A 55,190-nucleotide genomic window follows, 5' to 3' on the forward strand; every position below is an offset into this window, starting at 1 on the left:
GCTCTGGGCGATGCTGCGCGACGAGCGTCCCTACGTGGCGGCGCCTCCAGTGAAGCTGGCCACGGCTGCCTGAACCGTTCACGGTCGGTCACCGCTCCGGCTTGACAACTTCATTGGGAATCTCCTTATGTCACCGGTCGGACCATGGAAAGACCCTGTTCACGGAGGTACGCGTGGGGATGCGCGGAAGAACGAGGGCGAGTAACACCGAAAGATCGGCAAACCGACCGTCTCGGGGGGAACACCGACTGTTCGGTTACCAGAAAATCTACCGGATGATCACGACACACGAAAGCGACCGGAGCCCCCGGTCACAGAGGCGTACGTCTCCCGTAGGTGTGACTTCTCCGCCCCGCCGCACCGGCACGGGGATTTCTCGTTGAAAAAGCAACAAAAGCCATCTGAAGTCACATCTGAAACGTCCTCGATGCCGGAGAAAGCCGAAAACTCCGCGACCTGCACAACCCTTCCCCGGGCTTCCCCGCGCTCCGAATCCACGATATCCGAATACAGCCCTTTAGGCTGACCGAAATCAGGTCTCCGCCGACCAGGCCAGCACCGTGGCGTCGTCGCGCACCTTGCCCCGCGGGTGGCGCAGCCCCTCCGGGTCCGCGCGCTCCAGGTCCCGCACCCGGTCCACCAGGGCCCGGGGCCCCTTGTCCGAAACCAGGGCGAATGCCTGTCCCCAATCCAGGTCCCCGAACACCTCGACCGCCCGGCCCGCCCCGTCGGTCATGGCCACGCAGCGGTCGGCGGCCAGGGTTCCGGTCAGCGCCTCGTCCGCGGCCCGCACCCGCGCCCCCGCGGTCCAGAAACCCCCCGGCACGTTGCGCAGGGTCCGGACCGGGGCCGGAGGGCGGTCGGGCCGGGTCAGCGCGTTCCGGAGGTCGTCGAGCCGGGTGTCGGCCACCACCCGCACCCCCTCCCCCTCCGGCGCCAGCAGCACGGAGTCGGACAGAACCAGGTACTCCAGCTCCCCCTCCCCCGCGCGGACCGCCACGACCGTGGCCGACGGGGACTCCTGGTTCTCCAGGTCGCAGGTGTCGGCGTGCAGCGCCGAGGCCGAGGCGATCGCCCCGGCCAGCGCCTCGCGCAGCGGGAGCCCGGCGTCGGCCCCGGCCAGTAGCAGGGCGCCGAGGCGCCGGGTGTACCAGGCCACCCCGTGGGAGCAGCCGGTGTCCACGCCCGGCGGCGCGGTCGCCCCGTCCAGGACCACCGCGCTGGTCGCGGTCGCCGCGGCGAAGTCCTCGTTGGGGCGCTCGGGGTCCCCCGGGTCGGTGGCGATCAGGAACGGCACGGATCCCTCCTCGGCGCCGCGCGGACCGTCCGCGCGGCGCGCCCCCCACCTTCCCGGCCCGGGGACCGTTCACGCGCGGACCGGGCCCACCGACGGGTAGCCGGTGTGCTGGCCCCCAGGTGATGATCCCGTCCTTGACGTAGACCTTCCACGAGCAGGAGCCCGTGCCGTTGACGCCGTGCGTGGAGCGGACCTCCTTGTCGTGGCTCCAGCGCTCGCGGTAGAAGGCGTCGGCCCCGCGTCCCCCGGTGCGGTGCGGGGTGCGCAGGTCCGCGGAGACCTCGTCGGGAGCGAGGAAGCGGCGGGTTCTCAACAGGGACTCGGAGACCGGGCCGCCCATGCCCGGCTCCCGGCCTTCGGGGGTTCGTGTGCGCGGATCGCGACGGGACACTGCGGGACCTCTCTCCTGCGGTGTCCGGGGACTGAGGGGGACCTGCTGTCTCCCCTCCAGTCCACCAAGAGGGGGGTGTCCCGGCTCAGTGCCGGGAGTCTCCGAAGGTCGGGGCCCCGGGGGGACGTTGGTCCCGGACCCGGGGCCCGTACGTCGCCCGGGTCGCCGCGGCCGCCTCACCTGGGACATGTGGAACGGGACCCCGGATGGGTAGGGGCACAATCCGACTTTTCGTTTATGCGGGCGATGCCGCGCCAGCCGCCACTGCGTGGGAGCGCGGCCTGCCCCGTGTCCGGAGAGCCGCCCCGCACACAGGAGAACCCCCCAGGAGCGACAGACGAGAGGCGGATGGGCCCCCGATGCCACAACTCCCCTACTACGTACGACGAGCCCGGCGCATCGCCAGGAGGATGGTCCCCCTACCGGTCAAGAAGGCCTTCTTCCTCCCGGCCGCGTGGCGGCACCGGAGGCGGGAACCGGAACTCGTCGTGGCCGCCTACCGGCGCGAACCCGTGCTCGCCCGGCGGTGGACCGGGGGGCCCTTCAGCGTCGGGGAGTTCAGCGACCGGCAGACGAACCGCTTCGCCGACCTCCTGCGCGACCGCGGTGTCGGCTACTTCATCGTCCGCTCGGACAGCGCCTACCACCACGCGGTGGGCGTGTCCGAGGACGACCGGGGCGCCGTCATCTCCCTCCTGGCCGAGCACTACGTCCTGCGCGGCACCTATGCGCGGACCCGCAACGGCTACCGCCCCCTGACCCCCCGCCTGCTGCGCGGCTTCCGGCGGGCGCCGGTGATCCGGCTCGGGGAGCACGCGGTCGGCGACCGGGGCCCCGTGGTCGTGGGTCCGGCGCACGGCCTGACCGTGGAGTTCTGGGAGGAGGGCAGCCGGTTCCTGGAGCGGCCCGGGCACGAGGAGAGGCTCGACGAGATGCGGGTCGTGGCACCCGAGCACGTCCTGCGGGACTCGCTCGTGGCACCGCAGCCCAACCCGGTCAGCGAGGTGATCCCCGGCGAGGCGCGCCGCCGGGCCCGGATCACGGTCGGCGGGCGCCCCCACCCCACCCTGAACGCCTTCACCTGGGACCTCGCCACCGACCTCACCTTCCCGGTCGACGCCGTCTACACCTGGGTGGACGGATCCGACCCGGTCTGGCGGGCCAAGCGGGACGCCTACCTGGGTGAGGGGGCGCCGTCCAACCCGGACGCCGCCTCGGACTCGCGCTACACCAGCCGGGACGAGCTGCGCTACTCCCTGCGCTCACTGGAGATGTTCGCGCCCTTCGTGCGCAACGTCTACGTCGTCACCGACGGCCAGACGCCGCCGTGGCTGGCCACGGCCCACCCCCGGATCCGGGTGGTGGACCACAAGGAGATCTTCAACGACACCTCGGTGCTGCCGGTGTTCAACTCGCACGCCATCGAGTCGCAGCTGCACCACATCGAGGGGCTGGCCGAGCACTACCTCTACCTCAACGACGACGTCTTCTTCGGCCGCCCCGCGCACCCCTCGCTGTTCTTCCACCCCAACGGGATCGCGAAGCTCAACCCGTCGCCCTACCGGTTCGGCCTGGGGGAGCCGAGCGAGGAGGACCAGCCCGTGGACGCCGCCGCCAAGCGCAACAGCGAGCTGTTGCGGGAGCGGTTCGGCCGGGTCCCCACCGCCAAGTTCAAGCACACGCCGATCCCGCAGCGCCGCTCGGTGCTCGAGGAGCTGGAGCGGGAGTTCCCCGAGGTGTTCCTGCGCACGGCGGCCTCGCGCTTCCGCCACCCGGACGACCACTCCATCCCGTCCTCGCTGCACAACTACTACGCGCTGCTCACCGGCCGGGCGGTGGTCGGGGGGATGCGCTACACCTACCTCAACCTGGCCGATCCGGAGGCGGTGCGGGTACGGACCGAGGCCCTGCTGACCCACCGCAACTTCGACACCTTCTGCGTGAACGACACCAGTGAGCCGGAGGAGGAGGCCGTGCGCGAGGTGACGGAGTTCCTGCGCGACTACTTCCCCTTCCCCAGCGCCTTCGAGCGCTGAGGCGGGGCGGCACGCGGCCCGCGGGGGACGGCCACCGGACCGTCCGCCGCGGGCCCGTACCCGGGGTCAGCGCACCAGGACGGTGGTGTGCACGTCCAGGCTGCCGCTCTCCCAGAGCCAGTCCATGGCGGCCAGGCTCACCCGGGCGCACCCCTTGGAGGCGGGCTCGGGCGGCACGCTCGGGTAGCCGTGCACGGCGATGCCCCTGTTGAAGTACTTGGGCCGGTACAGCGCCCCGTAGGGCCCGGGGTCCCAGGAGTCCACCTCGCGGAAGACGGTGTAGGTGCCGGTGGGGGTGGTGGCGATCCGCTCGGTGCCGTCCGAGGCCTCGTAGGGCTGGCCGGAGCCCGTGGAGGTGTTGACGATCCGCTCCACCTCGCCGCCGGAGACCACCAGCAGCAGTTGCCGGTCCAGGTCGATCTCCACCAGGTCCCCGGAGGAGGTCCGGGCCCCGGGGCGCACACCCTCGGCGAGGGCGGCCCGGGTGTCGGGGCCCACCACGCCGTCCCGGGCGATTCCGGCGGCCTTCTGCAGCGCCACCACGGCCTGCTCGGTGTGGAAGCCGAACTGGCCGTCCACACCGTCGATCCAGTAGCCCAGCTCGGTGAGGCGCTCCTGGACCGCGGACACCTCGGGTCCGGTGCTGCCCTGGCGCAGCTCGGGCCCGGCGCCGATCGAGGCGGCGGGCGCCGCGTGCGCGACCGGGGCCGCGACCAGGGCGAACACCGAGACCAGAGCCACGGCCAGGGCGACTGTCAGTTGTCGTACGGGGAGTACTCGGGGGGTTGCCATACGCTTCCTTTACCCACCGCGCCCGCACTTCTCCCCGTTCTCCACAGCCTGTGGACAACATCTCGCCCACCGCCCCGGAGGAAGGGCTCGTCAGGCGTCGATCACCCCGACGACGTCGACGTCCACCCGGCGCACGGCCAGGCCGAACCGCCTCCGGTCGCACGCGCGCATCGCGGCGCGCACCTGGTCGGCGGACTCGGGCACGGGCGCGCCGGACCGCGCCCACGCGGTGGCCGAAACCGCGATCCCCCGTCCTCCGGCTCGACCCGCAGTGCCCCACCACCATGTCGGGGACCGCGTCCGCAGCGGCGCGCAGCGCGGCGGCCACCGCGCGGGGGCCAAGGCGGGTGCCGCCGGGGCGGTAGGACTCGGCCTCCTCCCGGCAGTGCGGGCAGTCGGGCCCGCGCCCGCGTCGGCCCCGGATTCGAGGAAGGGCGCCAACGGCGCCCCGCAGGGCAGGCTGCCGACGTCACCGCACTCCTCGTCCCGGCCGCTCCGGTCCTCCTTCTCCATGGTTCGTGCCCGGATCTGGCTCTCGGCCTTCTACGCGTTCCGGCCGCCGTCGCCCCGGCCCTCCTCCGGGGAACCGCCGCCCGGTCGGTCTACCGCCATGGTCGGAGCTCCTCCACGAGATGGGTGCGGGCGCGGTGGATCCGGCCGCGGACCGCGCCCGGGGTGGCGCCCACGAGTTCGGCGATCTCCTCGTACCCCAGCCCCTCCATCTCCCGGAGCACCCAGCAGACGCGCTGCGGCGGCGGCAGCTCGGCCAGGGCGCGCAGGAGGGCCTCGCGCAGCCCCTGGGCCAGGGCCTGCTCCACCGGCCCGGCCTCCCGGGCGAACGGCTCCCGTTCCCCGATGGGCTCGACGCGCCTGCGGGCGCGCACGGCGTTGAGCGCGCGCCGCCCGACCGTGCGGTACAGCCAGGCCGCGAAGGTGCGCGGTTCGTCGAGTTCGGGCAGCTTGCGCCAGACGGTGACCAGCGCCTCCTGGGCCACGTCCAGGGCTTCCGCGGGATCGGCCACGATCCGCAGCGCGAACCGGAAGACGGTGTCCTGGTACCTGCGGACGAGGATCTCGAAGGCGCGCTCGTCCCCGTCCTGGGCACGTTCGACCAGCACGGTCTCCGGGAGTTCGGTGTCAGCGAGCACGGGTCGGACGGAACCCACCTCCGCGGCCATTGGTCACTCTGAGTGAAACAGTAACCGCGAAGAGCGCGAAACTTGCTACCCGACGACATTCGGTACGTGTCCCACATCACATGCGTTACACCGTGAGGCGGGGCCTACTTCGTGTGTCTTCCCTACGTCAACACTTTTCGCACAACATCCCCTCATATCACCGAGCGCATGGAGCACATGGAAAACGTCGGCCTGTACACGAACGAGACGAGGGAGGGGCGGAGCGGGGACGGCGCCGAGCGCGCGGTACGCACCCTGCGCGCCCGGCAGCCCGCGGCCCTCACGGTCAGCATCATCGTCGCCTCCGTGGTGGCGGCGGTGGCGGTGGCGGAGATCATCACCACCCTGGCGGGCAGCCCCCTGCACAACCGGGTGTGGGACTGCGCCGCAAGCCACGGCCACGACGGCGCCCACGCGGGCCCGGAGATGCTGATCGCGACCTCGGTACTCATGGCCCTGGGCCTGTCCGTGCTGGTGATCGCCCTCCTCCCCGCACGCGGGGACTGGCTGGCGCTGCGCACCGACGGCCGACGCCCCGCCGACGGCGTGTCCGTCCGCCCCCGGAACGGGGAGTACGGGAACCCCGGCGCCGGACGGGCGCCGGGCGACACCGGTACCGCGCCGGGGCCCCGAGGACTCAGGGAGCGCTGACCGGGCGCGGGCCCGCGCGCAGCGAGGCCGCGACGTGGACCAGGGCCCGGCAGCGGGCGAACTCCACCGGGGTGAAGGGCACATCGTGCCTGCGGACGGTCAGGACCGCGCCGTCGGGAGCGGGAAGGGTCATGGCCGTCCCGGACAGCTCCTCCCGGGCCATCCCCTCCGGGGGCCCGGGGGTCCGGCGCACGTCCTGTGCCGCCGCGAGCAGCAGCAGGGAGCGCTCCAGGGTCGCGGAGCCGCCGACCAGGGCACTGACCAGGGTGAGTGTGCGGCTGGTGGTGTCGCTGAGCTCGTGCACGTCGGCGCGGCGCACGGCGGCGTCGCGCCCGCCCGCCTCCCGCACGGCGGTGTGCAGGGCACCCGCGCCCAGGTGCGCGGGAGCGCTCACGAAGAACTCGTCGATGGCGTCGGTCCCGGTCGGGTGCACCTGCATGAGCCTGATGTCGACTCCCAGGGCGGCGAACCGCGTGGTGAGCGCGGCCAGTCCTCCGGGCACGTCGGAGACCGTGACCCGGACACTCCACAGCAGGTCGTCGGGCGAGGCCGCGACCACGGGGGCGGCGGCCGGAGCGGTGGGAGCGCCGTCCCGGGCGGTGTGGGAAGCGGAGTCGCGACGGCGGCGGACGGCGGTCCGGTGGCGGTGCCACCGGTGGGCCGCGGAGACCGCGAGCAGGAACAGGCCGACGGCGATCAGGAGGCTGACCCCGGCGTCGCTGTGCCCGAGGGAGAGCACCACCAGGTGCGCCGCTCCGGCGGCGAGGAGCAGTGTGCCCAGTTCGAGCACCTCCCGGCCGAAGAATCCGTGTCGGTGGTCGTGGGTTCCGTGGTGGCCTTCGGAAACGTCCATGCCCGCGACGGTGTCAGGCCGACGTTGCGCGCGTGCTGCGTTCCGTGACGAGACGGTAACGACGGAGCGTGACGCCGGTCACGGAGCGCGGTTCAGCGCCCCCGGGCGGAGTCGTCCAGGTCGACGACGTCGATGTCCAGCCGGGCGACGGGCAGCCCCAGACGCCGCTCGACCAGGGAGCGCATGGCGCGCCGCGCGGCGCCGGCGGCGTCGGGGATGGGCAGCCCGACCGCGACGCGCGCCGTGACCCGCACGAAGAGCCCCTCACCGGTCTGCTCCACCCGGCAGCGGCCGACCACGACCCCGGGTACGGCCTCCACGGAGGCGCGCAGCATGGCGGCCACGGCCGACTCCCTGACCTCGGTGCCGCCCGGCCCGGTGCCGCCCAGCACGATGGTGCGCTCCGAGCGCCGCTCGGAGCGCACCGCGCGCATGACGTCGGTGAGCAGCCCGGAGGGCGCGGTGACCTCCTCCTCGCCGTCCCGGCGCACCGCGGTGACGAGGGGCCGCAGCTCCTCCGCCTGGGCCCGGCAGTGCTCACAGGTCCTCTCGTGTCCGGTGAGTTCGCCGGACGTCATGTGGCGGAGGAGTGCGTCCACCGTGTTGCCGCAGGGCAGTCGGTCGTGGTCGTCGGACGGTTCTACCGCCATGACTTCAGCGCCTCCACGAGACGGGTGCGCGCGCGGTGAACGCGTCCACGCACAGCGGTCGGGGTCGTGTTGACGATCTCGGCTATCTCTTCACAACCCAATCCTTCCGTTTCGCGCAGAACCCAGCAGATCCGCTGCGGGCCCGGGTTCGCGCGCCAACAGCCGCTCCTCGTCCTCCACCGGTGCCAACGGTGTCCTGGTGCCCGCGGACGAGTTCCTCGAACGCCCGGTCGTCCCCGTCCCGGGCGCGCTCCACGAGCACGCTCAGCGGAAGTGCGGTGTCCCTGTGCATCGGTTGGTGCGGCCGTCCCTCCCCAGTACACACGCAGAGTACAACTACTCTGTGTGTTTACCTGGACACGAAAGGACCGGGGTCCGCCTCCGCTCCGCCGGCCGATCCGGGCAACGGTCCCCTGGCTCCGGTCCTGTCCTGGCCCGGAACCCCGTACGCGGCCGCGGCCGCCCTGCTGGCGACCGTGCTGGCGGTGCGCTGGCTGCTGGTACAGGGGCGCGTCCCCCGCACCCGCCGCCTGCTCGCGGGCGCGGACACGGCGGCGGGGCGCACAGGGGTGTCGCCGGGCGCCGGGGACGCGGTGGTGGCGGGGCTCCGCGCCTCCCCCCGGGGTGGTGCGCGGCAGGGCGCGGTTCACCGGTCCCGAGCGGGAGCCGCGGCTGTGGCTGGACCCGGTGCTGACCGGGGACGCCGATCCCGTGGACGTGTGGCGCCGCCGCGACGGGGCGGTCGACCCGCTGCGCTCCTCCCCGCGACCGGAACGCCTGCCCGCGGTGGTGCGCATGTCGGTGTCCGGGCGTACGGGGGGCCGAGGGCTCGCCTGATCCGCACGCCCTCCTGAGGGGAGGGGGCGGGGGTCGGGCGGGAGACGGGGGCGGCGCGCGTCCGCCGGTGGTTGGGGAGACACCGGCGTGACCCCGCCCCCGTCGCTTCCCCCGCCGTCTGCCGCCCGTCGCGGAAAACCCCTCCGCGCGCGCAGCCGAACGTGCTATGTTCGCCACTCGCGGCGACCCGGACCTGAGCCCCCGCGGGCGACAGGGACGTGCCGGACCCCGCGTCTCCCCGGCGGCCCCGCCGCCGGCGTCGGGACCGGTCACCACCAGCACGTCTCGACCTCCCCGGGAGCCGCTTCCCCATGCGCGTCCACCGCGCGGTGTACGTCCGAGGACTGCGCCGCCACACCACCTACCGCGCGGCCACACTGGCCGGGATCCTCACCAACTGCGTCTTCGGCGCGATCAACGCGACCGTCATGCTCGCCCTGTTCGCGGCGCGCCCCCACATCAACGGCTACGACGCCGGGGACGCCGTCACCCAGGTCTTCCTCGGCCAGGCCCTCCTCGCCGTGGTCGCCGTCATGGGCCCGCCCCTGGAACTCGGTGAGCGGGTGCGCTCCGGGGACGTGGCCACCGACCTGCTGCGCCCGGTGTCTCTGCTGGGCTGGTGGCTGGCCGAGGACCTCGGCCGGGCCACGTTCTCCCTCGCCTTCCGCGCCGTGCCCACGTTCGCCGTCGGCCTGGTCCTGTTCGACCTCGTCCTGCCCGGCGACCCGCTCCGGTGGGCCGCCACGCTGGTCTCCACCGTGCTCGCCGTGCTGGTGTCGTTCGCCCTGCGCTACCTGTACGAGCTGGCCGGGTTCTGGCTCCTGGACTCCCGGGGGATCTGGGCGGTGGCCGGGCTGCTCGGACCGGTGGCCGCCGGAACGCTGCTCCCGCTGCCGCTGTTCCCCCCGGCGCTCGCCGAGGTGCTGCGCGTGCTGCCGTGGGCCTCGATCGTGCAGATCCCCGCCGAGGTCTTCCTCGGCAAGGACAGCCTGCCGGGCGGCACCGTGCTCGGCGGGCTGGCCCTCCAGGCGTGCTGGGCCGCCGCGCTGCTCTCCCTCGGCGCCTGGGCGACCGGCCGCGCCACCCGCCGGGTGGTGGTCCAGGGTGGCTGACGCCCGCGTCCCCGTGTTCCGCCCCGTCCGGGCCTACCTGCTGCTGGCGGGCACCTGGTGCCGCGCGCTGGCCCAGTACCCGGCCTCCCTCGTCATGATGACGCTGGCCACCTCGCTGGGGGTGTTCGCCGAGATCAGCGCCGTGCTCATCGTGTTCGGCCACGCCGGGCGCCTGGAGGGCTTCAGCCTGGCCGAGGGGCTGCTCGTCGCGGGCCTGGCGGCCACCGCCTTCGGCTGCGCCGACATGCTCCTGGGCAACGTCGAGAACCTGGGCGAGCACATCCGCTCGGGCACGCTCGACGTGATGCTGGTGCGCCCGGTACCGCCGCTGGTGCAGCTGGCCACCGACCGGTTCGCGCCCCGCCGCCTGGGCCGGATCGTCCCGGGCACGGTGATCATCGCCGTGGCCCTGGTGCTGTGCGACATCGACTGGACCCCTGGCCGCGTCCTGATGCTGCCGGTGCTGCTGGTGTCGGGGACCGCGATCTGCTCCGCGGTCTGGGTGGTCGGGGCGTGCCTGCAGTTCTTCGTCACCGGCGCCCGCGAGGCCGCCAACTCGATCACCTACGGCGGGCAGGCGCTGACCGAGTACCCGCTGGCGGTCTTCGGCCGCGACGTCGTGCGCGCGGCGACCTTCGTGCTGCCGCTGGCCTTCGTCACCTGGCAGCCCGCCCTGTACCTGCTCGACCGCCCCGACCCGACCGGGCTGCCGGACGGGCTGCGCTTCGCCACCCCCCTCGTCGCCGTCGTCTCGTGCCTGGCCGCGGCCGCCTGCTGGCGGTTCGGGCTGCGCCACTACCGATCCACCGGGAGCTGAGCATGACCTCCGTCCGAGAGTCCGCCGGGTCCGCGCCCCCCTCCGGGGCCGGGGAGGGACCCGTCATCGAGGCCGTCGGCCTGGGCCGCGACTTCGTGCTGTCCGAGGGGCCGTTCCTGCGGCGCCGCAGGCGCGTGGTCAGCGCCGTGAGCGACGTGACCCTGACCGTGCGGCCCGGTGAGATCGTCGGGTACCTGGGGCCCAACGGCGCCGGGAAGAGCAGCACGATGAAGATGCTCACCGGCATCCTCACCCCCACCCGGGGGCACCTGCGGGTGGCCGGGCTGGAGCCGTCCCGCCAGCGCACGAGGCTGGCGGGACGGATCGGTGTGGTGTTCGGCCAGCGCACCACCCTGTGGTGGGACCTGCCGCTGCGCGACAGCCTGGCCCTGACCCGGCACCTGTACCGGGTCCCGGCCGCCGACCACGCCCGCCGCCTGGCCGAGCTGACCGAACTGCTGGAGCTGGGGCCGTTCCTGGCCACGCCGGTGCGGCAGCTGAGCCTGGGCCAGCGGATGCGCGGCGACCTGACCGCCGCGCTGCTGCACGGCCCCCGGCTGCTGGTGCTGGACGAGCCGACCATCGGCCTGGACGTGGTCAGCAAGTCGACCATCCGGGAGTTCCTGCTGAGGCTCAACGGCGAGGAGGGCACGACCATCCTGCTGACCACGCACGACCTGGGCGACGTGGAGCGCCTGTGCGAGCGGGTGGTGGTCATCGACCGGGGCCGGAAGGCCTACGACGGCGGCCTGGACGGGCTCCGGGCGAGCGTGCCCGCCCCGCGCGTGCTGGTGGTGGACCTGGCCTCGCCCGTCGGTCCCGTCCGGGTGGAGGGCGCCCGGTGCGTGCGCGTGGAGGGCCCCCGCCAGTGGCTGGAGCTGTCGGACAACCCGGCGGCGGTGATCGCCCGGGTGGCGGACCGGCACGAGGTGGCCGACCTGACCCTGCGCGAACCCGACATCGAGGGGGTGGTGGCCGCGCTCTACCGGGGGGAGGCCGCCGGGAACCGGACGCCCTGACCGGAGCCGTCTCCGTCGAGCGCCCCAGGACTCCGGGGGCGGAGCACACCGGTGCGCGGGGGACCGGGCACACGGGTGCGCGGGGGCGTGCGCACCGCTCGCGGAAGGGGGACGCGCACCCTGGAGGCTCCTCCGGCGCGGAGGACCCTGGAGCCATGGCGACGAGGATTCCCGTCCCGGTGTGATGGGCGGCGGTGGCGGCGGCCGCGGCCCTGGCGCTCACCCCCGCGGCGAACCGGTACTTCGCCGCGAACCCCCTACCTGCGGGGGTTTCGGCCTGACCGGGGTATGCCGGGGGCGGTGGGGGACGGTCCCCGGCACCGGAGGATCATCCCCTCGTGGACACAGACGTGGTGTGGGGCATCGTGTTCGGGGTCCTGTCGTGTGCGGCCTACACGGCCGCGGCGGTGGCCCAGCGCAGACTCGCGGTGCGGACGGCCGGGCCGCTGACCGGCGGCGGACGGCTGGCCGCGCTGCTGCGGCACCCGCTGTGGTGGGTGTCGCTGCTGTTCAACGGAGGCCGGGCCGGTTTCCAGGTCGCCGCGGTGAGCTCCGCGCCGCTGACCGTGGTGCAGCCGATCGGGGTGCTGGTGCTGGTGTTCGGCATCCCGTGGTCGGCCCGCCTGGGCGGGCGCCGGGTCAGCCGGACCGAGTGGCGGGGCGCCGCGCTCACCTCGGTGGCGCTGGGCGTGCTGCTGGCGGTGACGGTGACCGGCGGCGGGGGCGGTGTGCTCGGCGACACCGCTTCGGCGGTGGTCGGCGGCGGCACGACGGCGCTGCTGCTGGGAGCCGCGTGGCTGGCGGGACGGCTGCGGTCGGCCGCCTGGCGCAGCTACCTGCTGGCGGGCGCGGCGGGGGTCGCCTTCGGGATCTCCTCGGCGACGGTCAAGACGGCGGTGGCGGTGATCGGGGAGAGCGGCGCGATCGGCCTGCTGCACACGTCCGCGCTGTCCACCCCGGTCATCGCGGTGCTGGGGCTGTTCCTGGCCCAGGCTGCCTACCAGGGCATGGAACTGGGCGCCCCGCTGGGGATCACCACCCTCACCAACCCGCTCTCGGCGGCGGTGGTGGGCGTGGCCTTCATGGGCGAGCGCTACGCGGGCGGGTGGACCGGCGGTGCGGTGGCGGCGGCGTGCGCGCTGCTGGCGGCCTACGGGATCCGGCTGCTCACCGTTCCGGTCGAGGGTGACCGCCCGAAGGCACCCGACGCGGCCGGGGCCGGAAAACCCTGAGGATGGGTCCAGGCCCGGGAGGCGGCCTCTCCCCGGCGGCCTTTCCGTCGGCACCGGGCCGGTCCGGTCAGCGGTCCCTGCGTTCCGTTCGCGGTGACGAAATCCGTTCTGTCGCGGTTTCCGGTTTCGTTGCGTCGTTTCGTCACCCCGGAACGCGCCTCCTCCACCGCGCTCACCCGGCGAGGCCGGGGCCTGCCCCGACCGCCCGCCGCCTCCGGCCCGTGGACGGGGTCCACCTTGCCATGGGAGCGTTTCCAAGGGGGTATGGGCACGCGCGGGGAAGTACGGGACACTGTCCGTTATGGCTGGAACGGTCCCGCTCCGTCTGCCGCGCGCCACGGTGTTCGCCGCGGTGTGCACGGGCGTGTCCGCGACCGGGCACGTACTGGCCTCCGGCCACGCGGTACCGCCGCTGGGCCTGGCCGCGGGACTGGCCCTGGTCCTGGCCGTCTCCCACGGGCTCGCCCGCGCCGAACAGCGGCTGGGCGCCCTGGTGGCGACGACGCTGTGGAGCCAGACCGCGCTGCACCTGATCTTCGCCGTCACCTCGCCGGGCGGGGCGGCGGCGCACGCCGGAGCCCACACCGCCGGAGCCTCCGGGCCGGAGGCGCTGGCCGGAGCCGGGGTCGGAGCGGACATGCTCCTGGCCCACGCGACGGCCGGGGTGGTCTGCGCCTGGTGGCTGCGCCAGGGCGAGCGCGCGGTCTTCGCCCTCGCCGGCCTCCTGGGCTCCCTGTTCCACCGCCTGCTGCTCCTGCTGGCGCCGCCCCCGGCCGCTCCCGCGCCCCACCGGGCGCGCGTCCGCTCCCGCACCGGCTCCCGCCGCCCCGCCCCGCTGCTGTTCCTGCGGCACGTCCGCGTGCTGCGCGGGCCGCCCGACCTCGCGTTCTGAGACGTCACCCGCCGGTCCGACCGGCTCCACACCGACACGTCGGTGCCCTCCGCGTGCCCGCGTTCCGGGCCGCGTACGACTCCAGACCGAGGAGAGCCCATGACCTCCCACGCCCCCGACCGGTCCGCCGCGGCGCGACCGGCTCCCCCTCCCCAGCCGCCCCGGCCCGCGTGGCCCGCGCTGCGCCAACTCCTGCTGCGCCTGCACTTCTACGCCGGAGTCCTCGTCGCGCCGTTCGTCCTCGTCGCGGCGCTGACCGGGCTGCTGTACGTCTACACCCCCCAGATGGAACAGGCCCTCTACGCCGACCAGCTCCGCGTCGACCCCGGCGCCGACGCCCTGCCGCTCCAGGACCAGGTGGACGCCGCCGTCGCCGCCCACCCCGGGGCCACCCTGAGCGGCGTGCGCCCGGCCACCGCTCCCGACGAGAGCACCCGGGTCCTGCTGGACGCGGACGGGCTCCCCGAGGGCCACCGGCTCGCCGTCTTCGTCGACCCCTACACCGGCGAGGCGCTCGGCGACCTGACCAGCTACGGCAGCAGCGGTTCCCTGCCCGTGCGCTCGTGGCTGTCGGAGCTGCACCGCAGCCTGCACCTCGGTGACGTCGGCCGGACCTACAGCGAGCTGGCCGCCAGCTGGCTGTGGGTGGTCGCGCTCGGCGGGACCGTGCTGTGGGTGGGCCGGCGCCGCGCGCGGCGCCGCCTGCGCCGCACCCTGCTGCCCGAGGGCGGTCCGGCCGGGCGGGGCCGCACTTTGTCCTGGCACGGATCGGCGGGCCTGTGGGCCCTGGCCGGGCTCCTGCTGCTGTCCGCCACCGGGCTGACCTGGTCCCAGTACGCCGGGGAGAACATCGGGCAGGTGCGGGAGTCCCTGGGCTGGACCACCCCGGCCCTGTCGGCGCCCGCCCCCGCCGAGCACGCGGGGCACGGCGGCGGCCACGCCGGACACGGCGCCTCCGAACCGGGCGCGGACCTGGACCGGGTGCTGGAGTCCGCGCGCGCGGCGGGGCTGGACGGCCCGGTCGAGGTCTCCGTCCCGGCCGGGGAGGGCGCCCCGTTCACGGTCAAGGAGACCGTGCGCCGGTGGCCGGTGCAGCAGGACTCCGTGGCGGTGGACTCCGCCAGCGGCGAGGTGGTCGAGGAGCTCCGGTTCGACGACTACCCGGTCATGGCCAAGCTGACCTCGTGGGGGATCGCCTTCCACATGGGGCTGCTCTTCGGCCCGGCCAACCAGGTCCTGCTCACCCTGGTCGCCCTGTCCGTGGTCGCCCTCGTGTGCTGGGGCTACCGGATGTGGTGGCTGCGCCGTCCGACCCGTGACCGTGCGCTGTCCGTGGGGCGTCCGCTCGCCGCCCGGGGGACCTGGCGCGCGCTGCCGTGGTGGTGCCTGGCCCTGGTCGCCGCGTGCGCGCTGGTCGTCGGCCTGTTCCTGCCCCTGTTCGGGATCTCGCTGCTGGCCTTCCTCGTGGTGGACGCCGTGCTCGGCACGCGCCCGAGCCGGGCCGCGGCCGGGTAGCGGTCCGGGCGCTGATGAAGGGATCCTCATGTTCCCTTCATCAGCGCTTGTCCCCGGCCCGGCAGGCTCGGCGGTATGAGATCACCACTGCCGCTGCTGCTGGCCGCCACGGCGGCCGTCCTGCTCACGGGCGCCGCCCTGGTGTGGGCGGTGCCCGGGCCGGCCCCGGACTCCCGGCCCCCCGGGGAGGTGGTGGTGGGCGAGTCCCCCGGCTTTGCCACCTACCCCTCCCCCTCCCCCGACACGGACGTCGTCGCTCCCCCTCCCCCGGTCACCGACCACGACGCCGACGGAACCGCGGACGCGCGGGACCCCGACCACACCGCCCCGTCCGCCGAACCGTCCCCGGAACCCGCCCTGGTCTCCGGGGACGACACTGGGGATGACGACGACCGCGACGACGGGGACGACGATGACGACTGAGCACCGGTGCGGCTCCCCCGGCCTCGGCGAAGCCGGGGAAACGGCCGGGCGCACGGCCCTGTACCCCACGGTGGTCCTGGAGGGCCCCCCGCCCGAGGTGCCGCAGCGGCGCCGCGTTCCGGCCCGGCTGCTCATCACGGGCTGGGTCGTGCTGCTCATGGCGGTGGTCCTCGTGCTGGTCGACGTCATCACCTGGAGCATGCTCACCGCCGGGGACGAGGACCGCGTCGACCGCGCCCTGTCCCAGGAGATCGGCGAGTTCCAGGAGTTCGCCCAGACCGGCCGGGACCCCGACACCGGGGAGAGGTTCACCGACGTCTCCGCCCTCATCCGGGTCCACCTGCGGCACCAGTACCCCGACCGGGCCGAGATCCTGTTCGGCTGGGTGGAGGGGGAGGCGGGTTCCGGGCGCATCCGCCAGGGCCAGGAACCGGCCTTCGACGTGTCCGCCGACCCGGACATGGCGGCGGCGGTCCTGGAGTCCCCCGACGCCCGGGGCACCCTGGACACCCCCGCCGGCCCGGTCCGGTGGGAGAAGATCCGCGTGCTGCCCCCGAACGGCGGTAGCGGCGCGCCGGGGTGGTTCGTCATCGGCTACTTCACCGACGCCGACGAGGACACCGTCGCGACCACCATGCGCACGATCTCCCTGGTCAGCCTGGTCGGCCTGCTGGTCGCGAGCACCGCCGCCTGGTGGGTGGCGGGCCGCATCCTGGCACCCGTGCGCCTGGTGCGCCAGACCGCCGCGCACATCACCGAGGAGGACCTGACCCGGCGGATCGAGGTGTCCGGGCGCGACGACATCGCCGCGCTCGCCGAGCAGTTCAACAGCATGCTGGACCGGCTGGAGGGCGCCTTCACCGCCCAGCGCCGGTTCGTGGACGACGCCGGGCACGAGCTGCGCACGCCGATCACCATCGTGCGCGGCCACCTGGAGCTCATGGGCGACGACCCCGGGGAGCGCCGCGAGGTGGTGCGCCTGGTCACCGACGAGCTGGACCGGATGGGCCGGATCGTGGAGGACCTCCTCCTGCTCGCCAAGGCCCAGCAGCCCGACTTCCTGCGCCCGGAGGAGGTGTCCCTGGCCGAGCTGACCAGCGACATCGACGCCAACGTGCGCAGGCTCGGCGAGCGCGACTGGCGCCTGGAGTCGGTGGCCGAGGGCCGCGCCCGCCTGGACCCGCAGCGGGTGACACAGGCGGTGGTGCAGCTGGCCGCCAACGCGGTGCGCCACACCGAACCCGGTTCCGTGATCCGGACCGGGTCCGCCCTCAGCGGCGGCGACGTGCTGTTCTGGGTGGCCGACCAGGGGCCGGGCATCCCGGCCGAGGAGCACGGCCGGATCTTCGAGCGCTTCTCGCGCGGCTCCGGCACCGCCCGGGGCGACCGCCGGGGCGCCGGCCTGGGCCTGGCCATCGTCCGCGCCATCGCCGAGGCGCACCGGGGCCGGGTGGACCTGCGCTCCGCGCCGGGCGCCGGGTCCGCGTTCACCCTCGTCCTGCCCGTCGGAAGGGAGCACCAGTGAGCCGGATCCTCATCGTCGAGGACGAGGAGCGCATCGCCTCGTTCGTGCGCAAGGGCCTGGACGCCAGCGGGTTCACCACGACCGTGGTGGGCACCGGGGCCGAGGCCGTGGACTACGCGGTGACCGGCGGTTTCGACCTCATCCTCCTGGACCTGGGACTGCCGGACACCGACGGGTTCGACGTGCTCCGCCGGATGCGCGCACTGGGCGTGGGCGTCCCCGTGGTCATCCTGACCGCCCGGGACGGGGTACGGGACACGGTGACCGGGCTGGAGACCGGGGCCGACGACTACGTCACCAAGCCGTTCCGGTTCGAGGAGCTGCTGGCCCGGGTGCGGCTGCGGATGCGCCGGGAGCGGCCCGCCGACCTGTCCGTGCTGCGCGCGGGCGGGCTGGCCCTGGACCTGCGCACGCGCCGGGTGTCGGTGGCGGGGGCCGCCGTGGACCTGACCGCGCGGGAGTTCGCCCTGCTGGAACTCCTCATGCGGCACCCGGGGCAGGTGCTCACCCGCCAGCAGATGCTCTCGCACGTGTGGGGCTACGACTACGACCCCGGTTCCAACGTGGTGGACGTGTTCGTGCGGGCGCTGCGCCGCAAGGTGGGCGCCGACCGCATCGTGACCGTGCGGGGCATGGGGTACCGGCTGACCGGTTGAGCACCGCCCGGGGGTGTCGCCAGCATCCACACCGCTACTCTCTGTGAAAACTGGATGACCAAGAGATGAACGTTCTTTCATGCCGAGCTCATGGGCGCCTCACCGCCCGTCCAGAGGATGGTCGCCATGTTCTGGTTCGCCCTGGCGGTCAACACGGCCGCGATCACGGTCCTGTCCTACGTCCTCTACTTCCGCCGCCACGGGCGGCGCGACCTCCTGCTGGCCTACGTGGCGCTGAACACCGGGATCTTCGCGGTGGTGGCCATGCTCACCAACCAGGAGGTGGGCCTGGCGGTCGGCTTCGGCCTGTTCGGCGTGCTGTCGATCCTGCGGCTGCGGTCGGACCTGATCAGCCAGGGCGAGATCGGCTACTACTTCACCGCGATCGCCCTGGGCCTGGTCAACGCGGTGGCCGCCCCGACGCCCTGGGTGATGCTGGGGCTCAACGCGCTACTGCTGACCGGCCCGTACACGGCCGACCACCCGCGGCTGCTCTCGCGGCACGGGCGTCGGGTGGTCACCCTGGACGTGGTGCACGAGGATCCCGTGGCGCTGCGCCAGGACCTGGAGGCGCGGCTGCGCGCCCGGTTGCGCGGGGTCGAGGTGACCGAGGTGGACTACGCGCGCGACCTCATGGTCGTGGACGTGCGCTACCAGCTGCCCCGTACCGAACCCGCGGCCGAGCGCGGCGCGTCACCGCTGCCGACCTGGATGGCCGGGCGGTGAGCGGCGCCGCCCTGGCGGCGCTGCGCCCGCTGTCGCTGGCCGAGGCCAACGAGCGCGCCGCGCTGGTCACCCGGTCCTGCCGCAAGTACCTCGTGCCCGCCGAGCTGCTGGGCCCCCTCTTCCAGGGGGCGGGGAACCGGTTCGGGGCGCTGTCCATCAACGGCCTGCGCGTCTTCCGGTACTCGTCCACGTACCTGGACACGCCCTGCCTGCGGGCCTTCCGCGACCACCGGCAGGGGCGGCGGGTGCGCTTCAAGGTCCGCACCCGCACCTACGTGGACACCGGGACGCGCATGTTCGAGGTCAAGCTCAAGGGCGCCCGCGGGGTCACCGACAAGGTGCGGACCGCCCACGACGGCCCGGCCGACCGGCTCACCCCCGCCACCCGCCGGTTCCTGGACGACGCCCTGCGCGCCTACGGCGTGGAGCCGCCGGACGCCCTGGTGGCGAGCGCGGTCAACGACTACCGCCGGACCACGGTGGTGGACCTGTCCGGCGCGGAGCGGGTGACGGTGGACACCGACCTGGTCGGGTACCGCGACGGCTGGTCGGTACGGATGCGCCCGGACGTGGTGCTGCTGGAGGTCAAGACCAGAGGCGGACTCACCGCGACCGAGCGCAGGCTGCACGAGTTCGGGGTCCGGGAGGCGGGGTTCACCAAGTACGGGGCGACCGTCGCCGCCCTGGACCCGGACAGAAGAGGCAACCGGTGGCACCGGGCGATGGCCGCCTGCCTGGAGCCGCCGGAGCCCTGCCCCGCGGAGTCCGCCCGCCCCGGCAGCTGACCGCCCCTCCCTCCACCGCTCTCAGGAGTGCGCTCCCCCAAACGGTGAACTCCGTTCCACGGGCATGGGGGCACCGGTTCAGGGGGAACCCGGGGCGGCGCGCCGCCAATCCCGCGGCACGAATCGGTAGTGGCGCGCAAAGGATGCCGACCAGGGGTCCAATCCCCTGCACACCGGCTCTGACCTGTGCGATCGTGGAGGGATCCGGTCCCTCAGGGCGGGTATCCGTCGGCGCCGAACGACACCGGAGCTCCCCTCCGCACGCCCGTGACACGCCCCGGATCCGCTCTGCGCGGACACTGCTCCGATCGGGGGGATTCTCATGGGAGCGGCAACCGACATCCAGAACGCGTACTTCGACGCGATCATGGCCGCTGACTTCGACCGTATCCGGGAGATGTACCACCCGGACTACGAGTTCACCGACGAGGAGGGCGTCCGGCACGGCATCGAGGGCAGCCTGGCCAAGATCCGGGTCTACACCGACGCCTTCCCCGGCTTCACGTTCGAGAAGCACCGCCAGCTCGACCTGGGCGACGTGGCCCTCATGGAGGCGACCGTCAGGGGCGTGCACAGCAACGACCTGCGGGGCGTCCCGGCGACGGGCAGGCCGGTCGAGATGGCGTACTGCAACGTCATGGAGATCCGGGACGGCAGGATCTACCGCGAGCACGACTACAGCGACAACCTGTCCCTGATGCGCCAGCTCGGGGTCCTCGAAGGGGTCGGGTAGCGGGAACGGGGGCCGGCGCACAGGGCGTCTTCCCGGCGTGCCCGCCATCTCGTCGGCGCGGAACCACGCGCGGCGGTACGGCGCCCTGCCGCCGGCGCCCGCGGCGGCACCGGCCCGGAGCCGAGCGGGCATCCGCACGGGGCACGGCCGGGGAACCGGTGTCCGCCCTGCTCCCGGGTGCGCCGGACACTCCGGGAGAGCTAGGCAAAACCCGGCGTAATCCCAGGTCAAGGTTTCACGTGAAACCTCGCCCCCTGCATCCGGAGCGTCCGGGCCAGCCGCCCGGGACGTCTGCCGCACCACCGCGTCCGAAACAGGTGACCGGGAAACCGGTGACTCCAAAGACAAAGAATGTGAAAGGTGATGAAGGGCGGCACACCCGGACGACGATTTGAGCTACTCCGCGGTTTCGGCGTTCTTGGCAGCCAGCACGAATACCCTGATCAGAAGGGCTGGCACCGCCGGTTCCCACCCGGGTATGCGGATGTCCCGCGCGCGGCGACCCTTTCCGTCGGAGCGCTCCGGAGAGAAGGGTCCTCCGTGCACTGTCCGAGCGGAAATGGTGAAGTCCCGCTCCGACACGGCGTGGGGTATAGCGAGAAAAGGAATTACACATGCCCCCCAACAACACCTCCGCGCTTCTGGAGTCACCTGACGGTGAGTCCAGGGCGACCATCGGCAGGACCGGCGACGCCTTCCCCCTGGACCCTTCCGCGGCCGTCTTCGCGTCCAGCGACGAGGCCCCGACCCCGGTCCGCCCGTGGGGTCTGCGGCGCGCGGTCACTCCGAAGCTGCGCCCGGAGGTGGCCGAGGCGGTCGGCCGTTTCGTCTACGACCCCGTGACCCAGCGGGGAACCGACCGCGTCACCGGAGCACCGGCGGTCGGCAAGCGCTCCAGCGGCACCAAGGAGACCACCGGCGATCCCGACGGAAGCCGCCCGACCGCCGAGGAGACCACCACCGACTGATGGCCTCCCCCACCGTACGAAAGGCGGTGCTCATCCTCACCGGCACCGAGGACGGCACCGCCGACCCCGTGGTCCACCACCTGTCGGAGCGCGGTGTGCCGGTCGTGCGCATGGACCCCGGGGACTTCCCCGCCTCCATGACCGTCGAAGCCGCCTTCGACGGGCGCTGGGAGGGGACGGTCCGCGACGCCTTTCGCGGAGTGGACCTGGGCTCGGTGCGCGGCGTCTACTACCGGCGCCCCTCACAGTTCACGTTGGCCGAAGGCATGTCCGGCCCCGAACAACGGTGGGCCTACCGGGAGGCCCGCATGGGGTTCGGCGGGGTCCTGCTGGCGCTGGACTGCCCGTGGATCAACCGGCCCTCGCGCATGAGCGCGGCCGAGTACAAACCCGTCCAGCTCGCGACGGCGGCCGGGGTCGGTCTGAGGGTGCCGCGCACGATCATCACGAACGTGCCCGACCACGCCGCGGACTGGGCCGCCGCGACCCCCGGACCCGTCGTGTACAAGCCGGTCGGCGGCGCCCTGCACGTCGAACAGGGGCGCACCCGCGTCGTCTACGCCAACGCGGTCACGGCCGTCGAGGAACTCCGCGACCCCACCGTGGGCCTGACCGCCCACTGCTTCCAGGAGTGGGTGGACAAGGCCTTCGAGGTGCGCCTGACGATCGTGGGCCGGGCTCTGTTCCCCGTGGCGATCCACGCCCGCTCCCAGGCAGCCCGCGTCGACTGGCGCAGCGACTACGCCGCCCACCGGTACGAGGTCGTCGAGGTCCCCGAGGGCGTCCGCTCCGGCCTGGAGCGCTACATGCGCTCCTTCGGGCTCGTCTACGGCGCCGCCGACTTCGTGGTCTCACCCGACGGGAGCTGGACCCTGCTGGAGGTCAACCCCAACGGCGAATGGGGATGGCTGGCGGACCGCTGCGACCTGCCCATCGGACAGGCCATCGCCGCGCTACTGGAGAAAGGCCAGATGTGACCCGAGCTGTTCGCGAACTCTCGTCCGGGCTCACCGCCCGCCTGGTCGAGGAGGGGGCACTGGCGTCCGGCGGTCCTCTCACCGAGGCGTTCCGGCGCGTGGACCGGGGTGTGTTCGTCCCGGCCTTCGCCCTGCACGAGCACACCGCCCGGGGTGTGCGCTACCGGCTCGTGCGCGGCGACGACCCCGGCCAGGGGGAGGAATGGGCCCGCCACGTCTACGCCGACGAGACGCTGATCATCGAGATCGCCGGGAAACCGGTCGTCGACGCCCTGCCCGGGGGCACGGGCACGGGGCGGTGGACCAGCTCCTCCACCATGCCCAGCCTCATGGCGTGGATGCTCCACCAGCTCGACCTGGACGACGAACCGCGTGTCCTGGAGATCGGGGTCGGCTCGGGGTACAACGCGGCGATCCTGTGCGAGGTGCTGGGATCGGACCGGGTGACGAGCGTCGACATCTCGCCGCGGCTGGCCCGCGACGCCACCCGACGCCTCTTCTCCCTGGGCTACACCCCCGTCGTGGCCTCCTACGACGGCCACGGGGGCTTTCCCGACCACGCCCCCTACGACCGGATCGTCAGCACCACGGCCTTCACCCACGTGCCGCCGGACTGGATCGCGCAGGTGGATCCCGGCGGGAGCATCCTGGTCAACATCGCGGGAGGCACCGGAGGCGCCATGCTCAAGCTCCGCGTACACGGGGACCGCACCGCCCGGGGGCGCTTCGTGCCGCGGTGGGCGGGGTTCATGCCCGCTCGCAGCAGCACCCCCCGTCGGCGCGTCAGCGTGGACGGTGAGGGAGAGCGCGGTACCACCGCGCTGGACCCCGCGACCGTGCGGGGGGAACCGGCGATGGCGTTCCTGGCCCAACTGGCCACGACGGACGCCGACACCGTTCTCAGGACGGCTGACACCGGGGCGGACTTCCTGTTCATGGAGGGTGCTGACGGTGCCTGGGCCGAGATCGACATGGACGCGGTCAACGGCCGCCACGCCGTGGTCCAGGGCGGTCCGCGCCGTCTGTGGCACCAGGTGGAGGAGGCGCACCGCTGGTGGCTGGCCAACGACCGGCCGGACTGGAGCGCCTTCGGCGCCACCGTCACGCCCGAGGGCCAGCACGTGTGGTTCGCCTCCCCGGAGAGCGGTCCGCGCTGGCCGCTGCCCTGCCCGTGACGACCGATCGCGGGTCGGGGCCTCATGCTCCCCCTCGCCGACCACGACGGCCCCCGGGGCCGCCTCCGCTACCGCGTGTTCCGTGGACGCCCGCCCGCCCCCGGGCCCCGTGGGGAACGGGGTGACGTGGTGCGGTCGAGCACGGCGCGCACGGTCAGGGGTTCACCGGCCGAGCCGCTCCAGTCCCAGTAGGCGCAGAGGGCGTCGAGCAGGCGCAATCCGTTGCCCGTGGGGCTGAGGGGGTTGGTGGAGGCCTCCATCCGGGGGACGGGGATGAACGGTCCGGGCCGGGGGCCGTTGTCGGTGACCGAGAGGGTGTAGGTGGCCGGGCGGCGGTACAGGACCACCTGGACGGTGCCGCCAGGGTCGCCGGAGCGCGTGTGCTCGAGCGCGTTGGTGACCAGGATGCTCACCGCCAGGACGAGGTCGTGCGAGTTGCGGGCGGTGTCCCGGGCGTTGGGCCGTGCCCAGGTGCGGGCGAGGGCGACGTGTCCGGGATCGGGGCCCAGGACGATGCCGCAGCGGTCGGGGGCGGCGAAGCGCAGCCGCCAGGGCGGCGCGACGGTGGCGGACCGGCGGCCGGGCGCGGCGGCCGGTCCGGAGCGGGCCGGAGTAGTCTCGTTCATGTTCGTGCCTGTGTCGTGAGAAGCCGGGCGTGGACCGTGCCCCGGGGCCGTGAGCGCGTCCGCCGGGGCATTGTGCTGCTCAGGCCGAAAAGGTCGAATCGGACTGCCGCAGCGAGTTCCCTGTGTGGACCTTCGCACCTGCGGATACGCCGGGGAAAGGGGTTGTACGAGATGGCCGCGAACTGGTCGATTCCGTATAGGCGCGTATGTGCTCGATGACAAGCTGTACGCCATGGACGAGCCCCAGAAACAGGAGTGGATCAAATTCGGCCTGCACCTGAAGCGACTGCGCACCAGGCAGGGCCTTTCACTCAACAAGCTCGCGGCGAGAACCGAGTGGTCCGCGACCTATCTGGGGAAACTGGAGAACGCGAGGCGGGCCCCAAACCCGGACGTTGTGCGGGACCTGGACCGGGAACTGCGTACAAACGGCGCCCTGCTCCGGGCCTGGAGCGACGTGGTCCGAGCCCAGTCGGCACTCGACTGGTACGAGCAGTCGCGGGGATATGAGAAACGGGCCCATGAGATCCGTTTCTTCCACCCCCTGGTGGTTCCGGGGTTCTTCCAGACAGCCGACTACGCCCGGGTCATCGTCACGCACACCGTGCCCACCGCCTCCGAGAAGCGCATCCAGAAGGTCATCCGGACGCGCGCGTCCTGGCGCGCGGACCTGGACACGGACGAAGGCCTCGTGCTCAACGTGATCGTGACCGAACTGGCCCTCACCAGGCCGGTCACCTCCGAGGTCATGCGGGAACAGTTGGACCGTCTGATCCAGGAAGCCGAGAAGCCCACGATCACCCTCCAGGTACTTCCCTCGGGGATCAGCGATCTGGCCTGGCTCAGCGGAGCCTTCAGATTGGTATACATCGAAGGTGAGCAGCCCCTCCTGTGCGCGGAGCACGCCGTTGGGGAGTACCTCACGGACGAGGAGCAGGAAACCCGGAAGTTGGAGACCGTGTTCAGCAATCTCCAGGCGTGGGCGCTTCCCCCTGACGTCTCGGCGAGGAAGCTGGAAGAGATGAGGCGGGCACTGTGAACGGCTGGCACAAGTCGAGCTACAGCTCCACCGGTGAGAGCTGCGTGGAGGTCAACGAGACCCCCGAGGCGGTCCTCGTGCGGGACACCCAGAACCGGGACCTGGGCCATCTGTCATTTCCCGGCACCGAGTGGACGGCCCTCGTCCGCTCCACCACGGACCACCGCTGACCGGGAAACCACGGGGTGGCGTTCCGGCAGGGGCGCCGCCCCGCCGCCATGGGCGAGGACCCTCCGCGTTCGGCCTCTGTGGTCCTCAGAGCAGCTTCTTAAGCTCCTCCGGTCCCATGCCGAGACCCTCCAGAATCGACTTGACCGTGATCCTCTTCAGGTCACGACTGCCGTGTGTGGGGATGACCGCCTGACGGCCGTCCGGGTGCAGCAGGACGACGTGGCTTCCCTTGCCGCGTTTCGCCTGTGCAACGAACCCGACCTTTTCCAGGGCCCGGACAAGCCGGGCCAGTCACCGCCGGGTAGTGCGACAGAGGAGGCATCAGGCCACCTCCACGGCGAGTTCGTCCGGAACTCCGGTGACCTCGATGAGCGCGGCCAGAGCCGCTCTCAGATCGTCCACTGCCTCCTCTCTGGTCTCCCCCTCACCGACTGCGATGGACCCCGGGCGCAGGCTGGCCGAGGCACAGAATCCGCCTTCCGGATCCTCCTCGAACGTGTAGTGCACGGTTACGACACGGCTCACGAAAGGTCCTGCCTCTCCGGTGCAGAACGGAACACGATCCGGCGTCCGTGGCCATGCGGGCATCGCGCTGGCAGTGCGACAGCGTCGCGAACGCCTCCAGCAAGGGTTCCCCAGGCGTGGACATGAACCACATGGCAGCGCCGGGCAGTGAGACCGCAGGGAAGGAAGCCGACGTTGGGCGAAGCAGACCAGCGCACAGGCAAAACAGGGGAAACTACGCACCCAGCAGGCATCGCAAAATAATCAATTCCGACATCAGGGATTGTTTGGGCAGCACCCACAGAAACAGCCAACCCCTTTTTCACGGCCCCTGAACTGGGAAGACGTACCCCGGTCGCACTTTTTTCTCCCGCTCCCCAGAAAACGGCTCTACCTCGAACACCCATGCCCTAATCTGGCTGCGTCCACACAACTGCATCCACACAATGACCCCGCGACGGTAGGTGCCGTCCGGGGCCGTGGCCAGCAACTCAACCACTTAAGAGACAAGGATTGCCAGCGTGCGCCAGTTTAGCGCTGCCCTTCTCAGCCGTTCCCTCGGCCCGGTACTCGCCTTCTTCTCCGCCCCCCTGCGGACGCCACTCGGCCGTGGCCGGTCGCCGACGCCGCTCCGCCCGCGTCCGCCGCTACGCCTCCTCGATCCCCCCGGCCGCCGCGCCCGCCAGGGTCGCCGCGCCGCCCCTGGCCCCGCCGTCGCGGGCCCTTCCGGCCGAGGAGGTCGCCCTGGTCCGCCCCTACTACGCCGACCACGAGCGCCTTCGCGCGGCCGAGAGCCCGGTTCCGGCGCACCGGCGCCCCGAACCCGACGAGGTACAGCGCGCGTTCGCCCAGGTGCAGGAACGCGCCGCCGCCATCGTCCGCCAGTGGTCGGAGAACCCGGAGGGCGACCTCCTCTCCGGCCCCGCACCCCGGTTCGGCGTCGTCCGGGCCCGGCCCGGCGAGTGGGACGAGCTGGCCGGTCTGACCCGGACCTGGCTCAGCCAGCGGCGAGGGGAGGTCCCAGCATGAACCGGGAACCCCGTCCGGTGGTGTTCTGGGAGCACCGCGTCTACCGGGGAGAGCTCGCCCAGCTGGCCCGCGTGCGCTCCGACCTGGCCCGCGACCTGGCCGGATTCGACGAGGGCCTCGTGGAGACCGTCCGGCTGTGCGCGAGCGAGCTGTTCGCCAACTCCGTCAAGTACACCGACTCCGGCCGCGCGGGCGGCGAGGTCCTGCGCGCGCTGTCCATGCCCGACCGCCGCACGCTGCGGTTCTCGGTGAGCGACTGCGGGGGCGGCGGGGGCGTTCCGCGCATCCCGGTCGAGCGCGACGAGGAGGCCTGGGACTGGGCCGAGGGCCAGCGCGGCCTGCTGCTCGTGCGCGACCTCTCCCGGGAGTGGGGCCACTTCCGCCTGGCCCCCTGGGCGGACCTGGGCACCCACGTGTGGGCCTGCTTCGACGTGGCACCCGGCGGGGCCCCGGCGGACCTGCGCCCCTACCGGTTCACCTCGTGACGCCGAGAACTCCGGGCCCGGGGACCGGTTCCCCGGGCTTTCCCTCCTCCGACCCCGGTCAAGGAACCGTATGCCCAGTCGAGAACACGAGATCCCGCTGCGGATCATCCAGAACCAACCTGCGCTCGCGGCGGTACTCCTGAGGGAGTCCCTCGGGTTCGAGGTGCCCCCGTACACCGAGGCCCTGTCCACCACCTCGGTCCTGACCAACTGCGACCCCAAGGAGCTCAACTCCGACGGCGCCACCCTGCTCCGGGACGGCATCCGCAACGTTCTGGCGGTCGTCGTGGAGCGTCAGAACAAACCGGACCGGGGCAAGCGAGCGAGCTGGCCCGCCTACCTGGTCAACCTGCACGTACGGCTGGAGTGCCCGACGGTGCTCGTGGTTCTGTGCCCGGACGAGGCGACCGCGCGCTGGTGCGCCGGCCCCATCAGCATCGGCCACCCCGGCTTCGACCTGGTCCCGCTGGTGATCGGTCCGGGCAACACACCGGTCATCACCGACGTGGAGCGCGCCCGCGCGGTGCCCGAGCTGGCGGTGTTGTCCGCCCACGGCGACGCCGAGCCGCTCACACTGAAAGCCGTGGTGGAGGCGCTCGACGCCACCGATCCGAGGAACCGTACGTTCTACTATGACTACGTACTGGCCGGTCTCAACGAGACCGCCCGGAAGGAGCTGGAGGGCTTGATGTCCGCGGACACCTACAAGTGGCAGAGCGACTTCGCCCGCAAGTACGTCGGCCTCGGCCGGGAAGAGGGGCGCGAGGAGGGCCGGGCCGCCGAGGCCGCCAACAACGTCCTGCTCTTCCTCGACGCGCGGGGGCTGACCGTGTCGGACGAGGTCCGCCAGCGCGTCGAGTCCTGCACCGACCTGGAGACCCTGCGCGGGTGGGTCCGCCGCTCCACCGCGGTCGAACGCGCCGAGGACCTCTTCGACTGACCTACCTCCGGCCGGGCCTCCCGCGGAGCCCCGGCCGGGGGCGGCCACCGTCCCGTATCCGATCGGGACGGTGGCCTGTCGCGGGATCCCTCCCGCTATCTGAAGGACCTCACGACGTCCTAGATCTTCCCCGCCCCGGCTCCCGCACGCACGATGGACGGGATGTCCCGGGCGTTGTCCAGCGAGCAGGAGTAGGGGATGGAGGCCACGCTCCCGCTGCTCTCCGGGCTGCCCGAGCCGTTGGCGAAGACGTTGCCCCGCTGGACCAGGCTGCCGTCACCGGAGGAGCCGTAGCCCACCAGGGTCGGGCTCTTGACCGCGTCGAAGTAGTTGTTCTCCACCAGCACCCCGGCACCCATGGTCGAGGCCACGCCGTAGTCGTTACCGGTGTAGTAGTTGTTGAACACGTGCACCGGGTTGCCGAAGCGCACCCGGGGGTGGCGGCTGTAGGAGCCGTCGAAGAAGTTGTGGTGGTAGGTCACCCGCAGGTGCCCCCGGTCGGCGGTGTGGCTGTCGGAGTGCCCCAGCAGCATCGACTTGCGGTGGTCGCGCACGTGGTTCCACGAGACCGTCACGAAGTCGGACTCGCGCTTGACGTCGACCGCGCCGTCGTACCCGTTGCTGAAGCTGTTGTGGTCGATCCAGATGTTGGTCGACCCGCTCTGGACGTTGATCGCGTCATCGCCCCAGCCGGAGAAGGCGATGTTGCGGATGATGACGTTGTGCGAGCCGTTGAGGTTGAACCCGCCACCGGTGATCCGGGCGTTCGAGCCCACGCCGATGATGGTCTTGTTCGACCCCACCCGGTTCATGCCGCTGAGGTTGATCGTGCCGCGGACCTGGATGACCTGGGCCGTGGTGCCCTGAATCGCCGAGGTCAGCGCCGAGGCGCTGGTGACCGTGGTGGTCGACCCACCCGCGCCACCGGTGGTGCCGCCGTTCTGCGAGGCCCACCCCGTGGGGCTGGTCGCCGCTGCCGGAGCGGGGGCGGCAGCGGCGACCGTGTCGGCGCTGTTCGCGCCGTTGGGGGCGGTGAGGACGCCCAGGGTGAGGGCGCCCGCGGCGGCCGCGGCGGCGGCCATCACCACGAGGGCCGGGCGGCGGGTCCTGCGTCGTTGTCTGGTGCGCATTGCTCTCCTTGGAGGGGCGAAGAGATCGGCCCCCGCCCGGCGGCGGGGTGCCGGGCCCCGGGTTTCGGTCCCGGGGCGCTGCCCGGATCCGATGCGGCCGCGGACCGCATCGGATCCGGAAAGTGAAAGCGCTTTCCGTGTCGAGGACGTTACGACGGGCGACATGGGGTGTCAACCGCCCCAAAGCGAACGAGTTTCGCGCCCGCTACCGCCTTCACCCGTCGAAACGACTATCGCCCCAGCAAGGGGCCACAAAGGCGAAAGGGGGGCCGAAAACAACCACGCCAAGAAAGTGCGCCGTGTCCCATGGAACCGAGTTCCACCAAAAAGGAGCCTTCCCGAAGGAAAGCGTTTGCCCAAAGGAACGCGGACACGCGAACGGGGCGCCCCCGGAAATCGGGAGCGCCCCGGAAGAAGGGTCTTCTCGCTGGTGGCGGCCGTACTCACTCCGCCTCGGGCCGCAGGTCCACCCGCCGCAGGAGCTGGGCGTTGAGCGCCACGATGATCGTGGACAGGCTCATCAGCACCGCGCCCACCGCCGGAGCGAGCACGATCCCGACCGGGGCCAGCACACCGGCGGCCAGCGGGACGGCGACCACGTTGTACCCGGCGGCCCACACGAGGTTCTGCACCATCTTGCGGTACCCGGTCCGCGACAGCTCCCGGACCGCCAGCACGCCGCGCGGGTCGTCCGAGGCCAGTACGACCCCGGCCGACTCGATGGCCACGTCGGTGCCCGCACCGATCGCGATGCCGACGTCCGCCCTGGCCAGCGCCGGGGCGTCGTTGACCCCGTCGCCCACCATCGCCACCCGGTTGCCGCGCTCCTGGAGGTCGCGGACCACCGCGTCCTTCTGGTCGGGCAGCACCTGGGCGAAGACCTCGTCCAGGCCGAGCCTCCCGGCGACGGCGTCGGCCACGGCCCGGGCGTCCCCGGTCACCATCGCGACCCGGATCCCCTGCCGCTGGAGCCGGCGGACGGCCGCGGCCGACTCCGGCCGGACCTCGTCGGCCAGGGCCAGGGCACCGGCCACCGCGCCGTCCACGACCACGTGCAGCACCGTGTCACCGCGCTCGCGCCAGGGGGCGGTGCGCCCGGCCAGGTCGCCGGGCTCGGCGAGTCCCAGCGACTCCAGCAGGGCCGGTCCGCCCACGTGCACGGTGGAACCGTCGACCGAGGCCTCGACCCCGCGCCCGGTCAGCGACCGGAATCCCGAGGCGCCGGGCACCGCGCCCGCCCCGGCGGCGGAGCGGACGATCGCGCGGGCCAGCGGGTGCTCGGAGTCGGACTCGGCCGCCCCGGCCAGGGCCAGCACCCGCTCGGACGTGTACCCGGAGGCCGCGGCGGTTTCGGTCACGGCCGGAGTGCCCTTGGTCAGGGTTCCGGTCTTGTCGAAGAGGACGGTGTCCACGAGGCGTGTGCGCTCCAGGGCCAAGCGGTCCTTGACCAGGATGCCGCTCCGCGCCGACACGGCCGTGGAGATCGCGATGACCAGGGGGATCGCCAGGCCCAGGGCGTGCGGGCAGGAGATGACCAGGACGGTGACGGTGCGTTCGACCGCCTCGGTGGCCTCGCCGAGCAGGGACCACACGGTGGCGGTGACCACGGCGGCGCCCAGAGCGAACCAGAACAGCAGGGCCGCCGCCCGGTCCGCGAGCGCCTGTGAGCGGGAGCGGGACTCCTGGGCCTGGCTCACGAGCCGCTGGATCCCGGCCAGGGCGGTGTCCTCGCCGACGGCGTCCACCCGCACCCGGACCGCGGAGTCGGTGGCCACGGTTCCGGCCACCACCCGGTCGCCCTCGGAGCGGGTGACCGTGCGCGACTCCCCGGTGATCATGGACTCGTCCATGGCGGCGGCGCCGCGCACCACGGTGCCGTCGGCGGGAACGCGCCCGCCCGAGCGGACCAGGACGGTGTCCCCGTTGCGCAGCTCGGTGACGGGGACCTGCTCGGCCTGCCCGTCGTCCCCGATCCTCTCGGCGCGGTCGGGCAGGAGGGCGGCCAGGGCCTCCAGCGCCCCGGAGGCCTGCCCGAGGGCGCGCATCTCCAGCCAGTGCCCCAGGAGCATCACGACCACCAGCAGGACCAGCTCCCACCAGAAGTCGAGCTCCATGCCCACCACGCCGAACGTGGCGAGCGCGCTGGAACCGAAGGCGACGGTGATCGCCATGGCGACCAGGGTCATCATGCCGGGCCTGCGGTCGCGCAGCTCACCGACCGCCCCGGTCAGGAACGGCCATCCGCCGTAGAGGAAGACCACCGTGCCCAGGGCCGGCGGCACCCAGGTCAGAGCCGAGGGCACGTGGTAGCCGAGCCAGCCGGAGACCATGTGGCTGGTGAAGACCACGGGCAGGCTGAGCATCAGGCTCCACCAGAAGCGGGTCCGGAACATGGCGGCGTGGTCGCCGTGTCCCGTGTGTCCCCCGTGCCCTGAGTGGCCCGCCTGGCCTCCCTGCCCGGCGTGCTCGCCGTGCCCGGGAGCTTCGGTGTGGTCCGCGTGCCCGCCGTGGTCGGTGTGCTCACCGTGGTCCTCGCGAACCCCGGTTCGATGGTGCGAGCCGTGGTGGTGTGCGTCCATGCCACTCTCCCTTCCCGTTCATATACCCCCGAGGGGTATATAGAAGACGGAGGACTTCCCTCTTCGCGCGTCTCCCTACAAGTCATATACCCCTCAGGGGTATTAATCAAGGGGTGCCTCCCGGGTGCGCTCGGGTCCCTCGGGCACGGCCTCCCCGGATCCGGCGGGGCACCGCCCCGGCACGCCCGACCCCTGCGGCCCGGGTCTCCGCCGCCCACCGCACCCGCACCCGGACCCGGCCTGTCGGCAGACCCCCGCCGCACGTCACCGAAGCGGCACGTCGACAAGGCGCCCGCACGCGCCCCGTGTGCCCCCGGGGTTCCCCTCGGGGGGAGCGGGTAGGCCGCAACCGGGCTTCGACACGGGGGGATCATGGCCGGACCAGAGATCGACGAACGCGGGCTCCTCAGCGGACCGCACACCACCGAGCGCCCGCGCTCCACCAGCACCGCGGTCTACACGGCCCGCTTCGCGGCCCCGCCGGACCGGGTGTTCGCCTTCTGCACCACCAGCGCGGGCCTGGAGGACTCCATGCCCGGCGCGGTGCGGGTCCTGCGCTGGCCCGAGCACGGCTTCGCCGAGGGTGAGACGCTGGTCATGCGCTGGCGCCTGGCCGGGATCCTGCCCGTGCGCTGGGTCGGCGTGATCGACTCCTTCGAGGACGGCGACCACTTCACCGACCTCCAGCTGCGCGGCCTGTTCCGCTACTTCCGGCACACCCACAGCGTGGCGCCGGACGGGACCGGAACCGCCTACACCGACCGGGTGGAGTTCGCCGGCCCCTTCGGTCCCGTCGTGGACCGCACGGTTCTGCGGTTCGTCATGAACCGGATGTTCCTCAGGCGCCTGGCCCGGATGCGCGACCTGCTGGAGTCCGGGCGCTGATACCCGCCCTGCCCGACGCACCGCGCCCGCCGGAGGAGGCCCTCCGGCGGGCGCGGTGCTGGGTGCGGCCGTCGCGGCGGCTCACTCCCGTGCGGCGAGCGGCCCCTCCCGCCTGCCGTACCAGGGCCACCACTCCACGGTGCGCCCGTGCGGGAACATCCGGTCCAGGCGGATCGTCACCCGCAGCGCGAAGCCGCCCGCGATCATCCCCGCCACCAGGTCCGTGAACCAGTGGAAGTGCAGGTAGATCGAGACCGTGGCCTGGAGCAGGGCGATGCCGACGATGCAGTACGCCAGCCGCCGGATGATGTGCGGCCGGGCCGCGCCGAAGCGGATGATCAGGAACAGCACCAGGCCGTAGATGAGGATCGCGTTCGCGCCGTGCCCGGAGGGGAAGGCCACGTTGCCCGGCCCCATGAAGAAGTCCGGGTCGTAGTTCTTGGCGTGTCCGCGGTTGATCGCCAGCTTCATCACCGACACCATGGACATCATCCCGACCACCCCGACCGCGCCCAGCACTATCGGGCGCCAGCTGCGGTGCCAGTAGGCGAGCTGGAGCGCGGTGACGCCCAGGACCGGCAGCGCGACCGCACGGGAGGCCACCGTGTCCGGCCACATGATGAGGAAGTCACGGAGCGAGTCCCAGTAGGGTCGGGGAAGCTCGTTCAGGAAGGTGTCCACCGGGTGCAGCGGCCCCGCGGCGAGCATGGTCATGACCAGCAGCGCCACCGCCAGGATGATGGCCGCGCGGTCCGAGGCCAGCCCCCAGGCGATCTCGCTCACACTCGGCCAGCCGACCGCGCGCACGACCGGCGGCCCGGGGTCGTACTCCTTGGTACGCACCACGGGGATGGGTCCGCTGTAGGGTCCCCCCATGGGGGCCCTACGCTCCTGCCTGTCGTACGGTTCGATCAAGTGCCTGGCCCGTGGGTGTCGTCGGATCCTCGAAGAGTGCGTCATGTGCTCAGTGCTGTCTCACACGTCGTGGGCTCGCCTGTGGCACCTGGTGCAGTGTGGGGGACGGCTAGCCGTGGTTACCGGAACTGATCTGACGTCCTCAGGGCCGACTCGGTGTGGACGGCGGAAGGCGGATGCTCTTCCACCCACTCCGTTCGACGGCCGAACCTTCGGGCTGGTTTCCACCTCGTCGTGGCCAGCCTGTGGCAGGTTCGGCGTCCGAGAACAGGGGGTCGGGGCGTCTGCGTCGCGCTGCGCAGCCGTGGCTTGGTCGCGCGGCTCAGGGCGCTGTCATCGGCCTCCTCGCCGTTGCGTGTGTCACGCTCCGTATGGCTTTGTGTGAATATTGCCGACAGATGAGCCTACCCGGACACTTCCCCGTATCGGTGGTGTGGTCACCCACATGCGCTCTCCTCCACCTCGGACTTTGCCCCACGCCCCGCTACCGGACGACGGCGGTTCACCGCCATGCGACCCGTTCGTGAGCCGACCGTTAGCGATTCGCGGCCTGCTGTCCGGTTGACCCGCGGGTGTGTGGCACCCTTCAAGGAGCTTGTACGACGCTGAGCTGACCGGTCCGCGCATGGCCGTGCGCTGGCCGCGGAACGGAAGGGCCCTGGATGGTCGACCTGCCACAGCTGCCGGATGATCCCTCGAAACTGGCCCGTGAGCCGCTGAGGGAGCAGATCCGGCAGGTACTGGTCGAGGGCCTGCTCTCCGGGCGTTGGCAGCCGGGGGAGCGGATCGTGGAACGCCGCATCGCCACGGAGCTCAAGGTGAGCCAGGCCCCGGTCCGCGAGGCCCTGCGCGAACTGGAGACCCTGCGCCTGATCGAGACGGTCCCCAACAAGGGCGCCCGGGTCCGGGCCTTCGGGGTCCAGGACATGGCGGAGATCTACCCGGTCCGCGCCGGGCTGGAGCTGGTCGCGGCCCAGCTGGCCGCGCCCCGCCTGGCGGCCGACCCCTCCGCCCTGGAACGCGAGGTGGAGGCCCTCCAGGCGGCCACCGCCCGGGGAGACGTCTCCGAGCAGATCCGGCACAGCGTGGAGTTCCACCGCGAGGTCGTGCGCGCCGCCGACAACAGCGTGCTGCTGCACACCTGGGAGTCGCTGGGCGTGGAGGTGTGGACCGCGCTGTCCGTGCGCTGGCTGAACATGGAGCTGCACGCCAAGGCAGCCGACCACGCCCAGATCACCCGGGCCTTCCGTGAGGGCGACCCCGCGGTCGGGCAGATGCTCAGCGACCACGTGCTCAACTACGTCGAGGCGGCGCTGAAGTCGCACGAGGGCGCGCGCTGAGCCGTCCCGCTCCCCCCGGCTCCACCGATCCCGGCCTTCCGCGGCCGCGTTGAGCTGCCCCGTTTCCGTGCTCCGCCGATCTCTGCCGTACAGTTGTATTGATCGATCATCGATCAGACCGTAGAGTGTGCGCGACGCACGTCACACGCGCGCGAGCCCCTTCCGGGCGCTCGGAGTCGTTCATCCGGCCGGTGGACGAACCCGGGCGACCGCCACCCGGGGATGCATAGGCCAGTGCAGACCGGGAAAGCAATGCGGCAGGGGTCCGGCGGACAATTGCACACGAGACCCCATCAGCGCTTCGCGTCCGGGGAGGACGAGCCACGCTCCCCGGGACGCGCCCCGCAACAGCCACAGAGCGCCGCCGCCGCATGAGCCCGGCGGCGGTCGCACGCCACGGTCGCGCCCGACAGCGTGGCCACGGCGGGCCTGGCACCCCGGTCCACAGACCGGAGCGGCAGGCCTTCTCGCACGTAGAAAGGCACACCATGGCTGACACGGCCAAGCCGAAGGGGCGTACTACCAGGTCCACCGGGACCCGGCGACGCACCCGCAAGGACACCTCCCCCGGCCTCGCCGACGAGAAACCCGACACCCTGCTCGACTACTACCGCCAGATGCTGTTCATCCGGCGGTTCGAGGAGCGCACGGCCCAGGCCTACACGCAGGCCCGGATCGGCGGGTACTGCCACCTCAACCTCGGCGAGGAGGCCACGGTCGTCGGTCTGATGACCGCCCTGCGCCAGGACGACTACCTGTTCACGAACTACCGCGACCACGGGTACGCGATCGGCAAGGGCATGGACCCCAAGCGGGTCATGGCCGAGCTCTACGGACGCAGCGACGGCGTGTCCAAGGGCTGGGGCGGCTCCATGCACATGTACGACACCGCCACCCGCATGCTCGGCGGCTACGGCATCGTCGGCGGGCAGCTGCCGCTGGCCACCGGCGCCGCGCTGGCCATCTCCTACCGCGGCGGCGACGAGGTCGTCATGTGCCAGATGGGCGACGGCACCACCAACATCGGCGCCTGGCACGAGTCGCTCAACATCGCCAAGCTGTGGAACCTGCCGATCGTCTTCGTGGTGATCAACAACTTCACCGGCATGGGCACCACCGTCGAGATGTCCTCGGCCGAGCCCGAGCTGTACAAGCGCGGCGCCGCCTTCCGCATCGAGGGCGAGCGCGTGGACGGCCGCGACGTGCTCGCGGTCCGCGACACCGCCGCCCGGCTGGTCGAGCGCGCCCGCGAGGAGCAGACGCCGTTCCTGCTGGAGGCGTGGAGCTACCGGATGAAGGGCCACTCCGTGGTCGACCCGGCCAAGTACCGCACCGACGAGCAGCGCGAGGAGGCGCGGTCGGAGGAGAACGACCCGATCGCCCTGTTCGACGCCCGCCTGGCCCAGGAGGGCCTGCTCACCGACGAGCTGCGCGACGAGATCGCCGCCTCCGTCAAGGCCGAGGTCGCCGAGGCCGCGGACTTCGCCGAGAACAGCCCGCACCCGGAGGTGTCGACGCTGTTCGACTACACCTACGCCACCCCGGTGCCCAACGAGTCCACCCGCATGCCCGCCGACCCGGTGTTCGCGGAGTAGGGAAGGAACCCACATGTCTGTGATCACTTACCGCCAGGCTCTGCGGGACACCCTTCGCGCCGAGATGGTCCGCGACGAGAACGTCCTCGTCATCGGCGAGGAGATCGGCGTCTTCGAGGGCTCCTACAAGATCACCGAGGGCCTGCTCAAGGAGTTCGGTCCCCGCCGGGTCAAGGACACCCCGATCGCCGAGGAGGGCTTCGTCGGCGCGGCCATCGGCGCCGCCATGCTGGGCCTGCGCCCGGTCGTGGAGCTCATGACGATCAACTTCTCGCTGATCGCCATCGACCAGATCATCAACCACGCCGCCAAGATCTACGGCATGTTCGGCGGTCAGACGAGCGTGCCCATGGTCATCCGCACGCCCGGGGGCGGCGGCCAGCAGCTCGGTGCCACGCACTCGCAGAACATCGAGCTGTTCTACTCCTTCATCCCGGGCCTGAAGGTGCTCGCTCCCAGCACCCCGGCCGAGGCCTCGGCGATGCTGCGGGCGGCCATCCGCGACGACGACCCGGTGCTGTTCCTGGAGAACCTGGGCCTGTACAACTCCAAGGGCGAGGTCCCCGACGACTACGCCGAGCCGTCGAATGACACCGTCGCCACCATCGGCCGGGCCAAGGTGACCCGCGAGGGCGGCGACATCACCCTCATCGGTTACTCCCGGATGGCGATGGTGGCCGCCCAGGTCGCCGAGAAGCTGGCCGAGGAGGACATCGACGTCGAGGTCGTGGACCTGCGCAGCCTGCGTCCGCTGGACCGGCAGACCTTCGTGGACTCGGTCAAGAAGACCGGCGCCGCGGTGATCTGCGAGGACGACTGGCTCACCTACGGGATCGGCGCGGAGATCGCCGCCTCGATCCAGGAGGGCGCCTTCGACTACCTCGACGCCCCGGTCCGCCGGGTCGCCATGGCGGAGGTCCCGATGCCCTACGCCAAGCCGCTGGAGACGGCGGCCCTGCCGTCGGTCGAGTCGATCAGCACCGCCATCAAGGAGACCCTGAGCGCCGTCGGCAAACGGGTCGGGTAGAGGGAGTTTTCAAGCATGAGCGAGATCCAGATGCCGCGCCTCTCCGACACCATGGAGGAAGGCGTCATCAGCACGTGGGTCAAGAACGTGGGCGACAAGGTCGCCTCCGGTGACGTCCTGGTCGAGATCGAGACCGACAAGGCCGTCATGGAGTACGAGGCCTACGAGGACGGCTACCTGGTCAAGCAGTCCGTCTCCGAGGGCGAGACGGTGCCGATCGGCGCGGTCATCGGCGTGATCGCCGACTCCCCGGACGCGGTGCCCGAGGACTCCGGCGACGCCGGTTCCGACGAGGGCCGGCACGCCGAACCCGCCAAGGAGGAGCAGGCGGAGAAGGCGGACGAGATCAAGGAGGCCGCCGAGGGGTCGGAGGCCGAGCAGGCCGAGGAGCCCGCGCCGGCCGAGGACGGTCCGCGCCCGCGCACCTCCCCGCTGGCCCGCAGGCTGGCCCGGGAGTACGGCCTGGACATCACCAGGATCAAGGGCTCGGGTCCCAAGGGCCGGATCGTGCGCGCCGACATCGAGGCCGCGCGCGAGGGCGCCGCCCGGGAGACCCCGCACGAGGTGGAGGCCAAGGAGGAGGCCAAGCCCTCCGCGGAGCGCGCCGTGAGCGCTCCGGCCTTCGACGACGGCCGCGCCTCCGAGGAGCTCAAGATCAGCAACGTGCGCAAGGTGATCGCGCGCCGCCTGACCGAGAGCAAGCAGACGGTGCCGCACTTCTACCTGCGCCGCACCATCGACGCCGAGGCGCTCAAGGCCTTCCGCGCGCAGATCAACGGGCAGCTGTCCAGCACGGGCGTGAAGGTCAGCTTCAACGACCTCATCGTCAAGGCCAGCGCGACGGCGCTCAAGCTGCACCCGGCGGTGAACACCTCCTGGGTGGACGACAAGCTGCTCCAGCACCACCGGATCAACGTGGGCGTGGCCGTGGCCGTGGACGCCGGTCTCGTCGTCCCCGTGCTGCACGACACCGACAAGGCGACGCTGTCGGAGATCTCCACCAGGACGCGCGAGCTGGCGGGCAAGGCCCGGGACGGCAAGCTCAAGCCGCAGGAGATGAGCGGCGGCACGTTCAGCGTGTCCAACCTCGGCATGTTCGGCGTGGACAGCTTCTCCGCCGTGATCAACCCGCCGGAGGCGGCCATCCTCGCGGTCGGCGCCATGCGCCAGGAGCCGGTGGTCGTGGACGGCGAGGTGGTCGTGCGCAACCGCATCTCGCTGGAGCTGTCGGTGGACCACCGCGCGGTGGACGGCGCCGTGGGAGCCGCGTTCCTCAAGGACCTCGCCGAGATCCTCGAGGAGCCGATGCGGATCATCCTGTGACGCTCCGCCCCTAGGGACACCCGTTCCCCACGGACGCCCCGGCCGCGCGCGGCCGGGGCGTCCGCCGTTCACCGCCCGGTGTCCGCGAGGCGGCGCCGCACGCCGGCGGAGCGCGGGCCTCCGCTGTCCACAGCCTGTGGACAACCCCGCCCGACCCCGGGGAGGACCCCGGAGCGGACCGCGAGTGTGAGGGTCGGACTCCGCAGCGTCACCTTCGTCTGTCAGGATCAGCGTGAACCGAGACGAAGGGACACCGTGGTGCACGAGGTACGCGAGCTCGCACGCAGGCTCCGGAGGTTCAACCCGGGCAAGTGGACCGAGGCGGAGCTGCGCCGCGCGGCGGCCGACCAGGGCTGGGAGTGGGTCGCGGACGGGGACGGCCCGCGGTTGCGCACCGGGCACCCGGCGGGGGACGCCCGGCTCAGCCCGGTGGACGAACTCCTGGCCGACCACACCACGGCGGAGGAGTACCTGGGCCTGCACCAGCCCCTGGAGCGGATCCGGGGCGGCACCCGCGAGCACGTCGAGGCCTTCTCCTGGGCCGCCCTGAACCTACGCGGCGCGCTCGGCGACCCCGACGTCATGGGCGCCTACGACACGCGCTGGTCCTTCTACCGCGACTCCCCCCGGTGGGGCGCCCCCTTCATGCGCTGGCGGACCAGCCCGGCCTCCCTGGAACTGCGCGCCACGGACACCGGCCCCGTCCTGGCCCTCCAGCCCGGCGCCCCGCTGGAGAACTGGTACACGCACTCCTACGAGCACGGCAACGGCACCCTGAGCGGGTTCGTCGCCAGCGTCCCGGCCCGCCGCAACCGGGGGCTGTCCCTGCCCGGGGTGCACCGGCACGACGACTGGCGGGAGTACGCCCGGCTGCTGTCGCGGTCCCTGGGCACCCTGCCCGCCGAGCTGACCGCCCTGGGCGTCGAGCGCTCCTTCGGCCTGCACGGGATGATCCCCGGCACGTACGGCCCGTGGGTCTTCCGCCTCGACATCGGGGAGACGATGCGGCTGGGCCTGGACGAGGGGGCCGTCGCCGAGGGCGTGGACCTGGACGCCCTGGACCTGCCCTCCCTGGGCTGGACCCCCGCCACGGAGCCGCACCACCTGGACGACGACATCGCCTACCACACCGGCGGCACCCCCTACGACGAGGTCAACGGCGTGCGCCTGGCCATGGTGGTCCTGGAAACCGCCGAGGCCCTGCGCATCGGCTCCCCCCAGGACCTGTTCCTGACCGACCGCGCCGACGAGATCGGGTTCCGGGACGGCTCCCGCGCGGAGTACGTCGTGCACGACCACGGGCTGGGCGTGGTCGGCACCCCGTGAACCGGGGTACGGTCGGCGGCATGCCCCACGTACTGCACCTGACCGAACTGGAACGCTGGGCGGCGGGCGGCGACGTCGAGGCCCCGTCCCTGCGCACCCGGGGCTTCGTCCACGCCTCACCGGACGACGCCGCCCTGCTGGCGGTGGCCAACGCCCTCTACGCGCGGGCCGAGGAGCAGCTGGTGGCGCTCACCGTGGACACGGACGCGGTCGGCGCCGAGGTGCGCTGGGAGGCGGCCGACCCCGCCCCGCCGCCGGGCGTGGGCGAGGACGTGCTCTTCCCGCACGTCTACGGACCGATCCCCCGCGCGGCCGTGGTCGGGGTGCGCTACCTGCGCCGCGACCCCTCGGGCCGCTACACCGGGATCGAGGGGCGGTCCGCGACGGCCGAGGCCCTGGGCCTGCTTCCGCACCCCGAGGGCGGCTGGTACCGGCGGACCTGGCACAGCGGGGTCACGGTCCGCCCGGAGGGCTACCCCGGGCCGCGGTCCACCGCCACCGGCATCCACTTCCTGCTGGGCCCCGGCGAGGAGTCGCGCTGGCACCGGGTGCGCTCCGACGAGGTGTGGGTGTTCAACCGGGGCGGTCCCCTGCTGCTGGAGTACGGCGGTACGGGCGCGGCTCCCGAGCCCGACGGGCAGGTGACCCTGGGCCCGGGGATCGAACGGGGCGAACGCCTCCAGGCGGTGGTGCCAGCCGCCACCTGGCAGACCGCCCGCCCCCTCGCCGGTGAGGTCCTGGTCAGCTGCTTCGTCTCCCCCGGATTCGACTTCGCCGACTTCGAGGCCCTACCGGACTGACCTCAACCCGCCTTCCGGCGGACCCGCTCGGCCAGGTCGCCGTCGCGGGAGATCCGGGCCAGCCCCGCCGCGAGGGGCGCCATGTCCTCCCCCCTCACCAGCTCCGCGAGGGCGTCCCCGTCCTCGGGCAGGCCGATCTCGGCGGCGCCGGAGAGCACGTGGTCGTCGGTGTAGGGGCGCAGCCAGGGCCACACCGCCTGCGCCTCGCGGCAGAACATCGCCGCGCCCGCCGGGCCGATGCCGGGGAACTCCCGGAGCGCGGACTCCAGGCGCGCGACCTGCCGCCCGGACTCCTCCCCGAGACGGCGCAGATCACCCCGGTACTCCTCGCGCACCCGGTCGGCGCACCGGCCGAGCCGGGTGGCGGTGCTCTCGTCGTAGCGGACGTAGCGGCCTCGGCCCAGCGCGTCGACGCGGTCCTGCCAGCTCAGCGCGACCATCCCGTCGGGTGTGGTGCCTCCCGCCCCGTTGAGCTCGCGGGCGGCCGACATCGCGATGTCGGCGGAGATGCGCGCGGACATGAGGTTCACCAGCACCAGCAGCTGCCACAGCGGCGCGGGCCCGTCGGCCATCCTGATCCCGGCCTCGGCGGCGAGGGTCCGTCCGGCCTCCTCCACCACGGCGCGGGCGACCTCGGTCTGCTCGGCCATCTCCGCCGCCCTCCTTCCGGTGTGTCCGTCACCTGTGTCCGTCACCGGACCGGTACCCGGCCGGGTCGGTGACGACGCGCCCCCGAGCGAGGAATAGTCACGCAAAGTAATCAATTACGGAGAGTCGGACGCGCGGGAGCCCCGGAGCGCCCCCTTCCCCCGCTCCGGGGCTCCCGGGCCGTGCCGTCCGGCCCCTCCTCTGGGACGCGCGGTTCAGGCGTGGCGCAGGCTGCCGCCGTTCCTGGCCGCCGCGTCGCTGTGCTGGCCCACGCTGACCGGGACCGAGTGGCGGGCCCGCCCCTTGTCGATGCCGAGGAAGCGGTTGAGGTGCCCCTTCCTGCCGACGACGAACCAGGCCACCGCCCCGAACAGCGGGAACCAGAGCACGAAGATGATCCACAGCAGCTTGCCGCCCCCGGACGTGTTCCGGTCGGCCAGGGCCGAGATGATCGCGGCCACCACCAGTACCGCCAGGGCCACGGCGGCGAGCGCCAGGACCACCCCCGTAGTCCCGCCCATCCAGGTGACGGCCGTCTCCGCACGGTCCGCGAGACTCGTGATCATGACATCCCCCCAGCAGTCTCCACTCCCGTTGTGACGCAGGGTAATCATTTCGGTATCACGTTCCCGCCATCACGTGGTTTTCGGGCGTTTCCACCAGCCTCCGCCCTGAGTTCCGATTCCACGGACCGCTCGCGATACCGCCCCCTACTATCGAGTAAGCCCCCTACCAGCGCTTTTCACTGCTTTACTGGGAACCATGGGCGAGCTTCGGCGATCTGGCAGGTTCCCTCACCCCCTCCCTCCCGGGGTCCCCACCGGCGGCGGTGGCACCCCCGACCTCCTCTCCGTACGCACCATCGCTCCCCCCTGGGCCTCCAGAGGCGGGCACGGCACGGGAGGCGTCGCGGCCGGAGCCCGGTGACCATGAGCAGGCAACCCCGATACCTCTGGCTGGCCGACCAGCTGCGCAAACCGATCCTGAACGGGGAGATGCCGCCCGGCACGCGGCTGCCCTCCCGGACCCGGCTGGCGCGCAACCACGGGGTCAGCGAGCAGATCTCCCGTACCGCGCTGCGCCTGCTGGTCACCGAGGGGCTGGTGGAGTCGCGGCCCGGATCGGGCTACTTCGTGCGCAAGGTCCCCGAGATCTTCCGGCTCTGCCGGACCGACGCCTCCTCCGGCTCCGGCCTCGGCAGACTCCGGCGGGAGGAGGTCCGCACCGAGCAGGAGCAGTGCACCCAGCCGCTGACCTCGCGGCTGCGGCTGCGCGAGGGCGACCCGGTGTACCTCACCACCTCGCGCGGCATGTCCGCGGAGCGGCCCGTCACCCTGCACCGGTCCTGGGAGCCCGCCGCCCTGACGGTGGGCACACTGCGCACCCCGTTCGACAGCTCGCCCGGGACCGGGCTGCTCGAACGCCTCAGCGCCGCTGGCCACCCGGTGGACCGGGTGGTGGAGGAGGTGGGAGTGCGGGCCCTGCGCGACTGCGAGGCCTCCCTGCTCGGCTCGGCTCCCGGCGTACCCGTGCTGGTGGTGGAGCGGACCCACTACAGCGGGAACCGGCCGGTGGAGACCTCCGACCTCATCGGGTCGACCGAGCAGTGTCGCTTTCTCTACAAACTGACCCTGGCCCGGCCCCGGCGGCCCGGCGACCCGCGGCGGTGCTGAACGCGGAGGGGGAGGCGGCCGCCTCCCCCTCCGGTCACGGGGTCAGGCCTGGGTGAACTCCCGGGCCACGACCTCGGCGATCTGGGCGGTGTTCAGCGCGGCGCCCTTGCGCAGGTTGTCCCCGCACAGGAACAGGTCCAGCGACCTCGGGTCGTCCAGCGACTGGCGGATGCGGCCGACCCAGGTCGGGTCGGTGCCCACGACGTCGGCCGGGGTCGGGAACTCGCCGTTGGCCGGATCGTCCTGGACCACGACGCCCTCGGCGGAACCGAGCAGCTGGCGGGCGGCGTCGGCGGTCACCTCCTCGGCGAAGGTCGCGTGCACGGCCAGCGCGTGGGTGGTGATCACCGGAACGCGGACGCAGGTGGCCGAGACGCGCAGGTCGGGCAGGCCCAGGATCTTGCGGGACTCGTTGCGGACCTTCAGCTCCTCGGAGGACCAGCCGCCGTCCTTGAGCGAGCCCGCCCACGGCACGACGTTGTAGGCCAGCGGAGCCGGGAACGGGCCCAGCTCACCGACGGCGGCGCGCACGTCGCCCGCCTTGTCGCCGAGGCTGCGGTCGGCGCCGGCCTTGGCCATCTGGTCGCGCAGGGTGTCGATGCCCTCCTGGCCGGCGCCGGAGGCGGCCTGGTAGGAGGAGACCACCAGGTCGGTGACGCCGTAGGCGCGGTGCAGGGCACCGATGGCCACGATCATCGACAGGGTGGTGCAGTTGGGGTTGCTGATGATACCGCGCGGGCGGTTGCGGACCTGGTCCGCGTTGACCTCGGGCACCACGAGCGGAACGTCGGGGTCCATGCGGAAGGCGCCGGAGTTGTCGACGGCCACCGCGCCGCGGGCGGCGGCGACCGGGGCCCACTCCTTGGAGACCTCGTCGGGGACGTCGAACATGGCGACGTCGACGCCGTCGAAGACCTCAGGCGCCAGGGCCTGGACCACCACGTCCTCGCCGCGCACGCGCAGGACCTTGCCCGCGCTGCGCGGGGAGGCCACGAGGCGGATCTCGCCCCAGACGTTCTCGCGCTGGGTCAGGATGTCCAGCATCACGGTGCCGACGGCGCCGGTGGCGCCGACGACGGCCAGGGTGGGAAGACGGTTGCTCATCGTCCGGTACCTCCGTACACGACGGCCTCGACCTGGTCGGCGTCGAGCTTGAACTCGCTGTGGGCGGCGCGCACGGCCGCGTCGATCTGGTCCTCCTCGACGATCACCGAGATGCGGATCTCCGAGGTGGAGATCATCTCGACGTTGGTGCCGGAGGCGGCGATGGCGTCGAAGAAGCGGGCGGTGACACCCGGGTAGGAGCGCATGCCCGCGCCGATCAGCGACACCTTGCCGATCTTGTCGTCGTAGCGCAGGGACTCGAAACCGACCTTCTCCTGCACCTTCTTCAGCGCGGCGACCGCCTCCTTGCCGAAGTCCTTGGGGACCGTGAAGGAGATGTCGGTACGCGAGGTGGAGACCGCCGACACGTTCTGGACGATCATGTCGATGTTGATCTCGGCTTCGGCCAGGGCCCGGAAGATCGTCGCGGCCTCACCGATCTTGTCGGGCACTCCGACGACGGTGATCTTGGCTTCGCTCCGGTCGTGAGAGACACCGGAGATGATCGGCTGTTCCATGCCTTCGCTTTCCTCGACTTCTGGGACGACCCAGGTCCCGGGCTTCTGGCTGAAAGATGAGCGGACGTGCAGGGGGATGTTGTACTGACGCGCGTACTCGACGCAGCGCAGGTGCAGGATCTTGGTCCCGCACGCCGCCATCTCCAGCATCTCCTCGTAGGAGATCTGGGGGATGCGCCGAGCGCTGGGCACGATGCGCGGGTCGGCGGTGAACACACCGTCGACGTCGCTGTAGATCTCGCAGGCCTCCGCCTCCAGGGCGGCGGCCAGCGCCACGGCGGTGGTGTCCGAGCCGCCGCGGCCCAGGGTGGTGATGTCCTTGCTGTCCTGGGAGACGCCCTGGAAGCCGGCGACGATGCAGATGGCACCTTCGTCCACGGCCTCCTGGATGCGGCCCGGGGTCACGTCGATGATCTTGGCGTTGCCGTGCAGCGACGTGGTGATGACACCGGCCTGGGAGCCGGTGAAGGACCGGGCCTCGAACCCGAGGTTCTCGATGGCCATGGCCACCAGGGCCATGGACATGCGCTCACCCGCGGTGAGCAGCATGTCGAGTTCGCGCGCGGGCGGCAACGGGGACACCTGCTCGGCGAGGTCGAGTAGTTCGTCGGTGGTGTCGCCCATGGCCGAGACCACGACGACGACGTCATATCCCGCCTTTTTCTGAGCGACGATCCGCTGGGCTACTCGCTTGATGGCTTCCGCGTCGGCCACGGAAGACCCACCGTACTTCTGCACGATTAGGGCCACGATCGATGCTCCTGAGGAGTTGGGATCAAGACAATGAAATGGAGTGTAGCCAGCGACGTCCTCGTCGACCCCGTCCAACCTGCGGCGGGAGGGCGTGGCGTCTTGACACACCAGCGCTCGGGCTTACCCGGTCAGACGGAGGTTACTCATGTTTCGCCGAGATCAACGGCGAATGTGAGCTAGAACTCCAGGCTGCGGCGCCCCTCGAAGGCGCGGCCGAGGGTGACCTCGTCGGCGTACTCCAGGTCGCCGCCCACGGGCAGGCCGCTGGCCAGACGGGTCACCTTCAACCCCATGGGTTTGACCAGCCGCGCCAGATAGGTCGCGGTGGCCTCCCCCTCCAGGTTGGGGTCCGTGGCCAGGATCAGCTCCGTGACCTGGCCGTCGGCCAGACGGGTCATGAGTTCCTTGATGCGCAGGTCGTCGGGGCCCACACCCTCGATGGGGCTGATGGCGCCGCCCAGGACGTGGTAGCGGCCCCGGAACTCGCGGGTGCGCTCGATGGCGACGACGTCCTTGGACTCCTCGACCACGCAGATGACGGCGGGGTCGCGGCGGGCGTCGCGGCAGATGCGGCAGCGCTCCTCCTCGGCGACGTTGCCGCAGACCTCGCAGAAGCGCACCTTCTCCTTGACCTCGACCAGCGCGTTGACGAGGCGTTTGACGTCCGCGTGCTCGGCGGACAGCAGGTGGAAGGCGATGCGCTGCGCACTTTTCGGACCGACGCCGGGCAGCCGCCCGAGCTCGTCGATCAGATTCTGCACCGCGCCTTCGTACATCGCCTACCCACCAGGTCGGACCGGTTGTCGGGGCGGTCCGTCTCCCCATGACCCCACCGTATCCGCAGCGGCGACCCGCACGGTACACCGGTTCCGGAATCGGGACCGGCCCGGAGCGCCCCGGAGGGCGCCCGGACCGGCGGGTCCGCGACCGCGTGCCGCGCCGCGGGCGGCGGGGCCGGATGCGGGGAGGAGGCGTGGGTCTAGAAGCCGGGGAGGCCGCCGGGCATCCCGCCGCCCAGACCCTCGGCGAGCGGGCCCATCTTCTCCTGCTGGAGCCGCTCCACCTGAGCCTCGGCGTCGCGGATAGCCGCCAGGACCAGGTCGGCGACGGTCTGGGCGCTCTCCTCGGCATCGCTGGTGTCGATGGCCCGGGCGTCCACGGTGATGTCCTCCACCTGCCCGCGCCCGCTCAGTTTGACCTTGACCAGGCCCCCGCCGGAGGTGCCCTCGACCTCGGCCTCCTCCAGCGCCTGCTGGGCCTGCGCGAGCTGCTGCTGCATCTGCTGGGCCTGCTGGAGCAGGGCCTGCATGTCCATTCCGCCAGGGTTCACGGCCGTCTCCTCGCCGCACTCGTGGTGCTGGTTCTCGGTGTCGTGTCGCTGTTTCTGTGAGCGTAACCGGTCATCGGCACACGTGCGGGCGCCCCGGGAGGAGCGGCGTCGCGGGTACCGGTGCCGCGGGCGCCGGCATCGCGGATCACCGCGTCCAACGCGTCCCGGGTCCGCTCCATCTGACGGACGGCGTCGTCGACGCGCTCCCGCTCGGCCCGGAGCCAGTCCAGCAGGTCGGGCGCGGGGTCGCCGCGCTCCTGGGCGTACATGCACGGCAGGAGCTCGCGCACCGTGTCGCTGTTGAGGCCCGCCGAGAACAGGCACTGGATGCGATCGACCCGTTCGGGGGCCTCCTCCCCGTACTCGCGGTGCCCGCCCGCGGTGCGGGTCGAGGACAGCAGCCCCTGCTCCTCGTAGTAGCGCAGTGAACGGGTGCTGACCCCGGTCCGCCGCGACAGCTCACCGATGCGCACCGCACCTCCCGTGACGTGTACCACAAGGACTTGAAACTGACATGGATGTCAGATTTTACGCTCGGCCCATGAACACGACAAGCACCGCGTACACCGCCTCCACCGCACCGGCGAACGTCCTGCTCGACGGCTACGCCCTGCCCGCCCTGACCCTGCCCAACCGGGTCGTCATGGCCCCCCTGACCCGCCTGCGCGCGGACCGCCGGGCCGTCCCCCAGCCGGTGATGGCCGAGTACTACGCCCAACGCGCCGGGGCCGGACTGATCATCTCCGAGGGCATCGCCCCGAGCGTGGCCGGACAGCAGCACCTCACCCAGCCCGGGCTGTTCACCGAGGAGCAGGTCGCGGCCTGGCGCCGGGTCACCCGCGCCGTGCACGCCGCGGGAGGCCGGATCTTCGCCCAGATCATGCACGCCGGACGCAACAGCCACCCGGCCAACCGGCTGGACGGCAGTACGCCCCTGGCTCCCTCGGCGGTACGCGCCCCCGGACTGCTGCACACCCTCGACCGCAAGGTGGAGACCGTGCTCCCGCGCGCGATGACCCTCGCCGAGGTCCGCCAGGCGGTCGCCGACCACGCCGACGCGGCGCGCGCCGCGCTGCGGGCGGGCTTCGACGGGGTGGAGGTCCACGGCGCCAACAGCTACCTGCCGCACCAGTTCCTCGCCGACAACACCAACCTGCGCACGGACCGCTACGGCGGCGACGCGGTCGGGCGGATCCGGTTCGCCGTCGAGGTCACCGAGGCGGTGGCCGACGCGGTCGGCGCCGAGAGGGTGGGGCTGCGCATCGCACCGGGCAACCCGGAGGGCGGGATGGTCGAGCGCGACCCGGCGCCCGTCTACCGGCGGCTGCTGGCCGCGCTGGACCCGCTGGGCCTGGCCTACCTGCACGTGACCGACAATCCGGTCTACCCGGCCCTGGCGGATCTGCGCCCGCGCTGGAGCGGAACCCTGGTCGGCAACACCGGCGAGCACGAGGAGACCACCCCCCTGACCGCCGCCCGGCTGGTGTCGGACGGCCTCGCGGACCTGGTGTCGGTGGGGCGCCCCTACATCTCCAACCCGGACGCGGTCGAGCGGATCGCCGCCGGGGTGCCGTGGGCGCCGATCCGCGAGCGGAACTTCCACTACACCTCCGGCCCCCGGGGCTACGTGGACTACCCGCGCCACGACGCCCCGGACGGGGCCCGTGACCAGGAAGAAGGCCAACGGTGCCGTTAACGTCGCTCTCGGTTGAAATGGTGTTCCGCGGGGCACAAAAGTCCCGGTAGTGCCCTCGGGTGCTGCCGCAACCGCTGAGAGCCACGGGGGACTGAGGACGTGTTGACCGCCAGAGAGCGCCACTCGGCGCTGGTCGAGGCGATGATCGCGGACGGCACACTAACCGACGCCGCCCTCATCACCACGTTCCGCTCGGTCCCCCGGCACCGCTTCATCCCCGAGACCGGTGCGCTGACCTCCTACGGAACCGCCCTCAACGCCAACAGCAACCCGGAGCGGTGGCTCGCGGCCATCTACGCCGACAACGCCATCGTCACCCAGGTCGAGGCCCCCGGCGCCCTCGGCCACCGCTCCCCCGAGCCCCGGGCCGAGGCGGCCCGGGCGGAGGGCGTGACCTCGTGCAGCTCGGCTCCCACGGTCCTGGCCCGGCTGCTGGAGTTGGCCGACCTGGCCAACGGACAGCGGGTACTGGAGGTGGGCACCGGCACCGGGTGGAACACGGCGCTGCTGGCGCACCGGCTGGGCGACGGGGCCGTCACCTCGCTGGAGATCGAACCCCACGTGGCCGGTGCCGCCCGGGAGGCCCTCCGCACGGAGGGCTACTCCCCCGCGGTGCACGTGGCCGACGGGTACGGGGGCTATCCGCCCGACGCGCCCTACGACCGGGTCGTCTCCGCCTGCGGGCTGCGGCGGCTGCCGCCCGCGTGGCTGGAGCAGCTGCGCCCGGACGGCCTGGTGGTCTGCCCGTGGGGGCTGCTGGAGGGCGCCGGGGTGCTCGCGCGCCTGGAGTGCCCCGGGGACGGTTCGGCGCGGGGCGGCTTCCACGGCGGGGTGGGGTTCGTGCCGCTGCGCGTGCCCGGCCGGACGACCGAGCCGGTGCGCGACGCGGGGCAGCAGCCCGACGAGTACCGGCTCACCCAGGAGGACCCGGTGGCGCCGCTGCTGGCCTTCCCGTCGGCCTTCGCGCTGTCGGTCATGGTCCCGGACTGGCGGGTGCGGCGGCGGTGGATCGGAACCGGTTCGGGCGTGTGGGTGTGCGACGCGGAGGGCCTCTCCTGGGTGCGCGTGTACCCCTACGGCACCTCGTGGATGATCGAGCAGGGCGGTCCCCGCAGCATCTGGGACGAGTTCGAGGAGGCCCTGCGCCTGTGGGGGGAGCTGGGCGAGCCGCAGCCGGACCGGTTCGGGCTGTCGGTGGAGCCCGACGGCGCGCACCGGGTGTGGCTGGACTCCCCCGACGGCCGGAACTGGCCGGTGTGAGCACCGGCGGCCCCGGCCGGGGCCGCCGCCGCGGGCTCACTTCGCCTTGTCGGCGCTTTCCGTGCTCTCGGTCTCGGGGGCGTTGCGCTCCCGCAGCTTGCGCAGGAGGTCCTGTTTGCGCTGTACGGCGTCAGCGCTGGGACCACCCTTCATGCCGCCCTTGCCCCCGCGGAGCGCGGAGCGGGAGACTGTGGTGCGCTGTCCGCCCATGCCGAGAAGGTTGTCGCTGTTCCTGGCCACGCGGACCTCCTTTCCCTCCGGGCGGGCCAGCCGGGCCCCGCCGCGATCAAACCTGACCTCCGAAGGATACCCCTCGCAAGACGATACGTCTCGTCCTTTTTCAGCGGCTACCGTGACAGGTATGGCACAGAGCACCGCACAGGAAGAGACCCGGGCCCGCCGCGGCCCCAACCCCCGGCGCCGCAGCGAGCGCGCGCGGCGCGCCGTCCTGGACGCCGCCGCCGAACTGCTCGGCGAGGTCGGCTACGCCAGGCTGACGGTGGAGGCGATCGCCGCCCGGGCGGGCGTCGGCAAGCAGACGATCTACCGCTGGTGGCCCTCCAAGGCCGCGGTGGTCTTCGACGTGTTCACGGCGCTGACCGGATCGGCCGCCGGGGAGCCCTTCCCCGACACCGGCGACCTGACCGCGGACCTGCGGACGGTGCTGCGCGCCACGGTGGACGAGTTCGCCGTCCCGGCGATGGACCGGACCATGCGGGCGTTCACCGCCGAGATGCAGGGCGACCCGGACCTGGCCGAGGCCGTGAACGAGCGGTTGGTCCGGCCCAACACCGAGGCGCTCAAGGACCGTCTGCGCTCGGCCGCGGCCGCGGGCGAACTGGACCCGGAGGCCGACCTGGAACTGGCCGCGGACCTGATCAACGGGGCTCTCCACCACCGCTGGCTGCTGCGCACCGCGCCGCTGACCCACGCGTACGCGGACGCGCTGGTGGACACGGTGCTGCGGGCCCTGCGTCCCCGGAACCGGAAGGCCCGGGACTAAAGCGAGGGGTCCTGCGCCTCGTGCTCGATCTCCTCGATCATCCGGCCCCCGAGGACCGACTCGACGAGCGAGGCGCCGCTCCCCGTGGGCACGGCGGGCTCCGAGGGGGCCCCGGTGCCGGCCGGAGGCTCCGGCCGGGACGGGGCGGGCTCGGGTGCCGGAGGCGCGGCCGGAGCGGGCGCGGGGTCGGAGTGCTCCGGGGGCGGGGCCGCGGCGGCGTCCTCGTAGGGGTCGGGCGGCGGCTCCTGCAGACCGGTGACGATCCGGTCCGGCGGCGGTCCGGCGGGGGCCGCGGGCTCCGCGGCGGGCTCGGGCGCGTCGGCCTGTGCCGGCCGGGGCTCGGGTTCGGGCGCCGCGGGCCCGGGGGCGTCCCACCCGGCGGGCTCGGCCGCCTGGGGCGCGGGCTCGCGCCTGCGCGCGGGCGAGGGGGCCGCCGCGGAACCCGCGGCGGCGACGCGCGCCTCGATTCCGAGCACCTGCTGGATCGCGGCGGCGACCACCTGGTCGCTGCCGCTGTTGCTGAACCCCTTGGCCTCGTTGGGCCGGGAGAAGCCGAGCAGGACGGCGTTGCCCTCCACCGCCACGGGACGGACGTCGCTGCCGCTCAGCACCATCCAGGTGAACCGGCGGCGGCCCTTGACCGCTTCCAGGATCTGGTTCCAGGCGCCCTGCACCCGGCCCAGGTCGAGGGCGCCTCCGGCCTGCGCGGGCGCCGCTCCCCGCACGGGCGCTCCGGCGGCGGGGGGCGGGGCGTCCCAGCCCTCGGGCTCGGAGCGCCGCTCGGCGGGCGCCGGTGCGGGCGGGGAGTCGGGGCGCGGGGCGGGTTCGCGCCGGAGGGCGGGGGCCGGGGCCGCGGCGGCCCGGACGGGCTCGGCCGGGCCGGACGGGGGCGCGGCCGGAGGGGCGGCGGGCGCCACCGCGCCGGAGGCGACCTGGCGTTCCAGCTGCTCCAGGCGGGCCAGCAGGGCCGCACCCTGGTTTCCGTCGGTTCCCGGCAGCAGGATCCGGGAGCACATGAGCTCCAGCATCATCCGGGGCGCGGTGGACCCGCGCATCTCGGTGAGCCCCTGGTTGAGGATGTCGGCGGCGCGGGAGAGCTCGGCCGGGCCCAGGCGGCCGGCCTGTCCCCGCATCTGCTCGGCGGCCTCGGCGGCCACGTTGACCAGGCCCTTGTCCAGGGCGTCGGGGACGGCGGCCAGCACGACGAGGTCGCGGAAGCGCTCCAGCAGGTCGGTGGTGAACCGGCGCGGGTCCTGTCCGCCCTCCACCACGCGGTCGATCAGGCCGAACACCGCGGCGCCGTCGCGGGCGCCGAGCGCGTCGACCATCTCGCCCAGCAGGCTGGAGTCGGTGTAGCCCAGCAGCGAGACGGCGCCCTCACGGGTGATGCCGCCCTCGTCGGAACCGGCGATGAGCTGGTCCAGCACCGAGAGCGTGTCCCGCGCCGAGCCCGCGCCCGCGCGCACGACCAGCGGCAGCGCGGCCGGGTCGTAGGGGACCCCCTCCTCCTTGAGCAGGTCCTCCATGAGCTCCCTGAGGGTGCTCGGCGGGATGAGGCGGAAGGGGTAGTGGTGGGTCCGTGAGCGGATCGTGCCGATGACCTTCTCGGGCTCGGTGGTGGCGAACACGAACTTCAGGTGCGGCGGGGGTTCCTCCACCAGCTTGAGGAGCGCGTTGAAACCCTCACGGGTCACCATGTGCGCCTCGTCGATGATGTAGATCTTGTAGCGCGAGCTGACCGGGGAGAAGAAGGCGCGTTCGCGCAGGTCGCGGGCGTCGTCCACACCACCGTGGGAGGCGGCGTCGATCTCGATGACGTCGATGCTGCCGCCGCCGTCGGGGGCCAGCGCCACGCACGAGTCGCAGGCGCCGCACGGGTCGGGGGTGGGGCCCTCGGCGCAGTTGAGCGAGCGGGCCAGGATGCGGGCGCTGGTGGTCTTGCCGCAGCCGCGCGGCCCGCTGAACAGGTAGGCGTGGTTGATCCGTCCGCTGCGCAGCGCCTGGCGCAGCGGGTCGGTCACGTGCTCCTGGCCGCGCACCTCCCCGAACGTCGCGGGCCGGTACTTGCGGTACAGCGCGATGCTCACGGTGTGATCACTCCCCTGGTCCCTGCCACGTGTCCATTCAACCCGCGGGCGGTGACAGCTCGCGACGGTTGGCGCAGACCGGGAGGGGTTCGACCGGGCCGGAGAAAGAGAAAGGACCCCCCGCGCACCCGCCAGAGCCTACTTATCCTTGCTGCCTTCCGGCCCTGGGGAGGTTCATAGGGTGACGCCGCACGAGGGGTCTGCACCCGAGTGTATCCGACCCCGGGACCGCTCGGGCAACCCGTCGGCGCCCTGTCCGGCAACCGGCGAAACCGACTGCTTGGACAAGCCGCGCACCTTCGACATGATGGACTCCATGCTCAACCCCCTGGACTCCACAGACAGCTCCCCGGCGCGCCGCGACCTCATCGTGGACACCCTGGAGAACGCCTTCTCGGACCTGATGGCCGCCGACCCGGCCGCCTTCCGGGTCAAGTTCCGCAAGATGGCCGCGAACCCCTTCGCCTTCTACCGGGGAAGCGCCGCCCTCTTCTACACCGACGTCGCCGCCATGGACGACCCCTGGGCCAACGAGCGCACCTCGCGGGTGTGGATCCAGGGCGACCTGCACGCGGAGAACTTCGGCACCTACATGGACTCCACCGGCCGCCTGGTGTTCGACGTCAACGACTTCGACGAGGCCTACCTCGGCCACTTCACCTGGGACGTGCTCAGGTTCGTGGCCAGCATCGCCCTCATGGGCTGGCAGAAGGCCCTCTCCGACGAGGACATCAGCGCGCTCGTGCCCCGCTACGTCGGCGCCTACGTGGACCAGGTGCGCCAGTTCGCCACCCGGGGCGGCGACTCCGAGTTCTCCCTGAAGCTGGACAACACCGACGGCACGGTGCACGACGTGCTCCAGCAGGCCCGCCTCAACAGCCGCGCCGACATGCTGCTGTCCATGACCTACCGGGACGGGTACAGCCGCCGGTTCCGCGAGGGCCCCCGGGCACGCCGCCTGGAGGACGGGGAGCGGGACAAGGTACTGGCCGCCTTCGAGACCTACCTGGGAACCATCCCCGAGGACCAGCGGTTCGCGTCTTTGAACTACGGGGTCAAGGACGTGGTGGGCAGCGGCGGCTTCGGGATCGGCTCGGCCGGGCTCCCGGCCTACAGCGTGCTCATCGAGGGCCAGTCCGAGGCCTGGGACAACGACGTCGTGCTGTCGGTGAAGCAGGGCAACGTGGCCGCGCCCTCCCGCGTGGTGACCGACCGCGGGATCATGGAGTACTTCAAGCACCACGGGCACCGCACCGCCGTGTCCCAGCGCGCGCTCCAGGCGCACGCCGACCCGCTGCTGGGCCACACCGAGATCGACGGCGTGGGCTTCGTGGTGAGCGAGGTCTCCCCCTACACCAACGACCTGGACTGGGACGGGCTGACCGAGCCCGCGGAGATCGCCCCGGTGCTGGACTACCTGGGCCGCGCCACCGCCAAGGCGCACTGCGTCTCGGACTCGCACGCGGACGCCACCCTGGTCAGCGGGGAGACCGAGGAGGCGGTCATGGAGGTGCTCGACGGCCACGAGGAGGAGTTCACCCGGTGGTGCGCGGACTTCGCCCACCGCTACGCGGCCCAGGCGCGGGCGGACCACTCGCTGTTCGTGGACGCCTTCCGCAACAACGCGATCCGCGGCGTGCGGTCCAGCCGCGTCTCCTGAACGGCGGCCCGCGAAAACCTGTTCAGAGCACCCCGTGACGGCATGTAGAGTTGTTCGCGGAGGATTCGCCTAGTGGCCTAGGGCGCACGCTTGGAAAGCGTGTTGGTGGCAACGCCTCAGGGGTTCGAATCCCCTATCCTCCGCGGCGGCTAGCAGCCGAAACGAAAGGCCCCGACCGGACACCGGTCGGGGCCTTCGTCGTACCTAGTCTCAGTCGGCCGTTCCGTGCCAAGGGCCCGTCGGCGCGGGCGCCGGTCAGGACGCTCGGGCCCCTTCGTCCGACAGGACCAGGTCCAACAGGCCCGGGAAGCGGGCGTCGAGGTCGTCGCGGCGCAGTGTGAGGTAGAGCCTGCGCCCGACCCGGCGCTGGCGGATCACACCGCTCTCCCTCAGGACCCGCCAGTGGTGCGTCATGCTCGACTTGGGCACGTCGGTCAGCACCTCCCCGCAGAACCGCTCCGCCCCGCTGGACAGCGCCCGCGCGACCTCCAGGCGGACGGGATG

Annotated in this window: 57 protein-coding genes, 1 tRNA gene, 1 other RNA gene and 1 pseudogene (1 of these 60 running past the window's edge); 36 read left to right on the forward strand and 24 right to left on the reverse strand. The window is 72.4% G+C overall.

Annotated features, from left to right (window positions below; genetic code table 11):
- Positions 1-532: 532 nt before the first annotated feature.
- Positions 533-1,297 (reverse strand): protein phosphatase 2C domain-containing protein, encoded by a 765-nt coding sequence (locus FYW95_RS23350; RefSeq protein WP_159942598.1) that lies wholly within the window; start codon positions 1,295-1,297, stop codon positions 533-535.
- Positions 1,298-1,372: 75 nt separating this feature from the next.
- Positions 1,373-1,637 (reverse strand): annotated as a pseudogene (locus tag FYW95_RS27835) (hypothetical protein); the annotation flags it as partial.
- Positions 1,638-2,047: 410 nt separating this feature from the next.
- Between FYW95_RS27835 and FYW95_RS23355 the strand changes: the two are divergent.
- A complete protein-coding gene (locus FYW95_RS23355; protein WP_236567789.1) occupies positions 2,048-3,724 on the forward strand; it encodes a stealth family protein in 1,677 nt (558 codons plus the stop codon).
- Positions 3,725-3,790: 66 nt separating this feature from the next.
- On the opposite strand, the gene FYW95_RS23360 is transcribed toward FYW95_RS23355, so the two are convergent.
- Positions 3,791-4,516, reverse strand: coding sequence for a L,D-transpeptidase family protein (locus FYW95_RS23360; RefSeq protein WP_159942599.1), 726 nt, complete (start codon positions 4,514-4,516; stop codon positions 3,791-3,793).
- A 602-nt stretch (positions 4,517-5,118) separates the two neighbouring features.
- Complete coding sequence (locus FYW95_RS23365; RefSeq protein WP_159942600.1) at positions 5,119-5,664, reverse strand: RNA polymerase sigma factor; 546 nt, start codon at positions 5,662-5,664, stop codon at positions 5,119-5,121.
- Between the two features lie 198 nt (positions 5,665-5,862).
- Here FYW95_RS23365 and FYW95_RS23370 point away from each other — a divergent pair, with 198 nt between their 5' ends.
- Positions 5,863-6,345, forward strand: coding sequence for a hypothetical protein (locus FYW95_RS23370; RefSeq protein ID WP_201295001.1), 483 nt, complete (start codon positions 5,863-5,865; stop codon positions 6,343-6,345).
- Here the strand turns inward: FYW95_RS23370 and FYW95_RS23375 are convergent.
- The 3 genes from FYW95_RS23375 to FYW95_RS28475 all read right to left on the reverse strand — a co-directional run bounded on the left by FYW95_RS23375 (position 6,332) and on the right by FYW95_RS28475 (position 8,498).
- On the reverse strand, positions 6,332-7,198 hold the full coding sequence (locus FYW95_RS23375; protein ID WP_159942601.1) for an ACT domain-containing protein: 867 nt from the start codon (positions 7,196-7,198) through the stop codon (positions 6,332-6,334). The two genes, FYW95_RS23370 and FYW95_RS23375, sit on opposite strands and share 14 nt — an antisense overlap.
- 92 nt (positions 7,199-7,290) lie before the next feature.
- Positions 7,291-7,848 carry an anti-sigma factor gene (locus FYW95_RS23380; RefSeq protein WP_159942602.1) on the reverse strand — a complete coding sequence of 186 codons (558 nt, stop codon included), beginning with the start codon at positions 7,846-7,848 and terminating at the stop codon, positions 7,291-7,293.
- The gene (locus tag FYW95_RS28475) at positions 7,839-8,498 is read right to left on the reverse strand and encodes an RNA polymerase sigma factor (RefSeq protein ID WP_236567790.1); all 660 of its coding nucleotides are present in this window, start codon (positions 8,496-8,498) and stop codon (positions 7,839-7,841) included. Before FYW95_RS28475 ends, FYW95_RS23380 begins: the two co-directional genes overlap by 10 nt.
- On the opposite strand from FYW95_RS28475, the gene FYW95_RS28480 reads away from it, so the two are divergent.
- The 16 genes from FYW95_RS28480 to tgmC all read left to right on the forward strand — a co-directional run bounded on the left by FYW95_RS28480 (position 8,476) and on the right by tgmC (position 23,240).
- Positions 8,476-8,685: a hypothetical protein gene (locus FYW95_RS28480; RefSeq protein WP_236567791.1), complete on the forward strand. Its 210-nt coding sequence runs from the start codon at positions 8,476-8,478 to the stop codon at positions 8,683-8,685. The two genes, FYW95_RS28475 and FYW95_RS28480, sit on opposite strands and share 23 nt — an antisense overlap.
- Positions 8,686-8,996: 311 nt before the next feature.
- Entirely contained in the window at positions 8,997-9,797 is an 801-nt protein-coding gene (locus FYW95_RS23395; RefSeq protein WP_160050851.1) for an ABC transporter permease, read from the forward strand.
- Positions 9,790-10,614: an ABC transporter permease gene (locus tag FYW95_RS23400; RefSeq protein WP_159942603.1), complete on the forward strand. Its 825-nt coding sequence runs from the start codon at positions 9,790-9,792 to the stop codon at positions 10,612-10,614. Before FYW95_RS23395 ends, FYW95_RS23400 begins: the two co-directional genes overlap by 8 nt.
- A gap of 2 nt (positions 10,615-10,616) precedes the next feature.
- The gene (locus FYW95_RS23405; protein ID WP_159942604.1) at positions 10,617-11,633 is read left to right on the forward strand and encodes an ABC transporter ATP-binding protein; all 1,017 of its coding nucleotides are present in this window, start codon (positions 10,617-10,619) and stop codon (positions 11,631-11,633) included.
- A 338-nt stretch (positions 11,634-11,971) separates the two neighbouring features.
- Positions 11,972-12,865, forward strand: a complete 894-nt coding sequence (locus FYW95_RS23410) for a DMT family transporter (RefSeq protein ID WP_236567792.1) — start codon at positions 11,972-11,974, stop codon at positions 12,863-12,865.
- A 301-nt stretch (positions 12,866-13,166) separates the two neighbouring features.
- On the forward strand, positions 13,167-13,757 hold the full coding sequence (locus FYW95_RS23415) for a hypothetical protein (RefSeq protein WP_159942605.1): 591 nt from the start codon (positions 13,167-13,169) through the stop codon (positions 13,755-13,757).
- A gap of 99 nt (positions 13,758-13,856) precedes the next feature.
- Positions 13,857-15,272, forward strand: a complete 1,416-nt coding sequence (locus tag FYW95_RS23420) for a PepSY-associated TM helix domain-containing protein (RefSeq protein ID WP_159942606.1) — start codon at positions 13,857-13,859, stop codon at positions 15,270-15,272.
- A 75-nt stretch (positions 15,273-15,347) separates the two neighbouring features.
- Entirely contained in the window at positions 15,348-15,695 is a 348-nt protein-coding gene (locus FYW95_RS23425) for a hypothetical protein (protein ID WP_159942607.1), read from the forward strand.
- Entirely contained in the window at positions 15,655-17,220 is a 1,566-nt protein-coding gene (locus tag FYW95_RS23430; RefSeq protein WP_201295002.1) for a sensor histidine kinase, read from the forward strand. The genes FYW95_RS23425 and FYW95_RS23430 overlap by 41 nt, the downstream gene beginning before the upstream one ends.
- Entirely contained in the window at positions 17,217-17,876 is a 660-nt protein-coding gene (locus tag FYW95_RS23435; protein ID WP_159942609.1) for a response regulator transcription factor, read from the forward strand. The genes FYW95_RS23430 and FYW95_RS23435 overlap by 4 nt, the downstream gene beginning before the upstream one ends.
- A 126-nt stretch (positions 17,877-18,002) precedes the next feature.
- Positions 18,003-18,602, forward strand: coding sequence for a DUF4956 domain-containing protein (locus FYW95_RS23440; protein ID WP_159942658.1), 600 nt, complete (start codon positions 18,003-18,005; stop codon positions 18,600-18,602).
- Positions 18,599-19,387 carry a polyphosphate polymerase domain-containing protein gene (locus tag FYW95_RS23445; RefSeq protein ID WP_236567793.1) on the forward strand — a complete coding sequence of 263 codons (789 nt, stop codon included), beginning with the start codon at positions 18,599-18,601 and terminating at the stop codon, positions 19,385-19,387. Before FYW95_RS23440 ends, FYW95_RS23445 begins: the two co-directional genes overlap by 4 nt.
- A 322-nt stretch (positions 19,388-19,709) precedes the next feature.
- The gene (locus FYW95_RS23450; protein WP_159942610.1) at positions 19,710-20,120 is read left to right on the forward strand and encodes an ester cyclase; all 411 of its coding nucleotides are present in this window, start codon (positions 19,710-19,712) and stop codon (positions 20,118-20,120) included.
- Positions 20,121-20,734: 614 nt separating this feature from the next.
- On the forward strand, positions 20,735-21,088 hold the full coding sequence (gene tgmA / locus FYW95_RS23455; RefSeq protein ID WP_159942611.1) for a putative ATP-grasp-modified RiPP: 354 nt from the start codon (positions 20,735-20,737) through the stop codon (positions 21,086-21,088).
- Complete coding sequence (gene tgmB, locus FYW95_RS23460) at positions 21,088-22,065, forward strand: ATP-grasp ribosomal peptide maturase (RefSeq protein WP_159942612.1); 978 nt, start codon at positions 21,088-21,090, stop codon at positions 22,063-22,065. The genes tgmA and tgmB overlap by 1 nt, the downstream gene beginning before the upstream one ends.
- A complete protein-coding gene (gene tgmC, locus FYW95_RS23465) occupies positions 22,062-23,240 on the forward strand; it encodes an ATP-grasp peptide maturase system methyltransferase (RefSeq protein WP_159942613.1) in 1,179 nt (392 codons plus the stop codon). The genes tgmB and tgmC overlap by 4 nt, the downstream gene beginning before the upstream one ends.
- A 68-nt stretch (positions 23,241-23,308) precedes the next feature.
- Here the strand turns inward: tgmC and FYW95_RS23470 are convergent, their stop codons facing one another.
- The gene (locus tag FYW95_RS23470; protein WP_159942614.1) at positions 23,309-23,866 is read right to left on the reverse strand and encodes an ATP-binding protein; all 558 of its coding nucleotides are present in this window, start codon (positions 23,864-23,866) and stop codon (positions 23,309-23,311) included.
- 208 nt (positions 23,867-24,074) lie between these two features.
- Between FYW95_RS23470 and FYW95_RS23475 the strand changes: the two genes are divergently transcribed.
- Together FYW95_RS23475 and FYW95_RS23480 are read left to right on the forward strand one after the other, a co-directional pair.
- Entirely contained in the window at positions 24,075-24,905 is an 831-nt protein-coding gene (locus FYW95_RS23475) for a helix-turn-helix domain-containing protein (protein WP_159942615.1), read from the forward strand.
- Positions 24,902-25,075 carry a DUF397 domain-containing protein gene (locus FYW95_RS23480; protein ID WP_159942616.1) on the forward strand — a complete coding sequence of 58 codons (174 nt, stop codon included), beginning with the start codon at positions 24,902-24,904 and terminating at the stop codon, positions 25,073-25,075. The genes FYW95_RS23475 and FYW95_RS23480 overlap by 4 nt, the downstream gene beginning before the upstream one ends.
- 85 nt (positions 25,076-25,160) lie before the next feature.
- Here the strand turns inward: FYW95_RS23480 and FYW95_RS28985 are convergent, their stop codons facing one another.
- A complete protein-coding gene (locus FYW95_RS28985; RefSeq protein WP_159942660.1) occupies positions 25,161-25,367 on the reverse strand; it encodes a type II toxin-antitoxin system HicA family toxin in 207 nt (68 codons plus the stop codon).
- Between the two features lie 30 nt (positions 25,368-25,397).
- Positions 25,398-25,601: a type II toxin-antitoxin system HicB family antitoxin gene (locus tag FYW95_RS23490; protein ID WP_159942617.1), complete on the reverse strand. Its 204-nt coding sequence runs from the start codon at positions 25,599-25,601 to the stop codon at positions 25,398-25,400.
- Positions 25,602-26,189: 588 nt separating this feature from the next.
- On the opposite strand from FYW95_RS23490, the gene FYW95_RS23495 reads away from it, so the two are divergent.
- From FYW95_RS23495 to FYW95_RS23505, 3 genes are all read left to right on the forward strand, one after another.
- Positions 26,190-26,609, forward strand: a complete 420-nt coding sequence (locus tag FYW95_RS23495; RefSeq protein ID WP_370462384.1) for a hypothetical protein — start codon at positions 26,190-26,192, stop codon at positions 26,607-26,609.
- Positions 26,606-27,094 (forward strand): ATP-binding protein, encoded by a 489-nt coding sequence (locus FYW95_RS23500; protein ID WP_159942618.1) that lies wholly within the window; start codon positions 26,606-26,608, stop codon positions 27,092-27,094. Before FYW95_RS23495 ends, FYW95_RS23500 begins: the two co-directional genes overlap by 4 nt.
- Before the next feature lie 70 nt (positions 27,095-27,164).
- Positions 27,165-28,034, forward strand: coding sequence for a hypothetical protein (locus FYW95_RS23505; RefSeq protein WP_159942619.1), 870 nt, complete (start codon positions 27,165-27,167; stop codon positions 28,032-28,034).
- Positions 28,035-28,153: 119 nt separating this feature from the next.
- On the opposite strand, the gene FYW95_RS23510 is transcribed toward FYW95_RS23505, so the two are convergent.
- A complete protein-coding gene (locus FYW95_RS23510) occupies positions 28,154-29,164 on the reverse strand; it encodes a pectate lyase family protein (RefSeq protein ID WP_201295003.1) in 1,011 nt (336 codons plus the stop codon).
- 443 nt (positions 29,165-29,607) lie between these two features.
- Positions 29,608-31,557 carry a heavy metal translocating P-type ATPase gene (locus FYW95_RS23515; protein ID WP_159942662.1) on the reverse strand — a complete coding sequence of 650 codons (1,950 nt, stop codon included), beginning with the start codon at positions 31,555-31,557 and terminating at the stop codon, positions 29,608-29,610.
- 558 nt (positions 31,558-32,115) lie between these two features.
- Between FYW95_RS23515 and FYW95_RS23520 the strand changes: the two genes are divergently transcribed.
- Positions 32,116-32,628 carry an SRPBCC family protein gene (locus FYW95_RS23520; RefSeq protein ID WP_159942620.1) on the forward strand — a complete coding sequence of 171 codons (513 nt, stop codon included), beginning with the start codon at positions 32,116-32,118 and terminating at the stop codon, positions 32,626-32,628.
- A gap of 81 nt (positions 32,629-32,709) precedes the next feature.
- On the opposite strand, the gene FYW95_RS23525 is transcribed toward FYW95_RS23520, so the two are convergent.
- Complete coding sequence (locus FYW95_RS23525; RefSeq protein WP_159942621.1) at positions 32,710-33,504, reverse strand: phosphatase PAP2 family protein; 795 nt, start codon at positions 33,502-33,504, stop codon at positions 32,710-32,712.
- 701 nt (positions 33,505-34,205) lie between these two features.
- On the opposite strand from FYW95_RS23525, the gene FYW95_RS23530 reads away from it, so the two are divergent.
- The 6 genes from FYW95_RS23530 (at position 34,206) to FYW95_RS23555 (ending at position 40,954) form a co-directional block, all read left to right on the forward strand.
- Positions 34,206-34,883: a GntR family transcriptional regulator gene (locus tag FYW95_RS23530; RefSeq protein WP_159942622.1), complete on the forward strand. Its 678-nt coding sequence runs from the start codon at positions 34,206-34,208 to the stop codon at positions 34,881-34,883.
- A 488-nt stretch (positions 34,884-35,371) separates the two neighbouring features.
- Positions 35,372-36,478, forward strand: coding sequence for a pyruvate dehydrogenase (acetyl-transferring) E1 component subunit alpha (gene pdhA / locus FYW95_RS23535; protein ID WP_160050852.1), 1,107 nt, complete (start codon positions 35,372-35,374; stop codon positions 36,476-36,478).
- A gap of 13 nt (positions 36,479-36,491) precedes the next feature.
- Positions 36,492-37,505 (forward strand): alpha-ketoacid dehydrogenase subunit beta, encoded by a 1,014-nt coding sequence (locus FYW95_RS23540; RefSeq protein ID WP_159942624.1) that lies wholly within the window; start codon positions 36,492-36,494, stop codon positions 37,503-37,505.
- A 15-nt stretch (positions 37,506-37,520) separates the two neighbouring features.
- Complete coding sequence (locus FYW95_RS23545; RefSeq protein ID WP_160050853.1) at positions 37,521-38,828, forward strand: dihydrolipoamide acetyltransferase family protein; 1,308 nt, start codon at positions 37,521-37,523, stop codon at positions 38,826-38,828.
- 258 nt (positions 38,829-39,086) lie between these two features.
- The gene (locus FYW95_RS23550) at positions 39,087-40,154 is read left to right on the forward strand and encodes a hypothetical protein (protein WP_201301337.1); all 1,068 of its coding nucleotides are present in this window, start codon (positions 39,087-39,089) and stop codon (positions 40,152-40,154) included.
- A 20-nt stretch (positions 40,155-40,174) separates the two neighbouring features.
- Positions 40,175-40,954: a cupin domain-containing protein gene (locus FYW95_RS23555; RefSeq protein ID WP_159942627.1), complete on the forward strand. Its 780-nt coding sequence runs from the start codon at positions 40,175-40,177 to the stop codon at positions 40,952-40,954.
- 2 nt (positions 40,955-40,956) lie between these two features.
- Here the strand turns inward: FYW95_RS23555 and FYW95_RS23560 are convergent, their stop codons facing one another.
- Together FYW95_RS23560 and FYW95_RS23565 are read right to left on the reverse strand one after the other, a co-directional pair.
- Entirely contained in the window at positions 40,957-41,604 is a 648-nt protein-coding gene (locus FYW95_RS23560; RefSeq protein ID WP_160050854.1) for an HhH-GDP family DNA glycosylase, read from the reverse strand.
- Positions 41,605-41,817: 213 nt separating this feature from the next.
- Complete coding sequence (locus tag FYW95_RS23565) at positions 41,818-42,168, reverse strand: PLD nuclease N-terminal domain-containing protein (RefSeq protein ID WP_159942629.1); 351 nt, start codon at positions 42,166-42,168, stop codon at positions 41,818-41,820.
- A 363-nt stretch (positions 42,169-42,531) separates the two neighbouring features.
- On the opposite strand from FYW95_RS23565, the gene FYW95_RS23570 reads away from it, so the two are divergent.
- On the forward strand, positions 42,532-43,275 hold the full coding sequence (locus FYW95_RS23570; protein ID WP_159942630.1) for a GntR family transcriptional regulator: 744 nt from the start codon (positions 42,532-42,534) through the stop codon (positions 43,273-43,275).
- A 42-nt stretch (positions 43,276-43,317) separates the two neighbouring features.
- Here FYW95_RS23570 and FYW95_RS23575 read toward each other — a convergent pair whose 3' ends face one another.
- The 5 genes from FYW95_RS23575 to FYW95_RS23595 form a co-directional block, all read right to left on the reverse strand.
- Positions 43,318-44,379 (reverse strand): aspartate-semialdehyde dehydrogenase, encoded by a 1,062-nt coding sequence (locus FYW95_RS23575; protein ID WP_159942631.1) that lies wholly within the window; start codon positions 44,377-44,379, stop codon positions 43,318-43,320.
- Positions 44,376-45,647, reverse strand: a complete 1,272-nt coding sequence (locus tag FYW95_RS23580; RefSeq protein ID WP_159942632.1) for an aspartate kinase — start codon at positions 45,645-45,647, stop codon at positions 44,376-44,378. Before FYW95_RS23580 ends, FYW95_RS23575 begins: the two co-directional genes overlap by 4 nt.
- A gap of 179 nt (positions 45,648-45,826) precedes the next feature.
- Positions 45,827-46,426, reverse strand: a complete 600-nt coding sequence (gene recR / locus FYW95_RS23585) for a recombination mediator RecR (RefSeq protein WP_159942633.1) — start codon at positions 46,424-46,426, stop codon at positions 45,827-45,829.
- A gap of 203 nt (positions 46,427-46,629) precedes the next feature.
- A complete protein-coding gene (locus tag FYW95_RS23590) occupies positions 46,630-46,965 on the reverse strand; it encodes a YbaB/EbfC family nucleoid-associated protein (protein ID WP_159942663.1) in 336 nt (111 codons plus the stop codon).
- Positions 46,966-46,976: 11 nt separating this feature from the next.
- Positions 46,977-47,453 carry a MerR family transcriptional regulator gene (locus FYW95_RS23595; protein WP_159942634.1) on the reverse strand — a complete coding sequence of 159 codons (477 nt, stop codon included), beginning with the start codon at positions 47,451-47,453 and terminating at the stop codon, positions 46,977-46,979.
- 68 nt (positions 47,454-47,521) lie between these two features.
- Between FYW95_RS23595 and FYW95_RS23600 the strand changes: the two genes are divergently transcribed.
- A complete protein-coding gene (locus FYW95_RS23600) occupies positions 47,522-48,676 on the forward strand; it encodes an alkene reductase (RefSeq protein ID WP_159942635.1) in 1,155 nt (384 codons plus the stop codon).
- A 102-nt stretch (positions 48,677-48,778) separates the two neighbouring features.
- The gene (locus FYW95_RS23605; RefSeq protein ID WP_159942636.1) at positions 48,779-49,936 is read left to right on the forward strand and encodes a methyltransferase domain-containing protein; all 1,158 of its coding nucleotides are present in this window, start codon (positions 48,779-48,781) and stop codon (positions 49,934-49,936) included.
- Between the two features lie 36 nt (positions 49,937-49,972).
- On the opposite strand, the gene FYW95_RS23610 is transcribed toward FYW95_RS23605, so the two are convergent.
- Positions 49,973-50,176, reverse strand: a complete 204-nt coding sequence (locus FYW95_RS23610; RefSeq protein ID WP_159942637.1) for a DUF6243 family protein — start codon at positions 50,174-50,176, stop codon at positions 49,973-49,975.
- Positions 50,177-50,297: 121 nt separating this feature from the next.
- Here FYW95_RS23610 and FYW95_RS23615 point away from each other — a divergent pair, with 121 nt between their 5' ends.
- Positions 50,298-50,939 (forward strand): TetR/AcrR family transcriptional regulator, encoded by a 642-nt coding sequence (locus FYW95_RS23615; protein WP_159942638.1) that lies wholly within the window; start codon positions 50,298-50,300, stop codon positions 50,937-50,939.
- Here the strand turns inward: FYW95_RS23615 and FYW95_RS23620 are convergent.
- Both FYW95_RS23620 and ffs read right to left on the reverse strand, forming a co-directional pair.
- Positions 50,936-53,026, reverse strand: a complete 2,091-nt coding sequence (locus tag FYW95_RS23620) for a DNA polymerase III subunit gamma and tau (RefSeq protein ID WP_160050855.1) — start codon at positions 53,024-53,026, stop codon at positions 50,936-50,938. The two genes, FYW95_RS23615 and FYW95_RS23620, sit on opposite strands and share 4 nt — an antisense overlap.
- Positions 53,027-53,134: 108 nt before the next feature.
- Positions 53,135-53,230: signal recognition particle sRNA small type (gene ffs, locus FYW95_RS23625), an RNA gene on the reverse strand.
- A 103-nt stretch (positions 53,231-53,333) separates the two neighbouring features.
- Between ffs and FYW95_RS23630 the strand changes: the two genes are divergently transcribed.
- Both FYW95_RS23630 and FYW95_RS23635 read left to right on the forward strand, forming a co-directional pair.
- Positions 53,334-54,686 carry a DUF2252 domain-containing protein gene (locus FYW95_RS23630; RefSeq protein ID WP_159945524.1) on the forward strand — a complete coding sequence of 451 codons (1,353 nt, stop codon included), beginning with the start codon at positions 53,334-53,336 and terminating at the stop codon, positions 54,684-54,686.
- 58 nt (positions 54,687-54,744) lie between these two features.
- Positions 54,745-54,829: transfer RNA gene (locus FYW95_RS23635), tRNA-Ser, on the forward strand.
- Between the two features lie 112 nt (positions 54,830-54,941).
- Here the strand turns inward: FYW95_RS23635 and FYW95_RS23640 are convergent.
- A protein-coding gene (locus FYW95_RS23640) for an ArsR/SmtB family transcription factor (RefSeq protein WP_159945503.1) crosses the window boundary here: on the reverse strand, positions 54,942-55,190 show its 3' portion. It continues 66 nt past the right edge of the window; 249 of the gene's 315 nt are visible here — the last part of the coding sequence; its start codon lies off the right edge, out of view — the gene reads right to left on this strand; its stop codon occupies positions 54,942-54,944.

This window comes from Nocardiopsis sp. FR4 (assembly GCF_009830945.1).
In the GTDB taxonomy this organism is placed as follows: Bacteria; Actinomycetota; Actinomycetes; order Streptosporangiales; family Streptosporangiaceae; genus Nocardiopsis.

Coding starts and splice junctions, on each gene's coding strand:
- FYW95_RS23355 (WP_236567789.1), top strand. CDS start 2,048: ATGCCACAACTCCCCTACTACGTACGACGAGCCCGGCGCATCGCCAGG.
- FYW95_RS23360 (WP_159942599.1), bottom strand. CDS start 4,516: ATGGCAACCCCCCGAGTACTCCCCGTACGACAACTGACAGTCGCCCTG.
- FYW95_RS23370 (WP_201295001.1), top strand. CDS start 5,863: ATGGAGCACATGGAAAACGTCGGCCTGTACACGAACGAGACGAGGGAG.
- FYW95_RS23375 (WP_159942601.1), bottom strand. CDS start 7,198: ATGGACGTTTCCGAAGGCCACCACGGAACCCACGACCACCGACACGGA.
- FYW95_RS23380 (WP_159942602.1), bottom strand. CDS start 7,848: ATGGCGGTAGAACCGTCCGACGACCACGACCGACTGCCCTGCGGCAAC.
- FYW95_RS23395 (WP_160050851.1), top strand. CDS start 8,997: ATGCGCGTCCACCGCGCGGTGTACGTCCGAGGACTGCGCCGCCACACC.
- FYW95_RS23405 (WP_159942604.1), top strand. CDS start 10,617: ATGACCTCCGTCCGAGAGTCCGCCGGGTCCGCGCCCCCCTCCGGGGCC.
- FYW95_RS23415 (WP_159942605.1), top strand. CDS start 13,167: ATGGCTGGAACGGTCCCGCTCCGTCTGCCGCGCGCCACGGTGTTCGCC.
- FYW95_RS23420 (WP_159942606.1), top strand. CDS start 13,857: ATGACCTCCCACGCCCCCGACCGGTCCGCCGCGGCGCGACCGGCTCCC.
- FYW95_RS23425 (WP_159942607.1), top strand. CDS start 15,348: ATGAGATCACCACTGCCGCTGCTGCTGGCCGCCACGGCGGCCGTCCTG.
- FYW95_RS23430 (WP_201295002.1), top strand. CDS start 15,655: ATGACGACGACCGCGACGACGGGGACGACGATGACGACTGAGCACCGG.
- FYW95_RS23440 (WP_159942658.1), top strand. CDS start 18,003: ATGTTCTGGTTCGCCCTGGCGGTCAACACGGCCGCGATCACGGTCCTG.
- FYW95_RS23450 (WP_159942610.1), top strand. CDS start 19,710: ATGGGAGCGGCAACCGACATCCAGAACGCGTACTTCGACGCGATCATG.
- tgmA (WP_159942611.1), top strand. CDS start 20,735: ATGCCCCCCAACAACACCTCCGCGCTTCTGGAGTCACCTGACGGTGAG.
- tgmB (WP_159942612.1), top strand. CDS start 21,088: ATGGCCTCCCCCACCGTACGAAAGGCGGTGCTCATCCTCACCGGCACC.
- FYW95_RS23470 (WP_159942614.1), bottom strand. CDS start 23,866: ATGAACGAGACTACTCCGGCCCGCTCCGGACCGGCCGCCGCGCCCGGC.
- FYW95_RS23500 (WP_159942618.1), top strand. CDS start 26,606: ATGAACCGGGAACCCCGTCCGGTGGTGTTCTGGGAGCACCGCGTCTAC.
- FYW95_RS23505 (WP_159942619.1), top strand. CDS start 27,165: ATGCCCAGTCGAGAACACGAGATCCCGCTGCGGATCATCCAGAACCAA.
- FYW95_RS23510 (WP_201295003.1), bottom strand. CDS start 29,164: ATGCGCACCAGACAACGACGCAGGACCCGCCGCCCGGCCCTCGTGGTG.
- FYW95_RS23515 (WP_159942662.1), bottom strand. CDS start 31,557: ATGTTCCGGACCCGCTTCTGGTGGAGCCTGATGCTCAGCCTGCCCGTG.
- FYW95_RS23520 (WP_159942620.1), top strand. CDS start 32,116: ATGGCCGGACCAGAGATCGACGAACGCGGGCTCCTCAGCGGACCGCAC.
- FYW95_RS23525 (WP_159942621.1), bottom strand. CDS start 33,504: ATGGGGGGACCCTACAGCGGACCCATCCCCGTGGTGCGTACCAAGGAG.
- FYW95_RS23530 (WP_159942622.1), top strand. CDS start 34,206: ATGGTCGACCTGCCACAGCTGCCGGATGATCCCTCGAAACTGGCCCGT.
- pdhA (WP_160050852.1), top strand. CDS start 35,372: ATGGCTGACACGGCCAAGCCGAAGGGGCGTACTACCAGGTCCACCGGG.
- FYW95_RS23540 (WP_159942624.1), top strand. CDS start 36,492: ATGTCTGTGATCACTTACCGCCAGGCTCTGCGGGACACCCTTCGCGCC.
- FYW95_RS23545 (WP_160050853.1), top strand. CDS start 37,521: ATGAGCGAGATCCAGATGCCGCGCCTCTCCGACACCATGGAGGAAGGC.
- FYW95_RS23555 (WP_159942627.1), top strand. CDS start 40,175: ATGCCCCACGTACTGCACCTGACCGAACTGGAACGCTGGGCGGCGGGC.
- FYW95_RS23560 (WP_160050854.1), bottom strand. CDS start 41,604: ATGGCCGAGCAGACCGAGGTCGCCCGCGCCGTGGTGGAGGAGGCCGGA.
- FYW95_RS23565 (WP_159942629.1), bottom strand. CDS start 42,168: ATGATCACGAGTCTCGCGGACCGTGCGGAGACGGCCGTCACCTGGATG.
- FYW95_RS23570 (WP_159942630.1), top strand. CDS start 42,532: ATGAGCAGGCAACCCCGATACCTCTGGCTGGCCGACCAGCTGCGCAAA.
- FYW95_RS23575 (WP_159942631.1), bottom strand. CDS start 44,379: ATGAGCAACCGTCTTCCCACCCTGGCCGTCGTCGGCGCCACCGGCGCC.
- recR (WP_159942633.1), bottom strand. CDS start 46,426: ATGTACGAAGGCGCGGTGCAGAATCTGATCGACGAGCTCGGGCGGCTG.
- FYW95_RS23590 (WP_159942663.1), bottom strand. CDS start 46,965: ATGGACATGCAGGCCCTGCTCCAGCAGGCCCAGCAGATGCAGCAGCAG.
- FYW95_RS23600 (WP_159942635.1), top strand. CDS start 47,522: ATGAACACGACAAGCACCGCGTACACCGCCTCCACCGCACCGGCGAAC.
- FYW95_RS23615 (WP_159942638.1), top strand. CDS start 50,298: ATGGCACAGAGCACCGCACAGGAAGAGACCCGGGCCCGCCGCGGCCCC.
- FYW95_RS23630 (WP_159945524.1), top strand. CDS start 53,334: ATGGACTCCATGCTCAACCCCCTGGACTCCACAGACAGCTCCCCGGCG.